The 57671-nt window shown below is 66.2% G+C and carries 44 protein-coding genes and 1 tRNA gene (1 of these 45 only partly in view); 23 read left to right on the top strand and 22 right to left on the bottom strand.

The genetic code is table 11. The features are described 5' to 3' along the window. The 4 genes from phhA to CF70_RS14580 all read left to right on the top strand — a co-directional run. On the top strand, window positions 1-617 hold the 3' portion of the coding sequence (phhA, locus tag CF70_RS14595; protein WP_035865727.1) for a phenylalanine 4-monooxygenase. The gene continues 316 nt to the left of window position 1, outside the view; the window shows 617 of its 933 coding nt (coding positions 317-933); its start codon lies beyond the left edge, outside the window; it ends in the stop codon at window positions 615-617. Between the two features lie 177 nt (window positions 618-794). After that, on the top strand, window positions 795-1112 hold the full coding sequence (locus CF70_RS14590; RefSeq protein ID WP_035865656.1) for a 4a-hydroxytetrahydrobiopterin dehydratase: 318 nt from the start codon (window positions 795-797) through the stop codon (window positions 1110-1112). 143 nt (window positions 1113-1255) lie between these two features. Next, on the top strand, window positions 1256-1960 hold the full coding sequence (locus tag CF70_RS14585; RefSeq protein ID WP_035865653.1) for a response regulator transcription factor: 705 nt from the start codon (window positions 1256-1258) through the stop codon (window positions 1958-1960). Window positions 1961-1984: 24 nt separating this feature from the next. After that, window positions 1985-3616 (top strand): sensor histidine kinase, encoded by a 1632-nt coding sequence (locus CF70_RS14580; protein WP_035865650.1) that lies wholly within the window; start codon window positions 1985-1987, stop codon window positions 3614-3616. A gap of 51 nt (window positions 3617-3667) precedes the next feature. On the opposite strand, the gene CF70_RS14575 is transcribed toward CF70_RS14580, so the two are convergent. Beyond that, window positions 3668-4234, bottom strand: a complete 567-nt coding sequence (locus CF70_RS14575) for an SET domain-containing protein (RefSeq protein WP_235185041.1) — start codon at window positions 4232-4234, stop codon at window positions 3668-3670. Between the two features lie 1476 nt (window positions 4235-5710). Between CF70_RS14575 and CF70_RS14570 the strand changes: the two genes are divergently transcribed. From CF70_RS14570 to CF70_RS14555, 4 genes are all read left to right on the top strand, one after another. Next, window positions 5711-5989, top strand: a complete 279-nt coding sequence (locus tag CF70_RS14570; protein ID WP_006162250.1) for an HU family DNA-binding protein — start codon at window positions 5711-5713, stop codon at window positions 5987-5989. 238 nt (window positions 5990-6227) lie between these two features. Continuing rightward, on the top strand, window positions 6228-7205 hold the full coding sequence (locus tag CF70_RS14565; protein WP_035865646.1) for a DUF2272 domain-containing protein: 978 nt from the start codon (window positions 6228-6230) through the stop codon (window positions 7203-7205). Between the two features lie 170 nt (window positions 7206-7375). Continuing rightward, entirely contained in the window at window positions 7376-8140 is a 765-nt protein-coding gene (locus CF70_RS14560) for a class II aldolase/adducin family protein (protein WP_035865644.1), read from the top strand. A 53-nt stretch (window positions 8141-8193) separates the two neighbouring features. After that, window positions 8194-9177, top strand: a complete 984-nt coding sequence (locus CF70_RS14555; protein ID WP_035865641.1) for a 2-dehydropantoate 2-reductase — start codon at window positions 8194-8196, stop codon at window positions 9175-9177. Window positions 9178-9449: 272 nt separating this feature from the next. On the opposite strand, the gene rarD is transcribed toward CF70_RS14555, so the two are convergent. Beyond that, on the bottom strand, window positions 9450-10340 hold the full coding sequence (gene rarD / locus CF70_RS14550) for an EamA family transporter RarD (RefSeq protein WP_035865638.1): 891 nt from the start codon (window positions 10338-10340) through the stop codon (window positions 9450-9452). A gap of 108 nt (window positions 10341-10448) precedes the next feature. Then, window positions 10449-11582, bottom strand: a complete 1134-nt coding sequence (locus CF70_RS14545; RefSeq protein ID WP_035865634.1) for a TRAP transporter substrate-binding protein — start codon at window positions 11580-11582, stop codon at window positions 10449-10451. A 415-nt stretch (window positions 11583-11997) separates the two neighbouring features. Here CF70_RS14545 and CF70_RS14540 point away from each other — a divergent pair, with 415 nt between their 5' ends. Beyond that, window positions 11998-13767, top strand: coding sequence for a carbohydrate porin (locus CF70_RS14540; RefSeq protein WP_035865632.1), 1770 nt, complete (start codon window positions 11998-12000; stop codon window positions 13765-13767). Here CF70_RS14540 and CF70_RS14535 read toward each other — a convergent pair. The 10 genes from CF70_RS14535 to def all read right to left on the bottom strand — a co-directional run bounded on the left by CF70_RS14535 (window position 13751) and on the right by def (window position 24330). Then, window positions 13751-14539 carry an aquaporin gene (locus tag CF70_RS14535; protein ID WP_051648455.1) on the bottom strand — a complete coding sequence of 263 codons (789 nt, stop codon included), beginning with the start codon at window positions 14537-14539 and terminating at the stop codon, window positions 13751-13753. The two genes, CF70_RS14540 and CF70_RS14535, sit on opposite strands and share 17 nt — an antisense overlap. A gap of 601 nt (window positions 14540-15140) precedes the next feature. Next, window positions 15141-15216: transfer RNA gene (locus CF70_RS14530), tRNA-Phe, on the bottom strand. Window positions 15217-15276: 60 nt separating this feature from the next. Beyond that, complete coding sequence (locus tag CF70_RS14525) at window positions 15277-15981, bottom strand: response regulator (RefSeq protein WP_035865629.1); 705 nt, start codon at window positions 15979-15981, stop codon at window positions 15277-15279. A gap of 52 nt (window positions 15982-16033) precedes the next feature. After that, window positions 16034-18502: a sensor histidine kinase gene (locus CF70_RS14520; protein WP_035865626.1), complete on the bottom strand. Its 2469-nt coding sequence runs from the start codon at window positions 18500-18502 to the stop codon at window positions 16034-16036. Continuing rightward, window positions 18499-19371, bottom strand: a complete 873-nt coding sequence (locus tag CF70_RS14515) for a DUF4390 domain-containing protein (RefSeq protein WP_035865623.1) — start codon at window positions 19369-19371, stop codon at window positions 18499-18501. The genes CF70_RS14520 and CF70_RS14515 overlap by 4 nt, the downstream gene beginning before the upstream one ends. Before the next feature lie 19 nt (window positions 19372-19390). Beyond that, on the bottom strand, window positions 19391-20743 hold the full coding sequence (gene rsmB, locus CF70_RS14510) for a 16S rRNA (cytosine(967)-C(5))-methyltransferase RsmB (protein ID WP_035865621.1): 1353 nt from the start codon (window positions 20741-20743) through the stop codon (window positions 19391-19393). 210 nt (window positions 20744-20953) lie between these two features. Continuing rightward, entirely contained in the window at window positions 20954-21814 is an 861-nt protein-coding gene (gene htpX, locus CF70_RS14505) for a zinc metalloprotease HtpX (protein WP_035865619.1), read from the bottom strand. Between the two features lie 188 nt (window positions 21815-22002). Continuing rightward, a complete protein-coding gene (locus CF70_RS14500) occupies window positions 22003-22644 on the bottom strand; it encodes a LysE family translocator (RefSeq protein ID WP_035865616.1) in 642 nt (213 codons plus the stop codon). A 43-nt stretch (window positions 22645-22687) separates the two neighbouring features. Beyond that, window positions 22688-23701, bottom strand: coding sequence for a methionyl-tRNA formyltransferase (fmt, locus tag CF70_RS14495; protein ID WP_035865612.1), 1014 nt, complete (start codon window positions 23699-23701; stop codon window positions 22688-22690). A 113-nt stretch (window positions 23702-23814) separates the two neighbouring features. Beyond that, window positions 23815-24330, bottom strand: a complete 516-nt coding sequence (gene def / locus CF70_RS14490; RefSeq protein ID WP_035865609.1) for a peptide deformylase — start codon at window positions 24328-24330, stop codon at window positions 23815-23817. Between the two features lie 162 nt (window positions 24331-24492). On the opposite strand from def, the gene CF70_RS14485 reads away from it, so the two are divergent. The 4 genes from CF70_RS14485 (at window position 24493) to CF70_RS14470 (ending at window position 30214) form a co-directional block, all read left to right on the top strand. Beyond that, complete coding sequence (locus tag CF70_RS14485; RefSeq protein WP_035865606.1) at window positions 24493-25665, top strand: LysM peptidoglycan-binding domain-containing protein; 1173 nt, start codon at window positions 24493-24495, stop codon at window positions 25663-25665. Continuing rightward, a complete protein-coding gene (dprA, locus tag CF70_RS14480) occupies window positions 25662-26804 on the top strand; it encodes a DNA-processing protein DprA (protein WP_035865603.1) in 1143 nt (380 codons plus the stop codon). The genes CF70_RS14485 and dprA overlap by 4 nt, the downstream gene beginning before the upstream one ends. Before the next feature lie 94 nt (window positions 26805-26898). After that, the gene (locus CF70_RS14475; protein WP_035865599.1) at window positions 26899-27315 is read left to right on the top strand and encodes a thioredoxin domain-containing protein; all 417 of its coding nucleotides are present in this window, start codon (window positions 26899-26901) and stop codon (window positions 27313-27315) included. Window positions 27316-27529: 214 nt separating this feature from the next. Next, the gene (locus CF70_RS14470; RefSeq protein ID WP_035865596.1) at window positions 27530-30214 is read left to right on the top strand and encodes a DNA topoisomerase III; all 2685 of its coding nucleotides are present in this window, start codon (window positions 27530-27532) and stop codon (window positions 30212-30214) included. 63 nt (window positions 30215-30277) lie between these two features. Here the strand turns inward: CF70_RS14470 and CF70_RS14465 are convergent, their stop codons facing one another. Continuing rightward, window positions 30278-31180, bottom strand: coding sequence for a LysR family transcriptional regulator (locus CF70_RS14465; protein WP_035865593.1), 903 nt, complete (start codon window positions 31178-31180; stop codon window positions 30278-30280). Window positions 31181-31372: 192 nt separating this feature from the next. On the opposite strand from CF70_RS14465, the gene CF70_RS14460 reads away from it, so the two are divergent. Then, on the top strand, window positions 31373-31678 hold the full coding sequence (locus tag CF70_RS14460) for a hypothetical protein (RefSeq protein WP_035865590.1): 306 nt from the start codon (window positions 31373-31375) through the stop codon (window positions 31676-31678). 395 nt (window positions 31679-32073) lie between these two features. Here CF70_RS14460 and CF70_RS14455 read toward each other — a convergent pair whose 3' ends face one another. The 3 genes from CF70_RS14455 to CF70_RS14445 form a co-directional block, all read right to left on the bottom strand. Continuing rightward, window positions 32074-32550, bottom strand: a complete 477-nt coding sequence (locus CF70_RS14455) for a hypothetical protein (protein WP_035865588.1) — start codon at window positions 32548-32550, stop codon at window positions 32074-32076. 157 nt (window positions 32551-32707) lie between these two features. Beyond that, complete coding sequence (locus CF70_RS14450; RefSeq protein WP_013958452.1) at window positions 32708-32902, bottom strand: YbdD/YjiX family protein; 195 nt, start codon at window positions 32900-32902, stop codon at window positions 32708-32710. A 58-nt stretch (window positions 32903-32960) separates the two neighbouring features. Then, entirely contained in the window at window positions 32961-35033 is a 2073-nt protein-coding gene (locus CF70_RS14445; RefSeq protein ID WP_035865584.1) for a carbon starvation CstA family protein, read from the bottom strand. A gap of 393 nt (window positions 35034-35426) precedes the next feature. Here CF70_RS14445 and CF70_RS14440 point away from each other — a divergent pair, with 393 nt between their 5' ends. Both CF70_RS14440 and CF70_RS14435 read left to right on the top strand, forming a co-directional pair. Beyond that, a complete protein-coding gene (locus CF70_RS14440) occupies window positions 35427-36833 on the top strand; it encodes a cache domain-containing protein (RefSeq protein WP_035865581.1) in 1407 nt (468 codons plus the stop codon). Then, entirely contained in the window at window positions 36830-37492 is a 663-nt protein-coding gene (locus tag CF70_RS14435) for a response regulator (protein WP_035865578.1), read from the top strand. Before CF70_RS14440 ends, CF70_RS14435 begins: the two co-directional genes overlap by 4 nt. 107 nt (window positions 37493-37599) lie before the next feature. Here the strand turns inward: CF70_RS14435 and CF70_RS14430 are convergent, their stop codons facing one another. Further along, window positions 37600-39456, bottom strand: coding sequence for a phosphoenolpyruvate carboxykinase (GTP) (locus CF70_RS14430; protein ID WP_035865575.1), 1857 nt, complete (start codon window positions 39454-39456; stop codon window positions 37600-37602). 556 nt (window positions 39457-40012) lie between these two features. Here CF70_RS14430 and CF70_RS14425 point away from each other — a divergent pair. Continuing rightward, window positions 40013-41026, top strand: a complete 1014-nt coding sequence (locus tag CF70_RS14425) for a D-2-hydroxyacid dehydrogenase family protein (protein WP_035865572.1) — start codon at window positions 40013-40015, stop codon at window positions 41024-41026. A gap of 10 nt (window positions 41027-41036) precedes the next feature. On the opposite strand, the gene CF70_RS14420 is transcribed toward CF70_RS14425, so the two are convergent. From CF70_RS14420 to CF70_RS14410, 3 genes are read right to left on the bottom strand one after another with little or no spacing between them, the layout of a single operon-like run. Beyond that, window positions 41037-42950, bottom strand: a complete 1914-nt coding sequence (locus CF70_RS14420; protein ID WP_051648449.1) for a DUF2029 domain-containing protein — start codon at window positions 42948-42950, stop codon at window positions 41037-41039. 40 nt (window positions 42951-42990) lie between these two features. Continuing rightward, window positions 42991-43383, bottom strand: a complete 393-nt coding sequence (locus CF70_RS14415; RefSeq protein ID WP_349675114.1) for a GtrA family protein — start codon at window positions 43381-43383, stop codon at window positions 42991-42993. After that, entirely contained in the window at window positions 43380-44375 is a 996-nt protein-coding gene (locus CF70_RS14410; protein ID WP_051648447.1) for a glycosyltransferase, read from the bottom strand. Before CF70_RS14410 ends, CF70_RS14415 begins: the two co-directional genes overlap by 4 nt. A gap of 252 nt (window positions 44376-44627) precedes the next feature. Between CF70_RS14410 and CF70_RS14405 the strand changes: the two genes are divergently transcribed. From CF70_RS14405 to CF70_RS14390, 4 genes are all read left to right on the top strand, one after another. Further along, a complete protein-coding gene (locus tag CF70_RS14405) occupies window positions 44628-45803 on the top strand; it encodes an MFS transporter (RefSeq protein WP_035865570.1) in 1176 nt (391 codons plus the stop codon). A gap of 120 nt (window positions 45804-45923) precedes the next feature. Next, entirely contained in the window at window positions 45924-46553 is a 630-nt protein-coding gene (locus CF70_RS14400; protein ID WP_035865567.1) for an MOSC domain-containing protein, read from the top strand. Window positions 46554-46749: 196 nt separating this feature from the next. Beyond that, window positions 46750-47985, top strand: coding sequence for an efflux RND transporter periplasmic adaptor subunit (locus CF70_RS14395; protein WP_035865564.1), 1236 nt, complete (start codon window positions 46750-46752; stop codon window positions 47983-47985). Between the two features lie 18 nt (window positions 47986-48003). Beyond that, window positions 48004-51201 carry an efflux RND transporter permease subunit gene (locus CF70_RS14390; RefSeq protein WP_035865561.1) on the top strand — a complete coding sequence of 1066 codons (3198 nt, stop codon included), beginning with the start codon at window positions 48004-48006 and terminating at the stop codon, window positions 51199-51201. Between the two features lie 154 nt (window positions 51202-51355). Here CF70_RS14390 and CF70_RS38575 read toward each other — a convergent pair whose 3' ends face one another. Beyond that, window positions 51356-51487, bottom strand: a complete 132-nt coding sequence (locus tag CF70_RS38575; protein ID WP_255350661.1) for a hypothetical protein — start codon at window positions 51485-51487, stop codon at window positions 51356-51358. On the opposite strand from CF70_RS38575, the gene CF70_RS14385 reads away from it, so the two are divergent. Both CF70_RS14385 and cobN read left to right on the top strand, forming a co-directional pair. Next, complete coding sequence (locus CF70_RS14385; RefSeq protein ID WP_035865557.1) at window positions 51486-53762, top strand: TonB-dependent hemoglobin/transferrin/lactoferrin family receptor; 2277 nt, start codon at window positions 51486-51488, stop codon at window positions 53760-53762. The two genes, CF70_RS38575 and CF70_RS14385, sit on opposite strands and share 2 nt — an antisense overlap. 21 nt (window positions 53763-53783) lie before the next feature. Continuing rightward, a partial coding sequence (cobN, locus tag CF70_RS14380) for a cobaltochelatase subunit CobN (RefSeq protein WP_081862174.1) occupies window positions 53784-57671 on the top strand: 3888 nt, incomplete at its 3' end.

The raw sequence follows: 57671 nt of genomic DNA, 5'->3' as shown, positions 1-57671 counted from the left end.
GGCAGGTGGTGGCGGTGCCCGGACTGGTGCCGGATGCCGTGTTCTTCGAGCACCTGGCCAACCGGCGCTTTCCCGCCAGCTGGTGGATGCGCAAGCCCGAGCAGCTCGACTACCTGCAGGAGCCCGACTGCTTCCACGACGTGTTCGGCCATGTGCCGCTGCTGATCAACCCGGTCTTCGCCAACTACATGGAAGCCTACGGCAAGGGCGGGCTCAAGGCCGCCTCGCTGGGCGCGCTCGACATGCTGGCGCGGCTGTACTGGTACACCGTGGAGTTCGGCCTGATCCGCACGCCGGAAGGCCTGCGCATCTACGGCGCGGGGATCCTGTCGAGCCAGGGCGAGTCGATCTACAGCCTGGATTCGGCCAGCCCCAACCGCATCGGCTTCGATGTGCGCCGCATCATGCGCACGCGCTACCGCATCGACACCTTCCAGAAGACGTACTTCGTGATCGACAGCTTCGACCAGCTGTTCGACGCTACCCGCCCGGATTTCGCGCCGCTCTACGAGGAACTGCGCGCACTGCCCACGCTGGGCGCCGGCGACGTGGCTGCCACCGACCTCGTGCTCAACCGCGGCACGCGTGAAGGCTGGGCCGACAGCGACGACGTCTGATCCCGGCTCCGGCTGCCTTTGCACAATGGCTGCAGGCTGCCCACGCACGCGCTTTGTGAAACAATGACGGCATGCCCGCCCGGCCCCCAGCCCCGACCCAGGTCGCACAGGCTGGAAGGCTGCGCGGGCGGGCCGGTTTCATCCTTTGCTTATCCCTTTCCGACCATCGAGCCCATCATGTCCCCTGCGCCCCTCGTGCCCCTTTCGCTGGAAGAACGTGCACCGCTGCTGACTGCCCTGCCAGGCTGGAGCCTCGTCGAAGACCGCGACGCGATCCACAAGCGCTTTACCTTTGCCGACTTCAACGCCGCCTTCGCCTTCATGACGCGCGTGGCGCTGGCGGCGGAAAAGGCCGACCACCATCCCGAATGGTTCAACGTCTACAACCGGGTCGATATCACCCTGTCCACCCACGACGCCAATGGCCTGACCCGGCGCGATACCGACCTGGCGGGCTTTATCGAACGCGCTGCCGCGTCGCTGGCCAAAGGCTGAGCGCACCGCATGCGGCAACGCAGGGGACTGTAGGCAAACCGAAAGGTCGGAGGCGGCCCCGCCCTGTACAATCGATGGCTAACCGGTTAATCAACGCACCGGTTTATTGCTTTCCCGTTCCTTTCCAGCTTCCTCCTGCCCCCATGCGTATCCTTCTGATCGAGGACGACCGCCAGATTGCCAGTGGCGTCGAAGCCGGCCTGTCCCAGGCCGGCCATCAGGTGCGCGTGGTGCACGACGGCGTCTACGCCACCGAGCACCTGCTGCGCGAACAGCATGACCTGGTCATCCTCGACCTGGGCCTGCCCGGCATCGACGGCATGACCCTGCTGGCGCGCTACCGCGCCCGCAACCGCACCACGCCCGTCATCATCCTGACTGCGCGCGACGAGCTCGAAGACAAGCTATCCGGCCTGAACGCCGGCGCCGACGACTACCTCGTCAAACCCTTTGCCCTGCCAGAGCTGGAAGCGCGCGTGCGCGTGCTGCTGCGGCGCAGCCAGCATGGCGAGGCCGCGCCCGAGCGCGACGTGCGGCTGGGCCGGCTGCGCCTGTCGGGCAACGACCGCCGCATGTTTATCGACGGCAAGCCGCTGGAACTCTCCCCGCGTGAGTTCGCTGTGCTGGAACTGCTGTTGCAGCGTCAGGGCCGCGTGGTCAGCAAGGCGCAGCTGCAGGACCACCTCGCCACCTTCGCCCATCCCGCGGGTGAAGGCGGCGACACGGTCGGCGACACCGCCATCGAAGTCTATGTGCACCGCGTGCGCAAGAAGCTGGAAGAAAGCGACGTGGAGATCGTCACGGTGCGCGGCTTCGGCTACCTGCTGCAGATTCGCGCCGGCACCTGACGCCGCGCACAGAGCAAGCCCGCCATGTGGCTGCGCCCACGTCCTCCCCAGCCGCCCGAGGGCCTGACCGGCACCGCTGGCGGCGTATCCGGAAAGCCTGCCGCAGCGGCGGATCAACCGTCGGCGGCGGCACCCGCGCGCACCGCCTCCACGCAAAGCCTGCGCGTACACCTGCTGCGCGCGCTGGCCACGCCGCTGTTTGCGCTGGTACTGACAAGCGGCTCGCTCTCCTACTGGCTGGCCGCGCACTACACCACGCAGGTATTCGACCGCGCCCTGTACGGCGTGGCCAACAATATCGCCCAGCAGATCCGCATTGCCGGCCCGCGCCTGGAGCAGGACATCCCGATGATCGCGCAGACGCTGGTCGAGGCCGAAGGCACCGACCGCATCTACTGGCGCATCCACGGCCCGGACGGGCTGATCGGCGGCATGGATACCTGGCTGGGCTACGGCACCGGACAGACTTCGCTGCACGATGCGCGGCTGTTCTACGCCTGGTTCAGCGGGCGCCAGGTGCGCGCCGTGCGGCTGCCGGTCAACCTGCCCAGCCCGGCTTCTGACGAACTGGCCACCAGCGAGGCTGGCCGTGCCCCGCGCGGGCCCATCGTGGTGGAAGTGGCGGAGTTGCTGGACCGGCGCGAAACCGCCGCCAACGAAATCCTGCTGTCGGTGTCGGTGCCGCTGATCCTGCTGCTGGTGGTGGGCAGCCTGATCCTCTCGCACGTGCTCAAGGAAGAGCTGGTGCCTTTGCAGATCCTGACCGACAAGCTCAATCGCCAGACCGCGCGCTCGCTGGCGCCGCTCGACGAAACCCAGGTGCCGGCCGAAGTGGAGCCGCTGATCCGTGCGCTCAATGCGCTGCTGGCCAGGCTGCGCGACGCGCTTGATGCGCAGCGCAAGTTCATCGCCGACGCCGCGCACCAGTTGCGCACCCCGCTGACCGCGGTCAAGCTGCATGCCGACCGCGCGGTGCAGTCGGACGATCCCGCGGTGACGGACCACGCCCTGCGCGAGCTGCAGGCGGCGGCCGACCGCGCGGTGCGCCTGTCCAACCAGTTGCTGTCGCTGGCGCGTGCCGAGCCGGGCCTATCGCTGGAGCGGCTAGGCCCGATCGAGCATTTCGACCTGGCCACGCTGGCTTTCGAGACCGGTGCCGAGTGGGTGCCGCAGGCACTGGCGCGCCAGATCGACCTGGGCTTCGAGACCTTGCCCGGCCCCACCTTTACCGGCGCGGCACCGTCCACCGTGCGCGGCAACCGGCTGCTGATGCGCGAAGCGCTCAGCAACCTGATAGACAATGCCGTGAAATATGTGCCGCCCGGCGGACGCATCACCGTGCGCGCCGGCGGCGAGGCACTTGGCCATCGCGGCATGGCGGTCGTGATGGTGGAAGACAACGGTCCTGGCATCGCCCTGGCGCGCCGCGAGGAAGTCTTCAAGCGCTTCTTCCGGGGCGACCATACGCCGGGCCCCAATGCGCCGGCGCAGCCGCCCGGCGGCGCTGGCCTGGGGCTGGCAATCGTGCATGAAATCATCGGGCTGCATCACGGCACCATCCGTATCGAGGATGTGCCCACCACCGGCGAGCAGGGTGAGGCGCGCGGCATGCGTTTTGTGATCCGCATTCCATGCGAGGCGGCGGCCGCCGCCTGAACCGCATCAAGCCGCGGTGCAGATCAGGCATCTGCGCCGCGGCTTGCATTGTTACCGGCCTTTCTTTGCCTTCGGCGCCAGCATGGTCCCGCGGCACTTCGGGCTGCCGCAACGGCACTCGAATTCCTTCTTGAGCTTCTTGGTGTAGCGCGCGTCGATCACCAGCCCGTAGTCGTAGAACAATTCCTCGCCACCGGCGATATCGCGCAGCGCGTGGATGAATACGCGCCCCTTCTTCTCGCGCGCCTCGCAATTGGGTTCGCAAGCATGGTTGATCCAGCGCGCGCGGTTGCCGCCGAACTTGGCGTCGATCACATCGCCGTCTTCCAGGCTGAAATAGAAGGTGTGGTTAGGATCCGCCGGATCGTGCGGATGGCGCTTGAGCGCTTCCTTCCACGAAATATGCTCGCCCTTGTATTCGATGATGCGTTCGCCTTCACCGATCGGCGCGATCGCGTAGACGCCCTTGCCGTGCACGCCCGAACGACGCACTTCGACGCGGTCGGCAGCGGTCTTGCGCTTGCCTTCCTTGGGACTCTTGACGCCCTTGCCGCTCCCGGCGTCTTTCACGCCAGTCCCGTCCTGCTTCAATTCCTCTTGCTTCGCCTGTTCCGCCATGTGCCATCCCGTATTGATCCGCCTGCCACTGCGCGTGGCTGTGCGCCGCCCGGCGCGATGGCGATGATACCTGCCCATATTGGCCGCGGCATCCCCCTTGCCGGCAAATAGACGTATACGGGTGAACCGGCCGGCACGTATACGTCAAGGCAGGTATACGTACCGCCCGCAAGTCGTGCGTCCCGTCGATTTGCCGCCCGGCAAACAGCCTTAAGAAGCCCTTGTCCACCCACGTATACGGCACGTATACCGCCATCGGCCAGCCCAGGCGATGTGGATAACCCGGCAAAAATCTGTGGATAAAGACATGCGATTCATGTGGGCTGCCTGGGGTTGGCATGGGGACGCGTCAGGCATAAGTCGGAGGGTTGCACTTGGACCCCTCATCCAAAAGACCAAGTCATCCACGGCAGCCAACATCCGGTCCGACCACTTCTGCTTCCCACAACCCATTGATTTAAAAAGTGTTTACCGGGTTATCCACAGAAAAGGCAGCCGTTTACCTACTACTACTATTTGTATACATTAAAGAAAGAAGTAAACCGAAAGGACAGCGCCCCGCTATCGGCAAAGAAAGAAGGCAGCCGAAAAATAAACTGCCGGAAACCCGCTTCAGGCGGGGCTTCTTTTTTGAGCAAGGCGAAATGACCTGTCGAACTGAGGTTTACTGCGACGTCCCGAAAGGTTTTTCGCGGGAACTTGGCGTATACGCATGGTGGTGATGGCGAGGCGAGGTGGTATACGCGCGTCATCGAAGGCTGCGTATACGTTCGACCCCGGTTTACCGACGAGCGCCCTGCGTGGAACGGGGGATTTCTGTGCTGACGGGGATCTGCGGACCAAGACGTAAACACGCATGCCGTTAGCGCCGCACGCAAGGCATGCACGATGCGAATACCCGCGAAAATCCATTCCCCGTCGGGGGTTGTCGGGTATGCACAATAGTTCATGGTGTTGCCCGGGAGCGCCTGGGCCCCGTAGCTACGCTGCACTGGGTACGCGCTGCCGGGGGCAGGCCTCCGGCTGAAGCGTTGCTCACAGCGCCGCTAAGGCCCTCTGGCGGGCAGAGAGCGCCTACGAGGGCGGCCACCTGCCGTTGGTGCTGCCTGCGATCCAGGTATACGCCGGGAATTCGCCCGGATCCCCTGGGCCACACCTCCATCGTGCCAATGCCCCTGAGAGGGGCCAGGAGGCCGCTGTAGCCGTTTTCCAGGCCGGGATGCCCTGTGGGACACCTATGTACGTTCTTTCGCCTGAGGGCCATCCTGACGCCCTCAAAGGCTCGGCCTGCCCCGCCAAATCCCCCCAAAGCCCCAGCCAGCGCGGGCTGGCGGCGCCTGCGCTGTAACAATCTGTTCCCGGTCCGCCTTGCCCGACACGGTATGATGTGGCCCGCGGCGCCTTTGCCGACGCCGGTGCCCAGTGGGCCGGCCCAGCCAGGCGTCCTTGTTTTATCAACTCGACACGGAGTGAAGCATGACGAAAACCGAACTGATCGACGCCATCGCGGCCGGCGTGGACGGCCTGACCAAGGCCAAGGCAGAACAAGCGCTGAACGTGACGCTTGGCGCCATCATGGAAGCCGTGGCCAAGGGCGACACCCTGAGCCTGATCGGCTTTGGCACCTTCAGCCAGGGCGAGCGCGGCGAGCGCATGGCGCGTAACCCGCGCACCGGCGAAGAAATCAAGGTGGAAGCCGCCAAGACCGTCAAGTTCAAGGCTGGCCAGAAGTTCAAGGACGCAGTGAACCAGTGAGTCCCGCGGGCGGTCTCGTGCCAGCCCCGTTGGATCTACCCCGCCGTGCCGCCACCCGTAGCCTGATGGCGCTGGTGAGCGCCAGGCGGGGGGCGTTATCCACAATATTTGCCCACTGGTTATCCTGCGCCTTCGCGGTATACGGCGCACCCCGCGCAAGACCGGTAAGATCGTGCCCTATCGGCGCCTTCCCTCAGTAAATACAAGGGTCTCGGGCGTCCTGCTCAGTAGGCCTCTCATGTCCCGTCGATCGCCGCCAGGCAGATTTCCACAGTTTTATTCACAGCGTTTCCCACAAAATTTTCCACAGGCGCGCCGGCTCGGCCTGAGCTTGCTGACGGCTCTCGCGCTACTGTCGGGTTGCACCATGCCATCCCAGCCGGCGCGGCCCCAGGCTATCCCGTTGCCCGACACCGAACGCCCCGCGACGACACCTGGCGCCACGCAGCGCCAGCGCATTGTCGAGATCGCCTGGCAGGAGTGGCAGCGCTGGGGGGGGCAGACCGTGCGCCTGGGCCGCGACGACACCGCTTGCGTGGCCGATAGCCCACTGCCGGCGCCGGTGCTGCCTGGCCTGCCGGCGGCGACGGATACCGAGGGCAATCCGGACGCCAGCGATGCGACGGGGCGGACGGCTGACCGCGAGGATGAGGAAAGCAGCGAGTCAAGCTGCCTGCACTTTCCCGATGGCACCGGCATGGAAGCCACCGCCCAGGGGTGCCGGCTGGCGCAGCGCTATTGGGCCATCGTCGGCAAGGCGGTCACGTGCCACCAGATCACTCAGGGCAGCTGGGCCTGGTCCGCGGTCTTTATTTCCTGGGTGATGCGCAAGGCGGGTCTGGACGACCGCCAGTTCCTCACCGGCGATTCGCACTCGATGTACGTAGTGGACGCGCGCGACGGCGTCCTGCCTGCGCCTGCCTTCCGCATTGAACCGCTGCCGGCCATGCCGCGGCCAGGCGATGTGATTTGCGCCGGGCGCGGCAGCGACAAATACCTGGCCAGCGTGGCCGCAATCGGTTTTGGCACTACGCCCATGCATTGCGACATCGTCGTCGAGGTGGACCCGGCGGCACGGATGGTCAAGGCGATTGGCGGCAATGTCCAGCAATCGGTCTCGATGGAACTGATCGAGCTGGGAGACTCCGGCATGATCGATGGCGTGACCAATTCGCACATGCCGTGGCTGCTGATCATGCGCAACACCCTGCCTTGAGTGTCGATATGGACCTGCGGGTACCTCCGGCTTGACCGGCTCCATATAATCATTAACATGGTAATTAATCGAGGCATCGATATCGCCATGCGCGTGCCGTAGCCCCGACCCCACCTGAACAGCACCCCATGGCGCGCGCACCGACGCGCAAAAACGCAGAGGAGACCTGCATGGCTGTCGCTAACTGTCACCCGGCGGAATGGGAGGCGCGCGTCAAGCTCGCCGCCTGCTACCGCATCTTCGACCGGCTGGGCTGGACCGAGCTGATCTACAACCACATCACGCTGCGCCTGCCGCCCGAGGCCGGCGGCGATACCGGCAAGCCACTGTTCCTGATCAACCCGTTCGGCTTGCGCTATGCGGAGGTGACCGCCTCCAACCTGGTGAAGATCGACCTGGCCGGCCAGGTTGTCGGTGAGAGTCCCTGGCCGGTCAATCCTGCCGGCTTCGTGGTGCATGCGGCGATTCACGCCGGTATTCCGGGCGCGCATTGCGTGATGCATACGCACACCACGGCCGGCATGGCGGTGGCCTGCTCGGCGCAGGGCCTGTCGATGAGCAATTTCTATGCGGCGCAATTGTTCGACAAGGTCGCCTGCCATCCTTTTGAAGGCATTACCGTGCACGACGAGGAAGGGCCCAGGCTGGTGCGCAATATCGGGGACAAGCCGGCCGTGATCCTGCGCAACCATGGCTTGCTGGCCTGGGGCGACAGCATCGCGCGCACCTTCTCCACCCTCTGGCTGCTGAACCGCGCCTGCGAGATCCAGCTTGCCACGCTGGCCATGGGTGCCGCGCTGCCCGTGCCGGAGGAGATCCAGCGCAAGTGCACGCGCGACTCGCTGCAATTCAATCCGAAGTTTGGCGCGGGTGAGGACGTGTTCGCGGCGCTGATTCGAGAGATTGATGCTATCGATGATTCGTATCGTAATTAGATGTATATGATTCTTTCCGTGAATAAACAAAGAAACCCACGAGAGTGACGGCCATGACATCTCTTTGCATAGTCGGCGTAGGCGCCGTTGGCGGCTTTATTGGCGCGCGGCTTGCCCGTTCCGGCCAGGGGCTGAATGTGCTGGCGCGCGGCCAGACCTTGTCCACGCTGCGCGCGCAGGGTCTGACCCTGGTCGAAGGCGAACGTAGCGAGACCTTCCAGGTTCACGCGGAAGGCGATCCCGCAGCGCTAGGTACGCAGGACGTGGTGATCCTGGCGGTGAAGGCCCCGGCGTTGCCGCAGCTGGCGCAGGCCATAGGGCCGTTGATCGGCCCCGATACGGTGGTGGTCACGGCGATGAATGGCGTGCCGTGGTGGTTTTTCGAGCGCCCCGGCCCGCACGCGGGGCTGTCGCTGCACACCGTGGATCCGGAAGGCGCCATCGCGCGTGCCATTCCGGCCACGCAGGTGATCGGCTGCGTGGTGCACCTGACGGCCTCCACGCCAGCGCCGGCCACTGTGCGCCATGGCTTTGGCGAGCGCCTGATCCTTGGTGCCGCCGGTGGCGATTCGGGCATGGCGGCCGGCAAGGTCGAAACGGTGGCCAGCCTGCTCGCCCGAGGTGGCCTGGAGATCGAGCGCAGCGCGGCTATCCAGCAGGACATCTGGTTCAAGCTGTGGGGCAATATGACGATGAACCCGGTCTCAGTGCTGACCGGCGCGACTTGCGACCGCATCCTCGACGACCCGCTGGTCAACCGCTTCTGCCTGGCGGTGATGGAGGAAGCTGGAGGGATCGGCGCGGCTATTGGCTGCCCGATCGCGCAGAGCGGCGAGGAGCGTAGCCAGGTGACGCGCAAGCTGGGAGCCTTCAAGACCTCAATGTTGCAGGATGCCGAGGCGGGGCGGCCACTGGAGATCGACGCGCTGGTGGCCTCAGTGAGGGAAATTGGCGAGCACGTCGGGATTGCCACGCCCAATATCGATGCGCTGCTAGGCCTGGTGCGTCTGCATGCGCAGGTGCGCGGGCTTTACTGAGGAGGATCGGACCGCAGGCGGGGCTTTGAACGATTCGATAGATGGTAATGAATATTCTCTGTATCAATGAATATGAGCGCGATGTGCGCTAATTCTATAGATATGACGAATATTTATGTCGAAATCTGATCACTTCGCCTACCCGTTCGCTCGGTGAAAGCGTCGGAAACTTCCGATATTTATCAGTGGAATGAATGGTAAGTCGACTTTTTTATTGAGTTCATTTCTTGCGGGAATAAAAAGGGGGCTCCAGCGGAAGGAACCCCCTTCCCTCAGCCTTGCGCCACGGCGCCGCTGCGCCGGCGCCCCGCCCAGATGCCTTCGATGGCATAGACAGCCAGCGATATCCAGATCATTGCGTACCCGGCCTGCTTGCTTGCCGGGAACGGCTCGTTCCACAGCCACACGCCGAGCAGCAGCTGTAGCGTCGGCCCCGTGTATTGCAGCAGCCCTAGCAAGGACAGCGGGATGCGGCGCGCGCCCGCCGCAAACAACAGCAGGGGGACAGCGGTGACGGGACCGGCCAGCAATGCCAGCAACTGCACGCCGCCGCTGGCCTGGCTGAAGTCGGCCTGCCCGGTGGCGAACAGGTAGGCCAGGGAGCTTGCCGCCAGCGGGAACAACAGCAGGGTCTCCAGCGACAGGCCTTCCAGCGCGCCAAGCGTGGCGGTCTTGCGCAGCAATCCGTACCCGCCAAACGTGGCGGCCAGCGCCAGCGCGATCCACGGCAGCTGGCCGGCTGCCACGGTCAGCCAGGCCACGCCCGCGGCTGCCAACGCGATCGAGGCCCACTGGCCGGGGCGCAGCCGCTCGTGCAGGAACAGTACGCCCAGCAGCACGTTGAACAGCGGATTGATGAAATACCCCAGGCTGGCGTCGACCACCCGCCCGTTCGATACCGACCAGATGTAGAGAAACCAGTTGCCGCTAAGCAGCAGCGCGCTGGCGGCGAAGCCGGCCAGCAGGCGCGGATTGGACCATACCCCGCGCAGCCAGCCCCAGTGGCGCCGCCAAGTGAGCACCAGGCCCAGGAACACCAGCGACCACACCATCCGGTGCAGCAGGATCTCCATCGGCGCGATGCCGTGCAGGGATTTGATATAGAGCGGCAGCAGGCCCCAGATGGTGTAGGCGAGCAGCGCGTAGATGATGCCGGTTTGCATGAGAAGTCCCAAAGAATCGGGCGATTCTACCGGCGTAAAAAAGCCCGTGCTTGGCACGGGCTTATCGCTTGCGGCGCAGCGGGCAGCGGCCCGCATGTGTCAAGGCATTTACAGCTTGTGCGTGAAGCTGAATTGCGAGAACGCCTGCTCGGCCACATTGAACCAGGCGGCTTCGTTGTTGCGGAATACGCGCCAGTCGTCGTAGATCTTCTTGAACGAAGGATTCTTGGCGTTTTCCTCGGCGTAGGCTTCCTGGGTGGCCTTGAAGCAAGCCTCCATGATTTCCTTGGAGAACGGACGCAGCTTCACGCCGTTTTCCAGCAGGCGCGCCAGGGCTTGCGGATTGACCGTATCGTACTTGGCCATCATGTTGGTATGGACCTCGATGGTGGCCGTTTCCAGCGCGCGCTTGTACAGCGCGGGCAGCTTCTCGTACTCCGTGGCCGAGGAATAGAAGGACAGCTGTGCGCTGCCCTCCCACCAGCCCGGGTAGTAGTAGTACGGCGCAACCTTGTAGAAGCCCAGTTTCTCGTCATCGTAGGGGCCAACCCATTCGGCCGCGTCGATGGTGCCTTTTTCCAGTGCCGGATAGATGTCGCCGCCGGCGATCTGTTGCGGCACCACGCCCAGGCGCGCCAGCACCACGCCGGCAAATCCGGCGATGCGGTACTTCAGGCCCTGCAGGTCGGCCACCGTCTTGATTTCCTTGCGGAACCAGCCGCCCATCTGCGCGTTGGTATTGCCGCCCAGGAAGTTGACGACGTTGTATTCCTTGAAGAATTCACGCATCAGCTTCATGCCGTTGCCCTGCATCATCCAGGCGTTTTGCTGGCGTGCGGTCAGGCCGAAGGGGATGGTGGTGTCAAAGCACAGCGCCGGGTTCTTGCCGAAGTAGTAGTAGCCTGCGGTGTGGCCGATCTGTACGGTGTTGTTCTGCACCGCGTCCAGCACCTGCAAGCCCGGCACGATTTCGCCGGCGGCGAACACCTTGATGTTGAACTTGCCGTCGGTCAGTTCCTTGACCCGGGTCGACAGCAGCTCGGCGCCACTGAAGATGGTGTCGAGCGACTTGGGAAAGCTCGAAGCCAGGCGCCATTCCACGGCCGGGTTGCTGCCGATCACGGCCGGTGCGCTGGCACCGGCGGCGGCCGGCGCCGCGGCCTTTTCTTCCTTGCCGCAGGCGGCCAGCGCCCCGGTGGCGGCGACGGCCGATGCCTTCAACAGAAAGGAACGACGTTCCATAACTTCTCCTCTTTATAAATTTTTTGGTGCGGCAGCAGCGTCAGGCACGCTCACGTCATGCGTGGGCATCCGGCTCTGTACCGTGGCGCGCATGAAGCCGGGGTACGGCGGCTGCGCAATTAATGAGCCTGTTACAAAGACATGCCAGGATCATCAGCAGATCATGGCACGCCTTTGTAACAGGCTCGGGGGCGCCGGTCCGTACCCGTCGGACAAGCCAGAGGATTATAGCGGTGGCCCTTTCGCCACGGGGGACCGGGAAAGTCCGGGTTTTCGCTAGGAAAGCGCCGCTTTCCGGGTGGTTCCGCCGCCCTGTTCCGTATGGTGAAAAGGCCGCCTTTGCCGCGGATTTTGTAACCCCGCTTGCTGTCCAATCGGGCGACTGATAAAAAATCACGCCTTACTGGTGTTGCCTATGTTGCCTGTTGTCCCGGCCGAATCGGGCCGCCCGCCGCCTCGTCACTCTCACCGCCTCGCTGTTGCCGTGCTGGCCGCTTGGGGGATGAACGCGTGTGCGCAGGCCGGCACGGGTCTGGCGGCATCGGACGCGCCGGTGGCGCCTCCGGCCGTGGCGGTACAGGCCCGGCCCTCGCCACAGGTAGATCCGGAGACAGACCCCCTGGCAGCCTTGGTTGCGCGCGAGTCAGCTGGTGGTGCCGAGACTAGCCCAGCCGTAGTACGCCTGGCTGACGCCGCGCCTGCGGTCATGGAAGCGCCTTCCGTGCCCGTTGCCGCCGGTGCGGCCCCTGTTCCCGCCGATCCTTCCGAGTCCGGTGCACCGGACGCCACCCTGCCAGCCCCGCCGCTTCCGGCCACCTGGGCCAACGCAGGCCTGGCCGACGACGGCATGGAACTCGCCGGACCGCCCGAGCCGGCCTTGCCCCCAGAGCCCGTGATGGCGCCGCCGCCTCCTGTCGTGTTCTTTCCCAAGCGCCTGGGCCAGTTCGTCGCGGAGGCGTCGCCGAAGCTGGCCGAGCCGGTCGACGGCGATGCCCCCGAGGCGCCAGCCAGCGAGGGCTTCGCCCTGGTCTCGCAGTTACCGGTCGACGATCCGGCCGGCGACCAGGTCTGGCGGCTAGGCTACAGCGGACGAGCAGCCTATGACGACCGCAACACGGCCACGCGTGCCTGCGCCGGTGGCGGCACGCTGTCCACCGGCGTAGGCGGAGGGCTGGCCTGCCGCGGCACGGGCGAGGTCAAGCTCAAGGAATCGCTGTTCGCCCTGGATGGCGGCGGCCAGGTGCAACTGGTGGCGCAGGCCAAGGGGACGGATGCCACCTCGGTCAATGGCCGCCCGGCAGCGGTCGATCCGTATGCCCTGCTGCCCCAGATCTATACCTCGGTCAGTGGCCTGTCGGTACTCGACGGCGCCACCATGTGGGCTGGGCGGCGCGAGACCTCGGCCTTCCTGATGTCCTCGGGACTGCTGCCGCCCACCTCCCCGGCAATGCGCTTTGGCGTGGACAATGCGCGCTTTGGCGATATCGCGCTCAATTACCAGTACACCGCGCGCAACGATCTCAATGGCGCCAACCTGCCTAGTTACCATTCGCTGCGCACCGCCCCCATCACGACCAACGTGAAAGGCTCGGTGCAACTCGGCTATACGCGGGTGGAAGCGCAGCCGCTGATCCAGCAGACCGGCAGCGCATGGTGGGTGTCGGCCATGCACGAGCAACAGGGCGTGCTCGCCGGCACCAATCGTTTCGGCATGCAGTTTGGCGAAGGCAGCCGTAATGCGCTGACTGGCTACACCGGCATGGGTCCTGCGTTGTCCCGGGTACGCCTGGCCGAATCGATGGAATGGAAGCAACGCTCCGGCCTGGGCCTGGCAGGCTCGGTCGAGTCCAGCATGCAGTTCGACCGCTCGCCGGTGGGAACGCTGCAATGGATCGCCACGCGCGTGCGCCCCGCCTACATCGCCAGCGAGCAGTTCAAGCTCACCTTCGAGGTGGCGCGTGACCAGATTTCCTCGGGCTTTGGCGCGAGCGGGCAACGCACTGCCCTGACCGTGGCGCCGACGTTCACGCTTGGCAAGGCGGCCGGCAATGCCAACCTGCGCGCTTTCTACACCTACAGCAAGGCCAGCGACGTGGATGGCATAGCGTTCGCCTCGCCGGCGGATACGTGGGCCTCGCAAACGTCCGGCTCCATCTTCGGCGTCCAGCTCAATCGGCGCTGGTAGCGGCCGGAGTGGCCGCCGGGGCGGGCGTCGGCCATGCCGCCGTTTGCTTCGCATGCGAACGGCCCGGCTGCGCTGCCGGCGCGCGCAGCAACCAGTGGAAGATTAGCGTGGCGCTCAACCCTCCCGCCAGTTGCGCCAGCATGAAGCCGGGCACATCGACGGCACGGATGCCGGTGAAGGTCGCTGTCAATGCGCAGGCAATGGTCAGTGCCGGGTTGGCAAAAGAGGTCGACGCGGTGAACCAGTAGCCAGCCGTGATATAGGCCGCCACGGCGAACGGAACCAGGCCGGGCCGGCTGCGTCCGGTACCGGTGGCAACGCTGATCAGGCCGAAGGTGGCCACGAACTCGCTCCACCACATCGAAGTCCCGGTGCGGCTTTGTGCCGACCAGGCCAGCATCGGCTCGCCAAACATCGCATGCGCGCAGATGACGCCCGCAATGGCGCCAGCAGCCTGTACCAGCGCATAGCGCCACGCATCGCGTGCCGGCAGCGTGCCCTGTACCAATGCACAAAGGCTCACCACGGGGTTGAAATGACCGCCCGATACCGGTCCCAGCGCCAGCAGCAACGCGATGAGCCCACCCCCCGTGGCCAGCGAATTCGCCAGCAATGCCAGTGCGACATTGCCACCGGCCAGCTGCTGCGCGCGAATGCCGGAACCCACCACCACTGCAACCAGCAACGCTGTGCCCAAGGCTTCGGCCACCAGGCGCCTGGCCAGCGTGCTCGCAGGCACGGGTACGGCGCGTCCATGCGGTTCAGCGGTCATTACATCGTCGGGGTGCTTGCGCATTGGGTTTGCTTGGCATGGCCTGGAAACCGCCTCGGACCTGGAATCAGTCCTCGCCGCGGGAGCGCGCAGTGTTCGTTTTTCGTCTTCCGGCGTCAATGCACGCGCGGCTAGTTTTGAATGAACTGGTGGTATCGAATGCGCGGCGTGTTTTGCCAGACTGCTATCCGCACGGCACGGATACGAAGCGTGCAATGGTGAAATTCGGAGGTCAGGCCGAAATGCGGAAGCCGGAATTCAGGGATATTTGGCGCAATGCCGATAATCGCGGATGCGATGGCATTGGTCGAGGAAATTGTGCCTAAACAATAGGCGGTGGCAGTGGACAAAGCAAGGGCGTAGCTGGCGTCTGACGATAGCCATACGAGGACTGGAAAGGACGTCCATGCCCGCGTTCGCGCGTGGGCATACAGGACAGCCCGAGCAAGGAGACAACGCGCCCACGGCCCTCTTCGCCACCGTGCGGCGGCACATGGGAATGCCAGTACGGCGAAGCGCATCTTATGCGTCGGCAAAAAATGAACGCCGGCAAATGAAAAAAGCCCAAGACCTTTTCAGATCTTGGGCTTTTTCGTAATACTGGTGGCCTGGGACGGAATCGAACCGCCGACACAAGGATTTTCAATCCTCTGCTCTACCGACTGAGCTACCGGGCCAAAGAAGCAAAATCATAGCAGCGCATTTTGAATCAGTCAAGCGCTGCGCGCATCACCGCATCATTGTTCTGCTGGTTCCGGCTTGTTGCGGCCGAGTTCCACGCCGAGTTGCTTGAGCTTGCGGTACAGGTGGGTACGTTCGAGGCCGGTTTTCTCGGCGACGCGGGTCATGCTGCCGTGTTCGCGCAGCAAGTGGTATTCGAAGTAAGCGCGCTCGAACAAGTCGCGCGCCTCGCGCAGCGGCATATCGAAGGAAAAGTGCATCTCCGCTTCGGGCAGCCGTTGCGGGGCACCATTGGCGCTCTCCGCGGCGCTTTCCGCCGCTACCGCCGCGATGCCTTCGCCACTGCCATTCGCGGGCAATGCCGCGCCTGCGGCCACGCCTGCGCGCGGACGTTCGACGCCGCGTGCCAGGCCCTGCTCGACCGCCGACAGCAGCTTTTGCAAGGCAATAGGCTTCTCGAGGAAATTGAGCGCGCCAATCTTGGTCGCCTCCACCGCGGTATCGATGGTGGCGTGCCCCGACATCATGATGACGGGCATGGAGAGCAGGCCCTGGGCCGACCACTCCTTGAGCAGCGTGACGCCGTCGGTATCGGGCATCCAGATGTCAAGCAGCACCAGATCCGGCGTATTGCCGGCACGGTACTCGCGCGCCTTCTGCGCGTTTTCTGCCACTTCGACCACATGGCCTTCGTCGCTGAGGATTTCCGAGAGCAACTCCCGGATACCCATTTCGTCGTCGACTACGAGGATGGTTGCCATACTTCCCCTCTTGACCCCACCGCGGCTTGCCGGGTTCGGGGCCGCACATTGACTATGCCAGTTTAACGAACAGGATGGAGATCTGCGCCCCGATGATCTCGGTGCCCTCCATGCGATTGCGCAACTCGATGCGTGCGCCGTGTTCGTCAATGATCTTCTTCACCATTGCGAGCCCGAGGCCGGTTCCCTTGGCCTTGGTGGTCACATACGGTTCGAACGCGCGACTAAGGATGCGCGGGGCGAAACCAGGACCGTTATCCGCAATGGTGAGCTTGACGGCCTGCCGGTCTTCGCCGGCAGAATCTTTGTATTCTACAGTCTCGGTGTGCAGAGCGATATGGGGCGCCATTCTGGCCGCCGAAACGTTGTCCGACACGGCATCCTGCGCGTTTTGCAGCAGGTTGTGAATCACCTGGCGCAACTGGGTCGGATCGCCCTTGATTTCAGGCAGGCTGGCAGCCAGCGACGGATGGATCACGGCATGCTCGTGGGGGCCGGTGTCGTCGATGCCGTAGAGGTGCAGCACTTCCGCCACCAGGCCGTTGAGCTGCAGTGACTGCAGCAGCGCTGGCGGCGTGCGCGCGTAGTCGCGGAAGTCGTCGACCATGCGCTTCATGGCCTGCACCTGGTTGACGATTGTGGTGGCGCCCCGCTTGAGCACGTCCACGTCGTGGCCTTCCAGCTTTGGCGAAAGCTTCATCTGCAGGCGCTCCGCCGAGAGCTGGATCGGGGTCAGCGGGTTCTTGATCTCGTGCGCGAGGCGCCGCGCCACTTCGCCCCAGGCCACGGAGCGTTGAGCGGAAATCACATCCGAGATATCGTCGAACACCACCACGTAGCCGGGCTCGCCTTGCTCGTCGCCCCGTCCGCCGGGCAGGCGCGCGCCGCGCACCAGCAGCGTGAGCGGTTGTTCCTCATCGCCCTGTGGCAGCTCGATCTGCTTTTGCCAGTGCTGCGCGCCACCCAGCATTTCACTGGTGGTCTGCTCAGAAAAGGCCTGCCGCACGATGTCGCCGAATGCGCCGAGCACCGGGATGCTGTCGATGGGCTGTCCCAGCGCGCCGGCGAAGGGCTGGCGGAAAATGCGCTCGGCGCCGGGATTGGCGGTGATCAGGACGAAGCGGCGGTCGAACACAAACACGCCGGCGGTGAGGTTCTGCAGCACGCTTTCAAGATACGCCGTCGATTTTTCGAGCGCGCTGCGGTTCTGTTCCACCGCGATGCGCGCTTCCGAGAGCTGGCGCGTCATCATGTTGAACTGCTGCGTCAGCATGCCGAGCTCGTCACGGCTCTTGAGTTCGCGCTTGGGCGAGAGATCGCCCTCTGCCACTTCCTTGGTCCCTTGCAACAGCATCAGCAGCGGTCGCGCCAGCTGGCCGCCGAGCAGCAGCGCCAGCATCACGGCAATGAACACCGCCAGGAACAGCGTGAGCGTGAGCGTACCGATATACATCTTGCGCAGGCCGGTGCGGCCAAGCGCCTTCTCCTGGTACTCCTGGTAGGCCCGCTGGACTTCGTCGGCATTGCGCGCCAACGCCGCCGGCACCGGATGCACGATTTGCAGATAGCGCTCCTCGCGCACCGTGTCGCCCACCAGCCCGAAGCCGGAAGACGCGGCATCTTCCGGGCGGCGTTCCACGGCCAGCCCCGAGCCCGCCCAGCGGCTGGCTGCATTCAGGGGCTGCTTTGCCGCCGGGCCGCTGGCGCTTTCCGCGAGGGTTTGCGCATTGGTCTGCGCGGTGGGCGCGGGGCCAAGCGGCACAATGACGCGCAGCCGGTACAAGTGGCCGCCATCGGTTCGTTCGGGCTTGTGGCGCCCGTCCACCACCGGATCGGAGCCGCCCTCCACTGCGGCGTAGCCGCCGGCCAGCCGCGCCTGCTCGGCCAGCACGCCGGAAGGCAGGTCGGGCACCAGCGAGGCATAGCTGCTCGAGGCGGTGGCGATCACACGGCCACTGCCCGTAAAGATGGCGGCTTCCTGCACGCCGTATTGCTCGCGCAACCGGTTGAGCTGCAGCGAGGTGGCGACATTCGACGAGCCGGTGATCTGGTCGGCCATCAGCCGCGCCTTGCCTTGCAGGTCGGACAGCGAACTGTCGATGGTCGAGCGTCCAAGATTCAGGCCGGCCTCGAGCGCGGTTTCCACGCGCACATCGAACCAGGACTCGATGCTGCGCGAGACGAACTGCAGCGACACCAGGTAGATCAGCACGCCGGGCAGCACGCCCACCACGCCGAAGAACACCGCGAGCTTGGTCATCAGCCGCGTGCCAAACTTGCCGCGGCGGTAGCGCAGCCACAAGGTCAGCGCCAGCGCCCCGATGATCAGCACCAGCAGGATGCCGATCACCAGGTTGATCTTGAACAGCAGCGTGAAATACCGGTCGAAGAATTCGGTATTGGCCGAAGCGCCTGCCAGCAGCGCTACCAGCACCAGTGCCAGGAACACGATGATGCCGGCCACGACGCGGTAAAGCACGCGCCGGAAACGGCTGTCCCAAAGGCTGGGGGCGGTGCTCATGGCTGGCCCGCGGCCGGCTGCACCAGGGTATTGGGGGAGAGCACGGTCGATACGGTCTGCGCGAACGGTACCGCGCGCGTTTCGCCGGCCACTGCCGCGGACGCGGCGGATGCCGGTCCTGGCACGGGGGGCGGCACCGGTACTGGCAACACCGGCGGTGGCGGCGTGGGCGCGGGGGGCTGCGGGAACTCGGTGGGTACAGTGAAATTAAAGCGGCGCCATTCCGATGCCAGGTTCCATTCGCGCGTATTGACGGCGTTGATCTGGAACGGCTTGGGCAGTTGCGTCAGATCCAGGCGCATGCGCGTTTCGGCCTGGTAGGTCTCGCCCGGCTTGACCATATTGCGCTCGAACACGCGCCAGCCACGCACGCGCTGGATGAATTGCAGCGCGCCCTTTAGCCGCATGAACGGCAGTTGCAGGCCGCCGGTGGAAACGCGGTACTGCCGCGTGAGCGGATGGTAGGACAGCCGCACGCTGCGGCTGGCATTGACTGGTTTTTCATCGAACCAGTACCAGCGTGGACGGGTAAGCTGGAAATCGACCACGAAATACAGAGAGATGCCTTTGTTCAGCGCGTCTTCGAGCGGTGGCGGCAATTCGAAATCGAAGCTCGCGGCAAGATCGAAGCCGCCGTCCTGGTACTCGATGCGCGCTTCGTTGACTTCGATGCCATCGGCGCGCGCCGCTCCCGGCAACACCATCAGTGCCATCAGCACGCACAGCATGATCGCCGACGCAAGCCGCAAGGCTGCCAGCCAGTTACGCGCCTTGCGCGCGGCGCCGGCTATTGCACTACCTGCCGCCACGGGCACGTACGCACTGTCGTCAGGGACGCGAAGGACGAACAAGCGAAGCGGGCTCGGCATTGGGATCGATACGGATCGGTCAGGGTCGTTTCTGGAAGCGGGCGTAGAAGAAGCCATCGTGGTCGGTGGGCAGGCCTTCCTGGCTGGCATTGCCGCCGCCGGCCACCTGGTCCTTGTTGCCAGGCAGCATCTGGCCGGGTGCCTGCAATCGTATCGCATCTGGTAGCTGTGCACCAAACCAGCGCGCCTGCTCTTCGCCCTCCGTTGGGAAAATAGAACAGGTGACATAGACCAGGATGCCGCCCGGCTTGAGCAGGCTCCAGAGTTGCGACACGATGCGCCGCTGTTCGGTCACCAGGCGGGGAATGTCCACCTCGCGGCGCAGCCAGCGGATATCCGGATGGCGGCGCACGATGCCCGAAGCGGAACAAGGCACGTCGGCGAGGATGCGATCGTATTGGCGGTTATCCCACCAGTCCTGCGGGCGGCTCGCGTCGCCCACTACCACAGTGGCTTGCTGACCCAGACGCGCGAGGTTCTCGTCGATGCGCGTGGCACGCTGGCCATCGCTCTCGAGCGCCGTCACCTCGACCTTGGCCAATTCCAGGATGTGGCCGGTCTTGCCGCCGGGCGCTGCGCAGGCATCGAGCACGCGCTGACCGTCGGCCAGGTCCAGCAGCGGCGCGGCCAGTTGCGCGCCTGCGTCCTGCACCGAAACGTCTCCCTCGGCAAACCCGGGGATCTGCGACACGGGAAACGCGCGCACCAGCCTGACCGCCTGCGGACCGATGGCCACGCCAGCCATGCCGGCGTTGGCCACGCGCTTGAGATACTCGGCGACCGTGACCCGCGCGGTATTGACGCGCAGGGTCATGGGCGGACGCACGTTGGCGCTTTCGGCCAGCGCGGTCCACTGGTCCGGGTAAGCCTTGCGCAGCGCGTCCAGCCACCATGCGGGCAGGTTCCAGCGCGCCTCGTCGTCCTGGCGCACTTCGGCCAGCAGCGCCTTGCGCTCGCGCAGGAAACGGCGCAGCACGGCGTTCACCAGCCCGCGCGCATGAGCCGTCTTGGGCTCGGATGCGGCGGCGCTGACGGCCTGGTCCACCACGGTGAACTCCGTATAGCCGCCCTCACCCTGCTCATCCTCGACCAGCAGCGCCAGCGCCACCGCCAGCAGCGAATCCACCAGCGCGCCGGGCGGCCGGGTCACCAGTTTGGTGACCAGCGCGCGCGCCGTGCCGAACTGGCGCATGGTACGGTAAGCCAGGTCCTGCAAGGCGCCGCGCGTGGCCGCGTCGCGCACGCGGTCCAGGCGGTATTGCGCGGCGGCGTTGTCGATGGCCAGCGGCAGCGCGCTGCCTTCGTTGACGCCGCGTACGGCGGCCGCGGCGGCGAGCATCTGGAAGGCGAGTGATTCGTGTGGCAGGCGCATGACAGTGAGGCAGTGAGACGGTAACGCGGGGTGGCAAAGGCAAGCCGCAAGCGGCGTGGACTGGCGGCAAGGCCGGGCGGGGCCGGAAAAAACACTGCCCGCCGCTTCGAAGGGAAGCACGGCGGGCAGTTTACCCTGTATGTGCCCAGGGCCGGCTTTTTTGCGCCCGGCTGGCCGGCGCCTGGAGTAACGGGACGGCTTGAACCGGCCCTAAACCGGGTAGACGCCGGTCTGGGCCATCTGCATCAGCCGTGCCACGCGCTCCTCGGTGGCCGGGTGGGTCGAGAACAGGTTGGCGATGCCGCTGCCCGAGAGCGGGTTCATGATCATCATCTGCGCGGTCGCGGGGTGCGCTTCCGCGGTCTGGAAGGGAATGCCCTGGGCATAGCGGTGGATCTTGTCGAGCGCCATCGCCAGTGCCTGAGGATCGCCGCTGATCGTGGCGCCGCCACGGTCGGCCTCGAACTCGCGGGCGCGCGAAATCGCCATCTGGATCAGCGAGGCCGCCAGCGGCGCCAGGATTGCCACGGCGATGCTGGCGATGGGATTGGAGCGGTTGCCGTTCTCGTCGCGCCCGCCGAAGAACATGGCGAAGTTGGCCAGTGCGGCAATCGCGCCGGCCATGGTGGCGGCAATGGTCGAGATCAGGATGTCGCGGTGCTGCACATGGGCCAGCTCGTGCGCCATCACGCCGCGCAGCTCGCGCTCCGACAGCACGCGCAGGATGCCGGTGGTGGCGGCGACGGCCGCGTGCTCGGGATTACGGCCGGTGGCAAAGGCATTGGGCGCGTCCTCGTTGATCAGGTACACGCGCGGCATCGGCAGCTGCGCGCGCTGCGCCAGCTCCTGCACCATGCCATAGAACTGCGGCGCCGTGCTCGCGTCGACTTCCTGCGCGTTGTACATGCGCAGGACCATCTTGTCCGAGAACCAGTAAGAGAAGAAGTTCATGCCCAGCGCCATGATCAGCGCGAACATCATGCCGCTGCGGCCGCCGATCATGCCGCCAATGACGATGAACAGCGCCGTGATGGCTGCCATCAGCATGAAGGTCTTGACCCAGTTGAACATTGTCGTGATCTCCGAAAAAATCATCCTTGTGCGCGCACCCGGTGGCCGGGCTGGCCAGACCCGCGAAGCGCGACGCGGTGATGATTAGATGGTACCCCTGGGCGGAAATTCAACCGTGGGTTGCCTAAAAACAGAGCAGTGCCACGGTTAGCGACGCCTTCGGCCGTTTGTCCGTCAGGGGGAGGGGCTTAGCGCTGAGCCAGCGCCAGGCGGACACCCAGCCCGATGAACGCGGCGCCAACAATGCGATCCAGCCAGCACTTTAGCCGGGGCGCCTCGCTAGCGCGGCGGGTCAGGGTGCCCGCCATCCATGCGACCAGGCCGTTCCACAGCGTCGACATCAGCACCATGACGCTGCCCAGTGCCAGGAATGCCAGGGCCTGGTGTCCGGCATGACGGTCGACGAACTGCGGAAAGAAGGAAATGAAGAACAGGATCACCTTCGGATTCAGCACATTGGTCAGGAAGCCCTGCATGAACAAGGCGCGCAGGCCGCGCGTACCCGGCTGCGCGGCGGGGGCAGCGCTTGCCTCCCGGGGTGCCGATTGCTGCCAGATGAGGCGCAGCCCCAGCCACACCAGATAGGCCGCGCCGGCAAACTTGATCACGGTAAAGGCAGTGGCCGACGCCGCCAGCAGGGCGGTCAGGCCGAAGGCGATGGCCAGCGAGTGCACGCAGCAGCCGGCGCTGACGCCGAGCGCCGAGACCACGCCCGCCGCCCTGCCCTGCGCCACGCTGCGCCCGACGATGTAGGCGGTGTCCGGTCCGGGTGTCACATTGAGCAGGAACACGGCGCCGACGAACAAGGGAAAGTCAGTAATACCGAGCATGGGATTCCTGGCTGCTGGATTGGCAGTGGCGGGCAGGTGCCGGTTATGCCGTGCCTTCCGGCACGGCGCAGCGGGTGCCAGCCGGCAGCGGCATGCCCTGCAGGAACTGCTGGGCCGGCAGCCTGCGGCCGCCCGGCTTCTGCAGCTCGGCCACGCGCAGCGCGCCCTCGCCGCAGGCGATCACCACGCCATCGGCATCAGCGGCCAGCACTGTGCCCGGCGCCTGCCGCAGACCGGGCACGGCCTCCGTCGCCTGGGCCTGCCAGCACTTGATGACGGTCTGGCCGACCTGCACGGTGGCGCCTGGGAAGGGGTTGAAGGCGCGCACCTGGCTGGCCAGTGCCGTGGCCGGGCGGCGCAGGTCCAGCGGCGCTTCTTCCTTGGCGATCTTTTCGGCATAGGTGACGCCCTCGGCAGGCTGCGGCGTGCCGGGCAGCGGCTGGCCAGCGGCGAGCCGGCGCAGCGCGTCCGCCACCATGCGGCCGCCCAGCGCGGCCAGCGTGTCGTGCAGCGTGCCGGTGGTGTCGTCGGGCCCGATCGGCACCGTTTCGCCCTGGATCATCGCGCCGGTATCCAGGCCTTCGTCCATCTGCATCAGCGTGATGCCGGTTTGCGCGTCGCCGGCCTCGATGGCGCGGTGGATGGGCGCCGCGCCGCGCCAGCGCGGCAGCAGCGAGGCATGGATATTGAGGCAGCCGTGGCGCGGCAACGCCAGCACCTCGGCTGGCAGGATCAGGCCGTAGGCGGCCACTACCATGACGTCCGGCGCCAGCTGCGCCAGCGTATCCACCGCGGCGCCGGCTTCCTCCGGGTACTTGCCGTTGCGGCGCAGGGAGCGCGGCTGCAGCACCGGGCCCAGACCATGCTCCAGCGCGTACTGCTTGACGGGGCTGGCCTGTAGCTGCATGCCGCGGCCCGCCGGGCGGTCGGGCTGGCTGAGCACGGCCACGACGGGGAAGCCGGCCTCATGGATGGCCTGGAGCGCCACGCGGGCGAATTCGGGCGTGCCGGCAAAGGCTACGCGCAGCGCTTGGGTTGGGCTTGCGGCTTGGGACATGGCGCGCTCCGGCATAAAGCGGCACCGGCCGCATCAGCGGCCGGCAACTTGATTCATCGGGAAGGCAATACGATAGCAGACCGGTGCCGGCGCGTCCGGCCGCGGCGGCTACCTTACATGCGGGTGCGTTCGCGCTTGTGCAGCTTGACCAGCTTGGACTTGATACGCTGAAGCTTGAGCGGTGACAGGTACTCGACGAAGACCTTGCCCTTGAGGTGATCCAACTCGTGCTGGATACACACGGCCAGCAGATCGTCGGCTTCGATCTCGAAGCTCTCGCCCTTTTCGTTGAGGGCGCGCACGCGCACATGGTCCGGGCGCTCCACGCGGTCGTAGACCTCGGGCACCGACAGGCAGCCCTCTTCCGATACCTTGCGGGTCTCGCTGGACCAGACAATTTCCGGGTTGATGAAGACTTGCAGCGCGTCGCGGGTTTCGGAGATGTCGATCACCACCACCTGCTCGTGCACGTCCACCTGGGTTGCGGCCAGGCCGATGCCCGGTGCTTCATACATGGTCTCGGCCATGTCCTGCACCAGCTTGCGGATGCGGTCGTCCACCACGGCAACCGGTTTTGCCACGGTATGCAGGCGGGGATCGGGGTAGGTCAGGATATCGAGTTTAGCCATGATGCTGGGGCGCAACGCCTGCCGCTCACACATGTGACCCGCGCGTTGCGGCTACGGGTGTTTACATGCAGAATCGGGGCGCAAGTACAAAAATTCAAGGCGCGCCGCAACAGGCACGCTCTCCAGGGTCAATCCGGCTGTTCTGCCAGCCGGTTCGAGAAAATGCGCGATCTTACCAAAGAACACCAGGCGGCGCCGGGCCGCAGGCTGCACGCGTTTGCCCGATTGATGTTGTGTGCGGCTGGCATCACTGCCGCCGCCGGGGCGCCAGTCCATGCCGCTGAGCTTACCGTCACCCCTGCCCAGCTGGCCCAGGCCAATGTCACCGGGCAGCAAGGCATACCCGCCACCGACCTGGCACCGGACGCGCCACAGCAGTACGTGGTGCGCGGTGGCGACACGCTCTGGGGCATATCGGGCCGCTTCCTGCGCCAGCCCTGGCGCTGGCCCGAGCTGTGGGGCATGAACCGGCAGCAGATCCACAATCCTCACCTGATCTATCCCGGCCAGGTCCTGTACCTGATTCAGCGCGACGGACGCGCCTGGCTCTCGACCAGCCCGGACGCCGGCGGCACGGTGCGCCTCACGCCGGGCGTGCGCGGCGACGGCGGCCCGGAAGGCGCCATCGCCAGCATTCCCGCCAAGGACATCGAGTCCTTCCTGATCCGCCCGCTGGTGGTGGACCAGGGCACGCTGGAGACCTCGGCGCGCATCTTCGCCCTGCCCGAGTCGCGGGTCTACCTGGCCATGGGCGACATCGCCTATGCGCGCGGCATCGCCCCGCCCGAGGCGGTGATCGGCAGCGACTGGCAGGCCTTCAAGCCGGTCAAGCCGATCAAGGACCCCGTCACCGGTGTTGTGCTGGGCTACGAGGCTGAATACCAGGGCAATGTCCGCGTGTCGCGCCAGCCGGAAGGCTTCGACGCGGTGACCACCATCAAGGTGACACAGGCGCAGCAGGAAATGGGCACCGGCACCTTGCTGATGCCCCAGCCCGCGCGCGAGCCGGTGCGCTATGTGCCACGCGCCCCGGAAGTCGCGCTCGATGGCCGCATCGCGGCGGTCTATGGCGGCGTGCAGTTTGGCGGCGCCAAGCAGGTGGTGGTGCTCAACCTCGGCACCACCGCGGGCCTTGAGCCAGGCCACGTGGTTGCGCTTTCCCGCGCCGGCCAGTTGGTGCCCGATCGTACCGACGGCAATCGCCCCATCCTGCTGCCCGACGAGCGCTACGGCCTGGCCTTCGTGTTCCGGGTGTTCCCCGGTGTGGCCTATGCCCTGGTCACCGATGCCACGAACGCGATCGAGGTTGGCGACCGCGTGACTTCGCCACGTTGACCGGGCCAGCAGCAGCCTGCGCCGGTCCGGTGCAGGCGCCGGCCACCACGCGCGACGCCGCGGACATCGAGGCGTGGCTGCGGCTGACGCGCGCGCGTGGCCTGGGTACGGGCGCCCTGCGCCAGTTGCTGGCCGTCTTCGGGCTGCCGCGGCAACTGCTGGCGCAGAGCGTCAGCGCGCTGGCGGCGGTCATCCCCGAGAAGCACGCGAGCGCCTTGCTAGCGCCGCCCGACGCTACCACCGTGGCGCTGGTCGAGCGTACCGTGGCCTGGGCCGCCGAGCCCGGCAACCATGTGGTGACGCTGGCCGACGCAGCCTATCCCCGCACCTTGCTGGACCTTTCCGACCCCCCGCTGGTGCTGTACATCAAAGGCCGGCTGGACGCGCTTGGCGCTCCGGCCGTCGCCATGGTCGGTGCGCGCAGCGCCACGGTGCAGGGCGTGGAAGATGCGCGGCGCTTCGCCCGCGTGCTGTCCGATGCCGGGCTGGCCGTGGTGTCGGGGCTGGCGCTGGGGATCGATGGCGCTGCCCATGACGGCGCGCTGGCGGGCATCGGCGGCACCGTGGCGGTGATCGGCACGGGTGCCGACCTGGTCTATCCCGCCCGCCATCGCGAGCTGGCCCACCGCATTGCCACCCATGGCGCCATCGTCAGCGAGTTTCCGCTCGGCGCGCCGGGGCGCAGTCATCATTTCCCGCAGCGCAACCGCATCATCGCGGCGCTGGCGCGCGGGGTGCTGGTGGTGGAGGCGGCGGCGCGCTCGGGGTCGCTGATCACGGCGCGGCTGGCTGCCGAAATAGGGCGCGAGGTCTACGCCATTCCCGGCTCGATCCATGCGCCGCTGTCCAAGGGCTGCCACCGGCTGATACGCCAGGGCGCCAAGCTGGTGGAAACCGCGCACGATGTGCTGGAGGAACTCGGTTGGGGCGGCGCCGGTGTCCGGACCGTGTTGCCTGCACCGATGCCGGCACTGGACGATGTCCTCGGCCTCACGCTGACCCACGATCCCGTCACGCTCGATGCGCTGTGCGCCCGCACCGCCCTGCCACCCGAGCAGGTGGCAGCCATCCTGCTGAACCTGGAACTGGCGGGCGCCGTGGAGCGGCTGCCGGGCAATTTCTATCGCCGGGTAAGCTAGTGGGTGCCGCAAGGCCGGTCGAGGCACGGTTTTCCCCGCGACCGCTACAATCAAACGATTTCCCGTGCCTGAAAAGGCTCATGTTTATCCCGCCATGACCGTTTACTTTCCGGAGCAGGACCCGGGCGCGATCGCCCAGGCGCTGGCAGCGCGTCCGCAAGGCCGCCTGGTCGCGTGCCTGTGCGCGGCCTGGTGCGGCACCTGCGGAACCTACCAGGAGGCGTTCACATCCCTGGCGGCGCGCTTTTCCGGCGATTGCTTCGTGTGGATCGATATCGAAACCCATGCCGACCGGCTGGGCGACCTCGATATCGACAACTTTCCCACGGTGCTGGTGCAGCCGGTCGCAGGGGGCCGGCCGCAGTTCTACGGTACGCTGTTGCCGCATATCGAGGTGCTTGAGCGTATGCTGGCGCGCGGCGCCGCCATGCCGGTGGCGGCCGGGGCCGAGGTGCCGGAAGTGCTGGACTGGCTGGCGCATGGTGCCGGCGACGGCCTGGATTCGCATTGAAAAAAGAACCGACAGCAACCGCACCGGGCCTGGCCCGCGTGCTGGCAACGGCTGTTTGACGAAGGCGCCGGCGGCGTGCTTGCTTGCACCGCCGTCGGAACCGCGCTTATTATTGGCGCCTCAAAGCCCCGAGCTCGCTGTTTACATATAGTGCAGAGCCCTTAGTGGCAATAATTCGCAGGCCGCCAGAGTGCGGCCAGCAAGGACCCGATCCATGTCAAAAGCCCTCATCATCGCGGAAAAGCCATCGGTTGCTGCCGATATAGCCCGTGCCCTCGGGGGCTTTACCAAGCATGACGAATACTTCGAAAGTGATGATTACGTACTTTCGTCGGCCGTCGGCCACCTGGTTGAGATTGCCGCCCCGGACGAATACGAGGTAAAGCGAGGCAAGTGGAGCTTCGCCAACCTGCCGGTGATTCCCCCGCACTTCGATCTGCGCCCGATCGCCAAGACCGAATCGCGCCTGAAGGTGCTCAATCGCCTGATCAAGCGCAAGGACGTCACCGCCCTGGTCAACGCCTGCGACGCGGGGCGCGAAGGGGAACTGATCTTCCGCCTGATCCAGCAGCATGCCAAGGCCAAGCAGCCGGTGCAGCGCCTGTGGCTGCAGTCGATGACGCCGCAGGCAATCCGCGACGGCTTCGCGCGCCTGCGCGACGACGCCGACATGATGCCGCTGGCCGACGCCGCGCGCTGCCGCTCCGAGGCCGACTGGCTGGTGGGTATCAACGGCACGCGCGCCATGACCGCCTTCAACAGCAAGGGCGGCGGCTTCTTCCTGACCACAGTTGGCCGGGTGCAGACCCCTACCCTGTCGATCGTGGTGGAGCGCGAGGAGAAGATCAAGAAGTTCGTCCCGCGCGATTACTGGGAAGTGCGCGCCGAGTTCATCGCCGCCGCCGGCCTGTACGAAGGGCGCTGGTTCGATCCCAAGTTCAAGAAGAACGAGTTCGATCCCGAGGCGCGCGAGTCGCGCCTGTGGAGCGAGGCCGAAGCCAAGAGCATCGTGGCGGCCTGCCGTGACAAGACTGGCACCGTCACCGAAGAGTCCAAGCCTTCCACGCAGCAGTCGCCGGCGCTGTTCGACCTGACCACGCTGCAGCGCGAGGCCAACTCGCGTTTCGGCTTCTCGGCCAAGAATACGCTTGGCCTGGCGCAGGCGCTGTACGAAAAGCACAAGGTGCTGACCTACCCGCGTACCGACGCGCGCGCGCTGCCAGAGGACTACATGGACACGGTCAAGCAGACCATGGACATGCTTGCCGAGAGCTCGCCCAACTACCTGCCGCATGCCAAGAAAGTGCTGGCGAGCGGCTGGGTCAAGCCGAACAAGAAGATCTTCGACAACAGCAAGATCAGCGATCACTTCGCTATCATCCCGACGCTGCAGGCCCCGAAGAACCTCTCGGAGCCGGAACAGAAGCTGTATGACCTGGTGGTGCGCCGCTTCCTGGCGGTGTTCTTCCCGGCGGCCGAGTTCCAGGTCACCACGCGGATTACCGAAGTGGCCGGCCATCACTTCAAGACCGAGGGCAAGGTCCTGGTCAATCCGGGCTGGCTGGTGGTCTATGGCCGCGAAGCCCAGGGCGACGACGCCAACCTGGTGGCGGTGGCCAAGGACGAGCGCGTCAAGGTCGACAAGGTCGACAGCTTTGGCCTGACCACCAAGCCGCCGGCGCGATACAACGAAGCCACGCTGCTCTCCGCCATGGAAGGCGCAGGCAAGCTGGTGGACGACGACGCGCTGCGCGAGGCCATGGCCGGCAAGGGCCTGGGCACGCCAGCCACGCGCGCGGCCATCATCGAAGGCCTGCTCGCCGAGAAATACCTGGTGCGCGAAGGCCGCGAACTGATCCCCACTGCCAAGGCCTTCCAGCTGATGACGCTGCTGCGAGGCCTGGGCGTGCTCGAACTGACCCAGGCTGAACTGACCGGCGAATGGGAGCACAAGCTGTCGCAGATCGAGCGCGGCGGCCTCAAGCGCGACGAGTTCATGCGCGAGATCGCGCAGATGACGCAGCAGATCGTCAAGCGCGCCAAGGAATACGACAGCGACACCATCCCGGGCGACTACGCCACGCTGGCCACGCCGTGCCCGCAGTGCGGCAGCCAGGTCAAGGAGAACTACCGCCGCTTTGCCTGCACCGCTTGCGAGTTCTCGATCAGCAAGATCCCGGGTGGCCGGCAGTTCGAGATCGACGAGGTCGAAGAGCTGCTGCTGAAGAAGGAAATCGGTCCGCTGCAAGGCTTCCGCAGCAAGATGGGCCGGCCCTTCGCCGCCATCCTGAAGCTGGGCAAGGACGACGAAGGCCATTACAAGATGGAATTCGACTTCGGCCAGAACGACGACGACAACGATGGCGAGCCGGTCGATTTCAGCGGCCAGGAACCGGTTGGCACCTGTCCCAAGTGCAGTGGCTCGGTGTTCGAGCATGGCATGAAGTACGTGTGCGAGAACTCGGTTGCCAGTCCCAAGGCTTGCGATTTCACGACCGGCAAGATCATCCTGCAGCAGGAGATCTCGCGCGAGCAGATCGGCAAGCTGCTGGGCGCGGGGCGCACGGATTTGCTGACGGGATTCAAGTCATCGCGCACCGGGCGCAATTTCAAGGCCTTCCTGGTGAAGCAGCCTGATGGCAAGATCGGCTTCGAGTTCGAGGCCCGCGAGCCCAAGGCGGGTGCGAAGACGGCTGCCAAGACTGCTTCCGCCAAGGCGGGCGGCGAGGACGATCAGGACGCTCAAACGGCGAGCAAGGCCAAGGCACCAGCCAAGAAGGCGGCTGCCGTGAAGAAGGCGCCCGCAGCCAAGAAGGCCGCAGCCAAGGCGCCGGCGGCCAAGCGTGCTACCGGCAAGTCGCGCGCCGGCGGCGAGGCCACCGCCGACGCCGAGGAGTGAGCCGCCGCGGAACCGGCTTCGCGCCGGTTCCGCGAATCCTGTCCTTGCGCCAGTCCCGATCCCTTACTGATCGTTGCCGCGGATCTTGCCTTCTTCCAACAGGAAGTCGATAAAGGCGCGGACCTTGGTCGGCAGGAACTTGCGGCTGGGATAGACCACGCTGACATCGCGCCGCGGCAGTCGGTATTGCTGGAGAATGTGCGTCAACCGCCCCGCTTCGATATTCGGCCGCGCCAGATAGGCGGACAGCATCGCCACCCCCATATCGGCCAGCGCCGCCTGGTGCGCCAGCTCGGCGTTGCTGCACAGCAGGCCCGGCCGGATCGGCACCGTCACCTCGCCCTCCGGCCCCGACAGCGTCCATTCATGCTCCGCGGTGGGAATCCGCATCGCGATACAGCGGTGGTTGGTCAGTTCGTGCGCGTGGCGCAGCGGCGGGTGCTGGCGCAGGTAGCCTGGCGAGGCGCACAGGATGATCTCTGCCGAGATCAGCGGGCGCGCCACCAGGTGCGAGCCCAGCCCCAGGTCGGACAACACCACGCCTACGTCGCGGCCCTCTTCCACGATATCGACGATACGGTCCGATAACAGCACATCGAACACCACTTCGGGGTACAGGGCCTGAAAACGCGCCAGCGTGGCCGGCAGCAGGTGCAGGCCGAACATCACCGGCGCCACCAGCCGCAGTGTGCCCGAGAGCGACTGGCTGCGCGCCGTCACTACCGATTCGGCCTCCTCCACGTCTTCCAGGATCTGCTGGCAACGCTGCAGGTAGGTTTCGCCGGCGTCGGTCAGCGACAGGCTGCGGGTAGTGCGATTGAGCAGCCGGGTGCCCAGGTGGCTCTCCAGGTCAGCCACATAACGCGTCACCACCGCGTTGGACATTTCCAGTTGTTGCGCTGCACGAGCAAAGCTGCCCAGCTCGACCACTTTGGAAAAAACGCGCATCGATTGCAGCCGGTCCATGACATAGTCTCCAGTCTTGCCCGCGAACTTTTACGAGAAGTGGGTTATTTATTGTTAAAACTACAACTAATCATTGTCGGGGGCAATCTTTATTCATATCAGGGAAATACCTAATATGGAGCCATCGGATGCCGCATTGCAGCGAAGGCTGCTGAGAAGACAAGGCATCCTGCCTGTGGAAAGGATTCAATCATGAAAAACCAACGTTACGCCCTGATCGCCGCTGCCGCCACGCTCGCCGCTGCCCTGACTGCCGCGCCCGCTTTCGCCAAGACCGGCAAGTACGACCCCTATACCGATGGCGCCCGCGCCACCCAGGCCTCGGTTTACAGCAACGGCGGCAGGGCCGGCAAGTTTGACAGCTTCACCGACGGCGCCCGCGCCGGTAAGTTCGACGCGTTCACCGATGGCGCACGCGCCGGCAAGTTCGACCCGTACACCGACGGCGCCAAGGCCGGCAAGTTCGACGTGTTCAGCGACGGCGCAGCAACCCTGTAAGGCCGCTGGCCAGCCGGCAGGCATCGTCTCTGCCGGCGGTTTCACCCCTTTCGGCTGATCTCCACAGGCCGACGGGGAGGGGGCGGAAGCTCTCTCTCCGTACTAACCGGAGGACATGCCCGTACCACGCCGGTACGGGCATGTTTGTTTTGGGGCGCCTCATTGTCCGGCATTGCCCCTGCCCTGCTATCCCGTCCGCGTGGTGTCCTGCTACGGACGTAGCCTGCAAGTGATGCATCATACGCCCGGACGCGCATCCCTTGCCTTGTCCTCTTTCCTGAAATCTCTGCTGACGGGCTTCGCGGGCATAAAAAAACGGGCCGCGAATGGCCCGTTTTCCTGCCGGCATTGCACACCGGCCGCCTGCGCGCGGGGCAACGGCCCCGCCACGCCGATCAGTCGTCGTGATCGTGACGGTTGTGGCCACGGCCATGCTTGTGCTTGTAGCCGCTGCGGTAATAGCGGTCGTCGCGATAACTGCGGGCGCGCTCGTCCGCATAGGAGTTGCTGCGCGAGACGTTGCCGCCCAGTGCGGCGCCAGCGCCGCCACCTACCGCGGCACCCAGCAGGCCGCCGGTGCGCCCGCCCATGGCGTTGCCCGCCGCCGTACCCGCGCCGCCGCCCAGCGCGCCACCGATGATGGCACCGGTGCGCTCGCGACGGTTGGAGGTGACCGCGCCGCCAGCGCCGCCGCCTACCGCGCCGCCGATCACGGCACCGGTCGAGCCGCCAAGCGCGCCGCCCACCGCCGCCCCGGCGACACCGCCGAGCGCGCCGCCGACGGCGTTGTTCATATCGCCCGCGAACACCGGCAGCGCGGATGCCGCCAGGGCGATGGCCAGGGTGAAACTGCGAACGGTGTGGCGAGACATGTTCTTTTTCCTTGGGTTAGCAACGATGGCACAAGTGTAGAGAAGTCGCTCCGGACTTGCTGTAACCACGTGTAAGGCCCTGTAACCCCTGGGGAAACGTAAAACGGGCCGCCTTTTGGGGCGGCCCGTCCACGATGTTACGTGGATATCATGTGGTTCAGCAGCACTTGCCCTGCCCACCGCCGTAACGCGCTTCCTGACGTTCGCGGAAGAATGCCTCGTAGCTCATGGGCTCGCGGTCGGGGTGGGTTGACTCCATATGGGCCACATAGGTCTGGTAGTCCGGCAAACCCACCATCAGGCGCAGGGACTGGCCCAGGTAGCGTCCCATGGTTCCAAGTTGCTCAAGCATGCTGGATCTCCTGTTTCCAGATATCGGGTTTGCGCTTGCCAGTGGCTGCCGCGCGAACTCAGGACTGCGCCGAGGCCGAAGCCGGCATCGGTTCGAACGGCGTCTCGCGGTCGGTCGGGCGGTTCACCGCGCGGGCCTTCATGGCGGTCTTGAAACCGTAGAACACGATCGACAGCACCACGAACATGAAAAGCGCGCACAGGCTGGCGTCCAGGTAATCGTTGAAGACGATGCGGTGCATCTGCTCCATCGACTTGGCCGGCGCCAGTACCTTGCCCTGGGCGATGGCGTCGCTGAACTTGGCCGCGTGGGTCAGGAAGCTGACCTTGGGATCGGCGTCGAACAGCTTCTGCCAGCCGGCGGTCAGCGTGCAGATCAGTAGCCAGACGGTGGGCACCAGGGTAACCCAGGCGTACTGCCCGCGCTTCATCTTCACCAGCACGCAGGTACCAAGCACCAGCGCCACCGCGGCCAGCATCTGGTTGGAGATGCCGAACAGCGGCCACAACGTGTTGATCCCGCCCAGCGGGTCAACCACGCCCTGGTACAGGAAGTAGCCCCAGAACGACACCGTCAGCGCCGTGGCGATCAGGTTGGCCGGCAGCGAGTCGGTGCGGCGGAACGAGGGCACGAAGCTGCCCAGCAGGTCCTGCAGCATGAAACGGCCGGCACGGGTGCCCGCATCCACCGCGGTCAGGATGAACAGCGCCTCGAACAGGATGGCGAAGTGGTACCAGAACGCCATCATGGCCTGGCCGCCCACCACCTGGTGCAGGATGTGGGCGATGCCCACCGCCAGCGTCGGCGCGCCGCCGGCACGCGAGATGATGGTGTTTTCGCCGACGTCCTTGGCGGTCTGGATCAGCACGTCCGGGGTGATGACGAAGCCCCAGCCGGATACCACCTGGGCCACGGATTCCGGCGAGGTGCCGATCACGGCCGCCGGGCTGTTCATGGCGAAGTACACGCCCGGTTCGATCACCGATGCGGCCACCAGCGCCATGATGGCGACGAAGGACTCGGCCAGCATCGCGCCGTAGCCGATAAAGCGCATATGCGCTTCGCTTTCCAGCAGCTTGGGCGTGGTGCCCGACGAGATCAGCGCGTGGAAGCCCGATACCGCGCCGCAGGCGATGGTGATGAAGAGGAACGGGAACAGGTTGCCCGACCACACCGGCCCGCCGCCCTTGGCGAACTGCGTGAACGCCGGCATCTTCAACTCCGGCGCCACGATCAGGATGCCGATGGCCAGCGCGATGATGGTGCCGATTTTCAGGAAGGTGGACAGGTAGTCGCGCGGGGCGAGCAGCAGCCACACCGGCAGCACGGCGGCGATAAAACCGTAGATGATCAGCATCCACGTGAGCGCCTTGCCGTCGTAGGTGAACAGCGGCGCCAGCACGGCGCTTTCATGCACATACTGGCCGCCGATGATGGCGAGCATGAGCAGCACGAAACCGATTACCGACACTTCGCCGATGCGGCCCGGGCGGATGTAGCGCGTGTAGATCCCCATGAAAAGGGCGATGGGAATCGTCACCGCCACCGTGAAGGTGCCCCAGGGCGAGTCCGCCAGCGCCTTCACCACGATCAGCGCCAGCACCGCCAGGATGATGATCATGATCATGAAGCAGCCGAACAGCGCGATCATGCCGGGTATCGTGCCCATTTCGGACTTGATCAGGTCGCCCAGCGAGCGGCCGTCGCGGCGCGTGGAGATGAACAGCACCATGAAGTCCTGCACCGCGCCGGCAAACACCACGCCGGCCAGGATCCACAGCATGCCCGGCATGTAGCCCATCTGCGCCGCAAGCACCGGGCCCACCAGCGGGCCGGCGCCGGCGATGGCGGCAAAGTGGTGGCCGAACAGCACGGCCTTGTTGGTCGGCACGTAGTCCAGCCCGTCGTTGTGGCGCCAGGCTGGCGTCATGCGTTTGGGATCCAGCTGCATCACCTTTTCGGCGATGAACTTGCTGTAGTAGCGGTAGGCGATCAGATAGATACAGACCGCGGCGACCACGATCCACAAGGCACTGACGGCTTCGCCGCGAGACAGTGCAACGGTGGCAAAGGCGAAGGCGCCAAGGATGGCGACGGCCAGCCACACCAGGTGTTGCCCGATGCGATTCATGATGAGGGTCTCCTCAGACCATTTATTGGGAGCCAGCGGCGGCAGGGCAGGCAAGCAAGCGGGACACGCGGTTGGTGTCCCTGGCGGCGGCGGGCGAAGGGCGGCGGGCGGCACAAGCTTTTCCCTGCCAGATCTTTCGTCGGCGCCCGGTATGTCTCGCAAGTTCCGGTTCCGTCGTCGCAGGCGGGCGATGCAAACAGCTTTGTCGCTGGGCGCACCCACTGCGCAGGACGCATGCAAACCACTGCCGGGCAGAGATCGCGCATCCGGCGTGTAGTATTGACACCCGTCCCTGGCGGCACAAGCGCGGAACTACGCAGCGGCGCTGCGTATTACTACGCAGATCGACGATCACATGCCGCTTGCGCGTTATCCGTGTTTACCCCGGTATCGATGAAACTCCGTCAAAAAATCCTGTTGCTGGCCGTCGCGCCGCTCGCCGTCGCCATGCTCGGCATCGCCCTGGCCGTGCGCTATCAGGCCAGCGAACTGGCCCGCCATGAGCGCGTGCTGGTCGAGGCAGCCTACCTGCAAAGCAAGGAAGCCGAGCTGCGCCACTACGTGGAACTGGCGCAAAGCGCGATTGCGCCGATGGTGCATTCCGGCCGCACCGATGCCGCCACGCGCGATGCCGCCATGCAGGCGCTGGCGCGCCTCGACTATGGCCCCGACGGCTATTTTTTCCTCTACGACATGCAGGGCCGCAACCTGATGCATCCACGCCAGCCCGAGCTGGTGGGGCAGGATTTGTGGAGCATGCGTGACCCGCAGGGCGCTCTCACCATCCAGAAGCTGATCGCGGCGGCCCGGGCGGGCGGCGGGTCGGTGCGTTACCAGTGGAAGAAGCCCTCCTCGCAGCAACTGGCCCCCAAGCTTGGCTACGTGGTCGCCGTGCCGGGATGGAACTGGATGTTGGGCACGGGCATTTACCTCGACGACGTCGAGCGCACGCTGCGCCAGCTGGATGCGCGGGCGGAGACCGACATCCGGGAAACCATGGCGTGGATCGGCGTGATCGCCGCCATCAGCATCCTGCTGGTCGCCGCCAGCGGGCTCGCCCTCAACGTCAGCGAGCACCGCGAGGCCGACGCCAAGCTGCGGCAACTGGCGCAGCGCGTGGTGCAGTCGCAGGAGGAGGAACGCGCGCGCCTGTCTCGCGAACTGCATGACGGCATCAGCCAACTGCTGGTGTCGGTCAAGTTGCTGCTGGAGACCGCCGCCAACCGCCTGCGCATGGCGCCGGCAGAGGGCACCTCGGTTGCGCCCGTGCTTGGCACGGCGCTGGTCCGGCTGGACACCGTGTTCAATGAAGTGCGCAGGGTGGCGCGCAACCTGCGCCCCGCCCTGCTGGACGACCTCGGCCTGTTCGCCGCGCTCGAGCATCTCGCTCGCGAGATGCAGGAGGGCAGCGGGCTGCAGATCACGGTATCGCGTACCGGCAAGCCGCGCGAACTGGCCGACGAGCAGGCCACCGCGCTGTTCCGCATCGCGCAGGAGGCGCTCACCAATGTGGAGCGGCATGCGCATGCGCGCCACGTCACCCTGGTGCTGGCGTTCGACGCCAACGCTACCCGGCTGACGGTGCAGGATGACGGCGCCGGCTTCGACGTGGCGCGCATGCAGCATGATCCCAAGCGCGGCATTGGCCTGCGCAACCTGCGCGAACGCATTGCCGCGCTGGGCGGCGAGTTCGATATCGTCTCCGCGCCGGGCACGACCCGGCTGCACGCCGCGGTGCCGGTCGTGCCCGCCCCATCGCGGCAGGCCCGCCAAGACTTACCTGGAACTACACACTCATGAGCCATGCACCCGCCCGTGTCCTGCTGATCGACGACCATGCGCTGGTGCGCGACGGCATGCGCATGCGCCTGGGCCTGCAGCCCGAACTCGCGGTAGTGGGCGAAGCCGACGACGGCGAAGCCGCGCTGGCCTGGCTGGCGCACGCCGGCGCCGAGCGCATGCCGGACCTGGTCATCACCGATATCGGCATGCGGGGCATGGGCGGCATCGCGCTGGCTGCCGCTCTGCACGAGGATTATCCCGAACTGGCCGTGCTGATCGTGTCGATGCATGACAACCTCGAATACGTGCGCCAGGCGATCCGTGCCGGCGCGCGCGGCTATGTGCTCAAGGATGCGCCGGCCGACGAGCTGATGGCCGCCATTGCCGCGGTGCTGGCCGGACGCGTGTTCTACAGCGCGCGCATCGCCCGCAGCATGGCCGAGCAGACGCCTGCCGCCGGACCGCTCGACGCGCTCACTCCGCGCGAGCGGGATATCTTCAACTGCATCGGCCAGGGGCAGGCCAACAAGGACATCGCCGCGGCGCTCGGCGTGTCGGTGCGCACCATCGAGACGCACCGGCTCAACCTGCGGCGCAAGCTCGGCATCGAAGGCCGCGCCGAACTGGTGAAATATGCCGTGGAGCATGGCGATGCGCAGGGCGGCAGTCCGGGCTGACGCTGCCGGCGGCGCCACAATGGAAAAAGCCCCCCCCGTTGCCGGGGTGGGCTTCCTTTTGCCGGTGCCCCGGACGGACCGGGGTTGCCAGCCAGGTTGCCTGCTATTTAGGCAGACAGGCGCTTGGCCAGCGCGGCCTTGGCATCCACCAGGGCTTGCGGCAGGTTGTGCTTGAGTTGCGTGAACAGTTCCTCGTGCAGCACCAGTTCCTGTTGCCAGGCGGCGTGATCGATGGAGGTGACCTGGTCGAACTGCTGCTTGGTGAAATCCAGGCCTTGCCAGTTCAGGTCTTCGTAGCGCGGCGAGGTACCGAACACGTGGTCGCTGCCCTGGCCACGGCCTTCGACGCGGTCGATCATCCACGACAGCACGCGCATGTTCTCGCCGAAGCCTGGCCACACGAAGTTGCCGTCCGCGTCCTTGCGGAACCAGTTGACGCAGTAGATGCCCGGCAGCTTGGCGCCGCTGGCTTCCAGCTTCTTGCCCAGCGCCAGCCAGTGGCCGAAGTAGTCGCTCATGTTGTAGCCGCAGAACGGCAGCATGGCGAACGGGTCGCGGCGCACCACGCCTTGCTGGCCGGCTGCGGCGGCGGTGGTTTCCGAGCCCATGGTGGCGGCCATGTAGACGCCTTCGGTCCAGTTGCGGGCTTCGGTCACCAGCGGCACCGTGGTGGAGCGGCGGCCGCCGAAGATGAACGCGTCGATGGCGACGCCAGCCGGGTTGTCCCAGTTCTCGTCGATCGACGGGCACTGCACGGCCGGCGCGGTGAAACGGGCGTTCGGGTGCGCGGCCTTGGCGCCGGTTTCCTTGGCGATGGCCGGCGTCCAGTCCTTGCCCTGCCAGTCGATCAGGTGGGCCGGGGCTTCCTTGCTCATGCCTTCCCACCACACGTCGCCGTCGTCGGTCAGCGCGACATTGGTGAAGATGACGTTTTCCTTCAGGGTGGCCATCGCGTTGAAGTTGGTCTTCTCGCTGGTGCCCGGCGCCACGCCGAAATAGCCGGCTTCCGGGTTGATGGCGTACAGGCGGCCGTCCTGGCCCGGCTTGATCCAGGCGATATCGTCGCCGATGGTGGTGACCTTCCAGCCCTCGAAGCCCTTGGGCGGGATCAGCATGGCGAAGTTGGTCTTGCCGCAGGCCGACGGGAACGCCGCGGCCACATGGTATTTCTTGCCCTCGGGCGAGGTCACGCCGAGGATCAGCATATGCTCGGCCAGCCAGCCTTCGTCGCGGCCCATGGTCGAAGCGATACGCAGTGCGAAGCATTTCTTGCCCAGCAGCGCGTTGCCGCCATAACCCGAGCCGTAGGACCAGATCTCGCGCGTTTCCGGGAAATGCACGATGTATTTGGTGGCGTTGCACGGCCACGCCACGTCCTTCTCGCCGGCAGCCAGCGGCTTGCCCACGGTATGCACGCACGGCACGAACTCGCCATCGGTGCCCAGCACGTCGAACACGGCGCGGCCCATGCGCGTCATGATGCGCATATTGACGGCAACATACGGCGAATCCGACAGTTCCACGCCGATGTGGGCGATCGGCGAGCCCAGCGGGCCCATCGAGAACGGCACCACATACAGGGTCCGGCCGCGCATGCAGCCATCGAACAGGCCGGCCAGCGTCTGGCGCATTTCCGCCGGGGCGGTCCAGTTGTTGGTGGCGCCGGCATCTTCCTTCTTCTGCGAGCAGATGAAGGTGCGGTCTTCCACACGCGCCACATCGGACGGATCGGACAGCGCCAGGAACGAGTTCTTGCGCTTGGCCGGGTTGAGGCGCTTCATGGTGCCGGCGGCGACCATCTGCTCGCACAGGCGGTCGTACTCTTCCTGCGAGCCGTCGCACCAGTGGATATTGTCGGGTTTGGCGAGGGCCGCGAACTCGGCAACCCAGGCGATCAGCTTCTGGTGCTTGACCCAGGCTGGAACGTTGAGTGCGGGCGTGCCCTGCATTGTGGGGTGGTTCATACTGCAACTCCAAAGCGTAGAAAGAATTCTTGCAAAGCCTGGCCGGCACTGCCACCGCCGGAAACGGCTGGCGGCGAGCCTCCTTGCCAGAGCAGACTGCGGCGGCTCGCCGCTGGTTCCGCGCCGGGCCGGTGGATCGTCACATCCCGTTACAACTCCACAGCGACCGGAACTGCGCAAAAGGTCGCGGCTGGCCCTGCGGCTGCGCTACAGTGGCGCTTCGCCCATGACAGGGGCCGGCAAGCATTGTCCGACGCGGTCCGGGTGGCGGGAGCGAGGCTCGACCGACAATCCGTTCCCGAATCGGAACCGGCAAGGATACCACCGCCGCACGCCGCTGTTTTTTGCTCCGCAGCAATGTTTGTGCGCGATTCCGGCCTTGTTGTTTTGTCCCGTTTCCCTGTCTGGCGGCGCGCTTCCGGTGTTGTGCCGAATTGTTCTCGCTGCGCCCCGCATCCGTCGCGGTGTCGCGCGGCAGGTGGTAAAAACTATAACGTTGATGGGTGCCCTGTTCTGTGGGTGGGCGCACCTTGCGATTGCCAAACCAGAGTGTCCGATGAAGATTGCCGTACTCGACGATTATCAGGATTCCGTGCGCAAGCTGTCTTGCTTCAGCCTGCTTGACGGCCATGACGTCAAGGTGTTCAACAACACCGTCAAGGGCGTCGGCCAGCTGGCCGCGCGCCTTTCGGACGTGGAGGCCGTGGTGCTGATTCGCGAACGTTCGCGCATCACCCGCCAACTGCTGGAAAAACTACCCAAACTCAAGATCATCAGCCAGACCGGCCGCATTGGCAGCCATGTGGATGTCGAAGCCTGTACCGAGCGCGGCGTGGCCGTGCTCGAAGGCGCGGGCTCGCCGGTGGCCCCGGCCGAACTCACCTGGGCCCTGATCATGGCAGCCCAGCGCCGCATTCCGCAGTACGTGGCCAGCCTCAAGCATGGCGCCTGGCAGCAGTCCGGGCTCAAGTCCACCACCATGCCGCCCAACTTCGGCCTGGGACAGGTGCTGCGCGGGCAGACGCTCGGGATCTGGGGCTACGGCAAGATTGGCAAGTTGCTGGCGGGCTATGGCCGCGCCTTCGGCATGAACGTACTGGTCTGGGGACGCGAGAACTCGCAGAAAAGCGCCCGCGAGGATGGCCTGGCCGTGGCGGAGTCGCAAGAGCAATTGTTTACCGAAAGCGATGTGTTGTCGCTGCATCTGCGCCTTAATGACGAGACGCGCGGACTGGTCAAGCTGGCGGACTTCTCCCGCATGAAGCCGACCGCGCTGTTCGTCAACACCAGCCGGGCCGAACTGGTGGAGGAAAACGCCCTGCTGACCGGCCTCAACCGCGGCCGCCCCGGCATGGCGGCGGTCGACGTGTTCGAGTCCGAACCCATCCTGCAGGGCCATGCCCTGCTGCGCATGGAAAACTGCATCTGCACGCCGCACCTGGGCTATGTCGAGCGCGAGAGCTACGAGATGTACTTCCGCATCGCGTTCCAGAACATCCTCGATGTGCTGTCCGGCAAGCACGACAGCATCGCCAACCCCAAGGCGCTGACGCCGGCGTTGTCGCGCTAGGCGCTAGGCGCTAGGCGCCAAGTGCGGCTGAACTGCCTGCCAGATGGCCCAGCTTTACCGGGCACAACTGGTAAGGCCGCGCGTCCGCGCCGATGAAGGCATCATAGGTGCGGCAGCCTTCGGCCTGGAGCACCAGACCATAGCGCAGCAGGCCGGGGCTCTGCAGCGCCACTTCCGCGCGATCTTCGGCGGCAAGGTCGCTCAGGTCTTGCGGCAGCGGGGCCAGGGTGCAGGTGGCGCCCTCGCCGCCCGGCTGTGGCGCGGCCAGTTGTGCATGGACGCGCAGCCGGCCAAGTGCCGAACCCAGCATCTTGCAGAGGCTGCCATTGGCCGACACCCCGATTCCCGCCAGCGAATCGTTCATCCGCGCCACGCTCTGCGCACGCCAGTTCACATTTGCGGGCAGAAGCGCGTAGGCCTGGCCCGGCCGCTCGGCCAGCATGGCTTGCACGCGCCCGACGTAGGCTGGGCCTTCCGGAAAGTTGGAGTTGAGCGCCGCAAATGTCACTGCAGCCGGAAATTGCGTTGCCAGCCATCCTTGGGCCACAGCCCCGCCAGTCAGGAAGACGGTGGTATTTGTGTCAAGCGGCACATCCGGGAGCGTGATTCTGAAGGCCTGCCGTGCCCAGGATTCGTGGCCCCAGGTTTTCATGCCAGTCAGTGCGGCAAGCGCCACCATGGCGAGCGCAATGGCACCCGTGCGCCCGGCCGCACGGGCTGGCAGCAGGCGTTGCACCACCAGCCAGACGGCGAGGGGCGCAAGCAGCTCCATGGCGACGCAATAGCGGTAGATGCTGAACAAAGCCAGCCAGGTCAGGAATGCCGCTGCCACGAACGCCAGCACCAGGCGCGCTTGCGGCGCGAGCGGCGGCAAGTCAGCGCTGGCGGCGCCTGACGGCTTGCCGCGCCACGCCCGCCAGCCGGCGCGCACAGTCCAGCAGCAGACCAGCGCATACAACAGCGGCCACACGAACGGCCGCGTCGGCACCTCGCCCACGCGCTTGGCATCGGCGACGATGACGAAGGGAAACATCACGGCTTCCATCGCGCTGCGCGGCAGCCACCGCGTGTCCGCCACCGAGATCGGCGCCGCCAGCGTGTTGTGGAAAAACGCGTTGAACTGCGGAAAGAGCGGATTGGCGAAATTCGACCACATCAGGGCGAACCAGTATCCCGCGGTCAGGGCGATCCCCGCCAGCACGCCCAGCCCGAACACCCAGGCCAGCCCGAGCCGGCGCGGCCAGCGCAGCGGCAGGCTCAGCATGGCAGCGCAAAGCGCTACCGCGTAGATGGCGTTGGTCAGCTTCAGCCCGGTGGCGGCGCCCACCAGCACACCGGCTGCCGCGGCCAGAGCCCAGGCGGCATGGGCGCTCCCCAGGCGCTCCCAGCCGTGCAGCAGCACGGACAGGCCAGCCAATATGAGCAGTGCCGTGGCATTGTCGCCCATGGTGTTGCCCAATTCCGACAGGTAGCCCGGTCCCAGGCAGCCCGCCAGCGCAAGCAACAAGGCCACTGCGCTGCCGCGCCGCGTCTGTTCCTGGCCTGCCCCGGCCGGCACCAGTACCCGCCGGGCAATGCCAAACACCAGCACGAAGGCCAGCCCGTGCAGCACCCCCATCGCAAACCCCGCCAGGGGCGCGGGCCAGTACTGCGTCATCAGCCAGTACGGGATATCCAGCAGCGGGTTGAAGTAGCTCTGCATTTGCGCTGGCGCCAGGTCGGTGCCGATGCGGCCCTTCAGCAATGCGTACGGGTTGTACAGGTGATAGTTGAGCAAGTCCCAGTTGCGGTCCTGGCCCAGCGCAAGAGAAAACAGGCCGAAGGCGAGCGGTACCAGGATGCACGCCAGCAACGGGGCGCGCGGCTGCTGCAACCGCATGAAGGTCCGGGACACGAGCGCGGCGAGGCGGGGGAAGACGGGCATGGTTGACGGGGTGGGCTGCCGCGCAACGGGCGGCAGGGATTCAGGACTTCTTGCGGAATACCCAGTATTTGGCGGACAAGAAGTTGAAGACCAGGCCGCAACCCGTGCCGAAGGCAACCGCCAGCAACGGCGCCCAGGCGGCCGCGGGCAGGCGTGCGATCACGACACTGTAGGCGGCCAGGTTGATGACGCCGCCGGCGGACATCGCCACCAGATAGCGCCACCACTCGTGCCAGGCCGCTTCTCCTGGCCGCGTCGGGAACGTAAGGCGGCGATTGATGCGCCAGGTGACGAAGACCGCGGCCAGGAAGGACAGCAGGCGCCCCAGGTAGTGGCCGGCGCCCAGCGCCAGGGCGCCATATAGCACGCCGCTATCGACGACGAACCCGGTTGCCCCCGCCAGGGCGAACGTGAGCAGTTGCTTGCGGATCACGGTGCGGCAACTGGCTCGGCGGGCGGCGTGACCGGTGCCTGCGCGGTGACCGCCGGGGGGGCAAGCGGCGCGGGTAGGCTCAAGTAGGCAAGCCGTTTCATCTCCAGGCGGCCACGCGTGACCGTGTCGAGCACGATGCCGCAAGTGAGCAGGATGATGCCCAGCAGGACCAGGGCCACGCACACCAGCGCCGTTGGCAGGCGTGGCACCAGGCCCGTGCGCAGGTAGGTTTCGAACAGCGGCACCGCCAGGATCACCGACAGCAGCGAGCAGCCCATGAAGCCGGTGGAGAAGAACGCCAGCGGCTTCTCCGACTTGAACAGACGCAGGATGGTCATCAGGATGCGCCAGCCGTCCCGGTATGTATTGAGCTTGCTCTCCGAACCGGTCGGGCGCGAATAGTAGATGGTTTCCTGTTCCGCCACGGGCATGCGCTGCTCCAGCGCGTGCACCGCCAGTTCGGTCTCGATCTCGAAGCCGGACGAATGCGCCGGAAACGACTTCGCATAGCGGCGCGAGAAGATGCGGTAGCCCGACAGCATGTCCGTGAAGGTGCGGCCAAACAGGGTAGCGGCAAAACTGGTCAGCAGCACGTTGCCAAAGCGGTGGCCGAAGCGATAGGCCGCCTGCTCTTCGCTGACGCGCGCGCCTACCACCATGTCCAGCCCCTCGGCGCACAGGCGGTGGACCAGTTCCGGGGCGGCGCTGGCGTCGTAGGTGCCATCGCCGTCCACCATGACATAGACGTCGGCATCGACATCGGCAAACATGCGGCGTACGACGTTGCCCTTGCCCTGCAGGGGTACCGAGCGTACCACTGCGCCCGCGGCGCGCGCCTGGGCGATCGTGTCGTCGCTGGAATTGTTGTCAAAGACGTACAACCCGGCATCCGGCAGGTATTGGCGGAACGATTGCACAACGCCGGCAATGGTCGCCGCTTCGTTGTAGCAGGGGATGATGACCGCCACGCGGGGCGGATTGAGTTCGGGCATACAGGGTGGGGAATTACAGCAGAAAGTGCCGGAGCGGCCGACGGCCAGGCGCTCGGGAAAGCCGATACGCTACCGACTGGCGCGGGATTAATCAAGTCGGATACCCGGCACCCGGTAGTTCGCCCTGCCGCGCCTGAGTGCGCCACGCTCAACGCGAATGAAACAAAACCGCTACACTCGGGAGATTCCGCCCCGCCGCCCCCCCCGCCGGGCTTTTCGTCCTCCCATCATCTCCTACCTGCCCCGGTCGCCATGGATCCCAGGCTCTTGATGCTGTGCCTTGGCAATTTTGTCATCGGTACGGGCGCGATGATCGTCACCGGCATGCTGAATCACATCGCCGGCGACTTCCAGCTTGGCGCCGGCACCGCCGGGCAACTGATCTCCGTGTTCGCGCTGGCTACCTGCGTGGGCGCGCCGCTGTTCGCCACGCTCGGCTCGCGCATCGACCGCCGCTTGCTGCTGGCGGGCTCGCTGCTGGTGTATGCCGTGATGCATGTGGCGGCGGCCTTTGCGCCAAGCTTCGCCAGCCTGATGGCGATCCGTTTCCTGACCGCGATCGGGGCTGCCATCTACACGCCGCAAACCGCCGCCACCCTGCCGCTATTGGTCAACGCGCAGACGCGCGGGCGTGCCATCAGCTTTGTATTCCTGGGGTGGAGCGTGGCCAGCGTGGTCGGCGTGCCACTGGGTACCTGGATCGCCAGCACGCTGGGATGGCGCTTCAGCATGGGGCTGGTGGGCCTGCTGGCGCTGGGCGCGGCGGTGGGCGTATGGCGTGCGCTGCCGCCCCGGCTCTACGTCGAACCGGTGGGGCGGGCAGCCTGGGGCGCGGTGCTGCGCCACACGCCGATGGTGCTGGTGGTGGCCACCACCATGATCCAGTCGGCTGGCATGTTCACCCTGTTTACCTATATCGCGCCGCTGCTGCGCGACGTGCATGGCATCAGCGGCGGCGCGCTCAGCCTGATGTTCCTGGCCTACGGTGCCTGCGGTGTCAGCGGCAATGTGCTGGCGGCTTCGCGCATGGACCGGGTAACGCCCGCCCGCATCGTCCTGTTTGCCATGCTGACTTCGCTGGCGGCCATGCTGCTGTGGCCGCTGGCGACGCTGGGGCCGGTGGCGCTGGTGCTGATCTTCATGCTGTGGGGCGTGGGCGGCTTTGCCACCAACAGCGCGCAACAGGCGCGGCTGGTGGCTTTGGCGCCGGAGCGCGCTTCGGTATCGATCTCGCTCAACTCCTCCTCCATCTATCTCGGCCAGGCCCTGGGCGCCATGGGCGGCGCGGCGATCTACGCCACCGCCGGCGCCAATGCCCTGCACTGGGGCGCGGCGGCGCTGATGTTGCTGGCGGTGGTGGTTTCGCAGCGGGCGAGTGCCTTGGGGTGCCTTTGGCGCAGCCGAAAAGCGGTGCAGCCGCAGGCCTGACGCAACCCGGCGCCTCCAGGCCGCCTGGCCGTGCGGCGCCGCACACGGGGCATCCGCCTGGCGCCGCCCTCCCCAGACCCGCCGCGCTAAGATGGGAGAAAAACGACCAGGGGAGACGTCATGAGCACACCCAACGGCATGCGCCTGCTCGCCATCAATGTCGGCAGGGCCTTGCCGCTCTTCGTGGCGGCGGCGGGTACCGAGGCGGTCGTGATGTCGGGCATCCGCAAGCACCCGCTCAGCACCCTGCTCCATCCGCTCGCGGTCGCGGTGCGCCCGCTCGGGCTGGCGGGTGACGAACAGGCTGACCTGAGCGTGCATGGCGGGCTGGATAAAGCGGTCTATGCCTACCCCGCCGAGCACTTCGCCTGGTGGAACGAGCGGCGCCGGGAAGCTCACCTCCCCGACGCCGCCAGGCCGCTCGCCTACGGTGCCATGGGCGAGAACCTGACCCTGGAAGGCGTGCTGGAGACCGATTTGTGGGTGGGGGACCACCTGCGGATCGGCGATGTGCTGCTCGAAGTGGAGTCCCCACGCCGGCCCTGCTACAAATTGAATGCGGTGATGGGCTACCGGCACGCGGTCCAGCACATGGTGCAAAGCGGCTATTCGGGCATCTATCTCAGTGTGGTGACGCCGGGCCAGTTCCGGGCGGGTGAAGCGGTACGCATCGAGCCGGGACCGCGCGAAGTTTCTATAGATAGCATCAATGCCCGGCAACGCAATGGCCGCCAGAACCCGCTTTTCTGATAATGTTTGGCTCTCGATACAAGCAGGCATCCGTCCGCTGTAATAGTTTGTAATGGCATGGATGGCAGGGGCACTAGCGGTCGAAGCCCCTGATCCTGTACTACTAGCAGTTTTGTCGCGGCGCGGCACCGGACCCCAGAAGCCGGGCCGCCGGGGAGCGGGCGCATTCGTGCGCGCACTGTAAGAGAGTCCACACATGAAAACGAACGGGATCGACCAGGCCAAGGGCTTTGTCGACGGCAAGTGGAGTCCGGCCATGGGTACCGGGAAAGGACGTGTTTCACCATGGATGACCGGCGCGGTCCTGATCGCGCTGGCCGTAGGTGGATGGTTCGGCTGGCGCGCCTGGATGGCGCCCAAGCCGGCGGCCAAGGCGCCCCCCGTGGTGGTGGTCAGCACCGCCCTGGTGCAGCAGGGCGACGTGCCGCTGCGGGTCACGGCCAACGGCACGGTGAGCGCGCTCGCCACGGTGGAAATCCGCCCGCAGGTGTCGAGCACGGTGCGCACTGTCCATATCAAGGAAGGCCAGACCGTCAAGCCTGGCGACCTGCTCTTCACGCTGGATACCCGCATGGACGAGGCCAACCTTGCCAAGGCGCAGGCCCAGCTGATGCGTGACCAGGCCGACCTGTCCGATGCGCGCCGCACGCTGGCGCGCAGCAAGGAACTGCTGGAACGCAACTTCATCTCCAAGAGCGCGGTGGATACCGCACAGGCCAAGGTCGACGGCTTCGAGGCCACCATCCACGCCGACCAGGCCGCCATCGAGGCCAGTCGCGTGGCGGTGAGCTACGGCGCCATCCGCGCCACCATCGGCGGGCGGACCGGCGTGATCAACATGTTCCCCGGCTCGCTGGTGATGCCCAACAGCGCTCTGCCGATGGTCACCATCGCCCAGGTACAGCCTATCGCCGTCACCTTTACCTTGCCCGAGCGCCAGCTCGCCGCGCTGCGCGAGGCGCTGCACGCCGGCCCCGTCGCCGTCACCGCCCTGCCCAACGACGGCAGCAAGGCTCCGGTGACCGGCAAGATCAGCTTCGTCGACAACACGGTGGACCCGCAGTACGGCAGCATCCGCATCAAGGCGCAGTTCGACAATGAATTGCAGCGCTTGTGGCCGGGCACCTACGCCAACGTGGAGGCGGTGGTGCAGACGCTGAAGGATGCGCTCTCTGTGCCGCCGCAGGCGGTGGTGACCGGACCCGAGGGGCGCTTCGTCTACGCCGTGCAGCCAGACAGCCGCGTCAAGCCGATGCCGGTCAAGGTGCAGGTCTCGACCGCCAGCGCCGCCGTGATCGAGGGCGTGCCGCCGGGCACGCGCGTGGTGGTCGAAGGCGCGCAGAACCTGCGTGCCGGCAGCCTGGTGCGGGAAGCCACGCCAGCCGCCAAGGCAGGTGCCGCCAGCGCGGCGGCCGCCGACGCCAAGCATTGAGCCCAGGGCGCTGACACCATGACCCTGTCCGAGCTTTGTATCCGCCGTCCGGTGATGACGATCCTGCTATGCCTGGCAGTGATCGTCACCGGTATCGCGCTCTATCCCACCATCCCGATCGCGGCGCTGCCGTCATTCAATTCGCCGGTGATCCAGGTCACCGCCACGCTGCCAGGGGCCAGCCCCGAGACCATGGCGGCCTCGGTGGCGACCCAGCTGGAAAAGCAGTTCGCCACCATCCCCGGCGTGTCGGTGATCAGTTCGTCCAACACGCTCGGCAACTCCAGCATCACCATCGAGTTCAACAACGACCGCGACATCGATGCCGCGGCCGTGGACGTGCAGGCGGCGCTGTTCCGCGCCCAGCGCGCGCTGCCGATCGAGATGACGGTGCCGCCGTCGTACCGCAAGGTCAACCCGGCTGACGCGCCGGTGCTGCTGCTGGCGATCAACTCACCGGCCATGAGCCTGGCCGAGCTGAATGCCTTCGGCGACAACCTGATCTCGCCCAGCCTGGCTACCCTGCCGGGTGTGGCGCAGGTGCAGGTGTTTGGCCAGAAGCGCTTCGCCGTGCGTGTGCGCGCCCACCCGGACGCCCTCGCCGCGCGCGGCCTCACGCTGGACGAACTGGCCACCGCGCTGAACCGCGCCAACGCCAATACGCCGGTCGGCACGCTGGACGGCGCGCGCCAGACGCTGACCATCCAGGCCAACCGCCAGCTCGCCAGCGCCGATGCCTTCCGCAACATCATCGTGGCCAGCCAGCCCAGCGGCGCGCTGGTGCGGCTGTCCGACGTGGCCGACGTGGAAGACAGCGTCGAAACCATCAAGACCGGCAGCTGGCTCAACAACGAACGCTCGATCGTGCTGGCCGTGCTGCGCCAGCCCGACGCCAACACGGTGGCGGTGGTGGACGCCATCAAGAACGCGCTGCCGCGCCTGATCCAGCAGATGCCGGACTCGGTCAACGTGAGCGTGGTCAACGACCGCTCGCAATCGATCCGCGAGTCCATCCACGATGTGCAGTTCACGCTGGCCCTCACCGTGGGGCTGGTGGTGATGGTGATCTTCCTGTTCCTGCGGCGCGCCGCCGCCACGCTGATCCCCACCGTGTCGCTGCCGATCTCGCTGATCGGCACGGTGGCGTTGATGAAGGCCTTCGGCTACAGCCTGGACAACGTCTCGCTGCTGGCCATCACGCTCGCCGTGGGCCTGGTGGTGGACGATGCCATCGTGATGCTGGAAAACATCGTGCGGCACATCGAGGAAGGCGTGCCGCCGCTCAAGGCCGCGCTGGTAGGCTCGCGCGAGATGGGCTTCACCATCCTGTCGATCTCGATCTCGCTGGTGGCGGTGTTCATCCCCATCTTCTTCATGCCGGGCGTGATCGGCTTGTTGTTCCATGAGTTCGCCGCCGTGGTGTCGCTGTCGATCCTGGTCTCGGCGCTGGTGTCGCTGACGCTGATCCCGATGCTGTGCGCGCGCTTCCTGTCGGCCGAGAACGTGCCGATCGACGAGTCGCAGCATGCCTATGGCGATCACGCCGGCGCGGCCCATGCGCCGGCCATCAAGCAGAAGCAGACCATCGGGCTGCGCTCCACCCAGTGGTTCGAAAACCTGTTCGAATTCACGCTGCACCGCTACGCGCGCGGGCTCGACTGGTGCCTGGCGCACCGCAAGTCGGTGCTGGCAGTGGCTGGCCTGACCTTCGTGCTGACGGCCGTGCTGTTCGCGACCATTCCGAAGGGGTTTTTCCCGGAAGAAGACATCGGTCAGATCCAGGTCAACGCCGAAGGCCCGCAGGACATCTCCTTCGACGCCATGGCCGACCGCCTGCGCGATGCCGCGGAGCGCATGCGCAAGAACCCGGCAGTGCGCAGCATCGTGGTGTCGATCGGCGGCGGGCCCTCCCCCGCCATCAACACTGGCCGCATGTTCGTCGAGCTCAAGCCGCTCGGCGAGCGACCCAGGATGGCCAAGGTGGTGGAGTCGCTGCGCAAGGATGTCTCCGGGATCGCCGGGCTGGCGGTCTACTTCTCGCCGGTGCAGAACCTGCGCCTGGGCGGGCGCCAGAGCAAGAGCCGCTACCAGTACACGCTGCAGAGCGTGAAGGCCGGCCAGCTGCAGGAGTACTCCGACAAGCTGATGGGCAAGATGCGCGCCGACCCGCTGTTCCGCGACGTCACCAGCGATTCGCAGCAGTCGGGCCTGGAAGCGCAGCTCTCCATCGACCGCGACAAGGCCAACGCGCTGGGCGTGCAGATCCAGGACGTGCGCCAGGCGCTGTATTCCGCCTTTGGCGAGCGCCAGGTCTCCACCATCTACACGCCGATCGACAACTACTACGTGATCCTGCAGGCGGCCGATATCGACCGTGCCGACGAGACCGCCTTCTCCAAGATCTACGTGCGCAGCAAGACCGGGCAGATGGTGCCGATCTCGGCCTTCGCCACCACCGAGCGCCGGGTCGGGCCGATCGCCGTGAACCACCAGGGCCAGCTGCCCTCCGTGACGGTGTCGTTCAACCTTGCGCCGGGCGCGGCGCTGGGCAATGCCTCGTCCAGGATCGATGCCTACAAGCAGGAGATCGCCATGCCCACCGCGATCTTCACAAGCTGGGGCGGCGACGCGGCGGTGTTCCAGTCCTCGCAGGCGACCCAGGTGCTGCTGCTGGTGGCGGCCATCGCGGTGATCTACACGCTGCTGGGGGTGCTGTATGAAAGCTACATCCATCCGCTGACCATCCTGGCCGGCCTGCCGTCGGCGGCGGTGGGCGCGCTGCTGACGCTGTTCATCTTCAACGTGGAGTTGTCGCTGATCGCCACCATCGGCGTGCTGATGCTGATCGGCATCGTCAAGAAGAACGCCATCATGATGATCGACTTCGCGCTAGCGGCGCAGCGCGACCAGGGTATGGCCCCGGCACGCGCGATCCGGCAGGCCTGCCTGCTGCGCTTCCGCCCGATCATGATGACCACCCTGGCGGCCATCATGGGCGCCTTGCCGCTGGCTCTGGGCCTGGGCGCCGGCGCCGAACTGCGCCAGCCGCTGGGTTTGGCGGTGGTGGGCGGCCTGCTGTTCTCGCAGGTGATCACGCTGTTCATCACGCCGGTGATCTACCTTGCGCTGGATCGCTTCTCGGGCACGGGCCCGCTGCAGATCGATGCCGAGGGCAATCGGTTGCCGGCCCTGGTGGGCGGGGAGACGACGCACTGAGCGGTTGATTTGGCAGTCAGCGACGCCTCAGGGGCGGTGCCGGAGCGGTCGGCGCCACCCCTTTCACATTTCTGCGTGGCGCCTTTGCCACGAACCGGCCCGCCCGGTGCGCTTCCGTACCAGTCGATGCGCCTTATGCTTTACAAGTCTGGCTTTATTGATAATAATTCGCATTCTCAATAAAGCGTGGCCGGGCCTGCCGAGCTGCGCCCGACCACGCCAGCCAGCCGCCCGAATCTTCAGTTTCCGCCAGCCAGCGTTTCGTTTTCTTTTGGGGAAAATCCATGAAACGCCGCTGTCTGGCGCGCCTTCGCGCCTCCGTACGAGTCACGCCCATCGCCATCTGCGCCACCCTCGGTGGTCCGGCGCTGGCTGCTGAACCGGCCGTCGATCCGGTCCGCCCGCTGGGCGAGGTGGTGGTCACCGCCACTCGCACAGAGGAACGCGCCGATGCCGTCGCTTCCACCATCACCGTCATCGAGGGCAGCCGCATCGAGCGCGCCCAGCCGGTCGACGAGACCGGCCTGTTTGCCGACGAACCCGATATCGACGTGCCGCGCGACCGGCGCCGCTTTGGTGCCGGCAGCATCAATATCCGCGGCATCGAGGCTAACCGCGTGCTGCTGATGGTCGATGGCGTGCGCCTGCCGGACTACTACAACGGCGGCGGCCCCTCCAACCTGTCCAGCGCCACCCGCGACGCGCCCGAGTTCTCCTTCCTCAAGCGGGTCGAGGTGCTGCGCGGGCCGGCCTCCAGCCTGTACGGGTCGGACGCCATCGGCGGCGTGGTCTCATACGTCACCAAGGACCCCGAGGACCTGATGCACGGCCGCGCGGTGGGCGGCGAGGCGGGCCTGTCGTGGAACGGCATCGACCGCGGTTTCGGCCAGACCGCCGGCGTGGCGGGCGGCAACGACACCATCAAGGGCTTGTTCATGTACGCGCACCGCAAGGGGCACGAGGTGGAAAACATGGGCGGCAATGATTCCATCTCGAACGGCCGCACCAAGCCCAACCCCCAGAACAGCGAGACCAACGCCTGGCTCGGCAAGATCGTGCTCGATCCCGCCGCCGGGCACCGCTTCAGGCTGACCTACGAGCATCGCGACAGCGACACCTTTACCGATATCCTGCGCCTGTCCACCGCGCTGCCGCGCGTGACTGCCGCCAGCGGCACCGAGGACCTGTCGCGCAACCGCGTCAGCCTGGACTATGAGTGGAAGCCGGCCAGCCACCTGATCGACCGCCTCGGCGCCACCGTGTTCTATCAGGAGAGCGAGTCCAACACCGTGACCAACCAGGTGCGCAGCAGGACCAGCTCCGGATGCTCGGGCTCCACGGCGGGCAGCAGCCTGTGCGACGTGAACCTGCTGTTCGGCTTCCGACAGCAGCAGACTGGCTTCAACCTGCAGGCCGACAAGTCGTTCAACACGGGCTTCGTAGGCCACCGGCTGATCACCGGCGTGGATTTCCTGCGCACGCAGACCAGCGAGATGCGCGATGGCACCGCCTACAACCGCACCACCGGCGTGGTGTCGAAATCGCTGGCCGGCGACAACTTCCCGATCCACGATTTCCCCAAGGGCGAGACCCGCCAGACCGGCCTCTTCGTGCAGGATGAACTGCAGTTCGCCAGCGGCCGCTTCACGCTCACGCCCGGCCTGCGCTTCGACCACTACGCGCTCGGGCCGGACGAAGACAAGCTCTACAACAGCGTCGCCGCCAAGCCCGCCATCAGCAAGAGCGATTGGGCGGTCTCGCCCAAGCTGTCCGCGCTGTGGCAAGCCACCGACCGCATCAACGTGTGGGCCCAGTACGTTTTCGGCTACCGCGCGCCGAACTACCAGGAAATCAACGGCAGCTTCCGCAACACCATCCAGGGCTACGGCGCCGCGCCCAATGGCGATCTGAATCCGGAGAAGAGCCGCTCCTTCGAGATCGGTGCGCGCTACACCGACGAGCGCGTGCAGTCCAGCGTCGCGGTATTCGACAACCGCTACAAGGACTTTATCGAACAGGTGGCGCTGAACTGCCCGTCCGACCCCGCCTGTCTCGCCGGCCTGCGAGCCACGTACCAGTACCGCAACCAGAGCAGCGTGCGCATCTACGGCGCCGAGTGGCGCGGCAGCTACCGCTTCCTGCCGCAGTGGCGCGTCGACAGCGCCGTGGCCTATGCGCACGGCAACAACGAACAGACCGGCCAGCCGCTCAACAGCGTCTCGCCGCTGCGCGCCAGCGCCGCACTGACCTGGGAGCGCGGCAGTGACAGCCAGGGCCAGGGCGCCAGCCTGCGCTGGCGTGGAGCGCGCCCGGTGACGCGCACCGACGACACGTCCTTCACCTACTTCAAGCCGGGCGGCTACGGTGTGGTCGATCTCCAGGGCTGGTGGCGCTTCAACCGCTACGCCAGCCTGGTGCTCTCGGTGAACAACGTGTTCGACAAGAAATACTGGCTGTGGGGCGATGTGCGCCAGGGCAGCGTGGCCGCCAGCGAGCCGGGCCTGGATTTCTATACGCAGCCCGGGCGTACCTTCGCCGCCAGTGTGAAGCTGTCGTTCTGACCTGAGGCGATTCGACCCGACATGTCCCCACAACACAAATCCAGGATGCGGCTGATCCGCGCGCTGTGCCTGCTGTGGCTTGTCCTTCTGGCGCTCGGCGTGCAGCAGGCGCGGGCCACGCCGAAGATCGCCGTGCTGACCACCTCGCCGGTGCCGGCGGGCAAGTTCGAGCCCCTGCAGGCGATGGCGCGCGCGCACGGAATGACGCTCGATGCGCGCTATCTCGAACGGATGAGCGCGCAAGATGTGGCGCCATTCATCGACGGCGCGGGATTGCTGATCCTCGATGCGCCGCGCGATCACATCGTCACCGAGATGCTGGCGAAGCTGGGGCCGCAATGGACCAGTGCGCGCGTGCCGCGCCTGCTGATCGCCACCGACCGCTTCGAGGCGCACGGCCTCGACAATGCGCTGGGTGCGAAGCTGCATGCGTACTATGTCAACGGTGGCCGCGCCAACTTCGACGCCATGATGCGCACGCTGGCCGCGCAGCAGTTCAAGCTGCGCGCGGACGGCGCGATTCCCGCGCCGGTGGCGTTTCCAAAAGCCGCTTACTACCATCCGCGCCTGGCCAGCGTGGTGACCGAATCGCCGGACGAGGCGCTCAGCGCATCCGGCCACGCTGGCACGCCGGTGATCGGCGTCGCCATCCACCAGGCCTATGTCTCCGGCCTGGACAGCGCCTTTATCGACGACCTGATCGCGCGCATCGAAGCGCGCGGCGCGCGCGCGCTCGTCTTCTACAGCCCGGTGATGGATGCGGACGGCGTGCAGCGCATGGCCGCGCCCGGCGGCAAGCGCATTGTCGATGTGCTGGTCAACGGCCAGATCATGCTCAATGCGGCGGGCCGCAAGGCGGAGTTCGAAACGCTGGGCATCCCGGTGCTGCAGGTCATGCCTTACCGCAAGGGCGATGCGCAGGACTGGGAGCGCGATCCGCACGGCATCAGCCTCACCGACACGCCCTTCTACCTGGTGCAGCCCGAACTGGCCGGCGTCAGCGATCCCATGCTGGCCGCCGCCACTTCGCACAAGGACGGCAGCATCGTCAGCCTGCCGGCGCAGCTCGATGCCGTGGCCGACAAGGCACTGGCGCTCACACGTCTGCAGCGCACGCCCAATGCCGGGAAGCGCGTGGCGATCCTGTTCTACAACTATCCCGCCGGCGAAAAGAACCTGTCGGCATCCTTCCTCAACCTGCCGCGCAGCCTGTCTTCCACCCTGGCCGCGCTGCATGCCGCGGGCTACCGCACCGAGGCCGCCGACGAACTCGCGCTGCAGCGCGATCTTGGCGCGTTGCTCGCGCCCTTCTACCGCGACGGCCAGCTCGGCGCGCTGCTCAATGCGGACCGCGCCGCGTGGATGCCGATGGCGCAATACCGCCGCTGGTACGACGCGCAGCCCGCCGCGTTCCGCGCCGAGGTCAGCGCGCGCTGGGGCGAGCCCGAAGCCTCGTCGATGGCGATCAGGCGCAACGGCGTGGCCGGCTTCGCCATCCCGCGCCTGCAGCTCGGCAACGTGGCGCTGATGCCGGTGCCGCCACGCGGCGAGCGCGGCGAAGCCGCCGAGAAAGCCCTCTATCACTCCACCAAGACGCCGCTCAACCATTTCTACATGGCCGCCTACCTGTGGGCGCGCGAAGGGCGCGAGGCGCTGGTGCACTACGGCACCCACGGGACGCAGGAATGGACGCCAGGCAAGGAGCGTGGCCTGTCCGTGACCGACCAGCCCTACATGGTGCTCGGCAGCGTGCCGGTGATCTATCCCTATATCGTCGACGACGTCGGCGAAGCATTGCAGGCCAAGCGCCGGGGCCGTGCCACCATCGTCAGCCACCAGACGCCGCCGTTCAAGCCGGCCGGCCTGCACACCGATCTGTCGGCGCTGCATGATCAGTTGCACAACTACCTGCAGCAGGACGACGGCGCGGTGAAGGACACACTGCGCGAGGATATCCTCAAGCGCAGCGCGCGCATGCATCTGTTCGACGACATGGGCTGGCCGCAGGCGCGTGCGAGCGCGCAGTTCACCGAGTACCTGGATGCGTTGCACACGCACCTGCACGAACTCGCGGGCGCGTTGCAGCCTTATGGGCTGCACACGTTCGGCCAGTCGCAGGATCCCGAACTGCGGCTGTACACGGTGATGGCCATGCTTGGCCAGTCCTGGCTCAAGCGCGTGTTTCCCGATGAGCCCGAGGAACTGTTCGCGCTCGACTACAAGCAGCTGGCGCGGTCGGAACCCTACGCCATGCTGCGCCGCTACGTCATCGACGGCGCGCCGTTGACGGGACTTTCCGACGCCAGGCAGCGTGCAGACATGCAGCGCGCACGCGCGCTCTACGCCAGCCTCGATGCCGCGCCGGAGAGCGAAGCCATTCTCACCGCGCTGGCGGGCCGCTACGTGCTGGCCGGCACCGGCGGCGATCCCGTGCGCAATCCCGATGCGCTGCCGACCGGACGCAACCTGTATGGCTTCGATCCTTCCAAGGTGCCCAGCCGGGAAGCATGGCAGGCCGGACAAGCAGCGGCGGATGCCATGATTGCCGACTGGCGCAAGCGTCACGGCAAGTGGCCCGCCAAGCTGGCCTTCTCGCTGTGGAGCGTGGAGACCATGCGCCATCAGGGCATGCTCGAAGCGCAGGCGCTGGCGGCCATGGGCATCCGCCCGAAGTGGGACGGCGGTGGCCGCGTGGTCGGGGTGGAAGCGATTCCCGCCGCGGAGCTCAAGCGTCCGCGCGTGGACGTGGTGCTGTCCGCCACCGGCCTGTACCGCGATCACTTTCCCAACCTGATCAAGTGGCTGGCCGAAGCGGTCAAGCTGGCCGCCGCGCAACCCGAGCCCGACAACGCGGTGGCCGCGAGCACGCGCGCGGTGCGCGAGCGCCTGGCGCAACTCAAGGCGCCGGAGATGAATCCCGAGCGCATCGAGTCGCTGGCGCTGACGCGCATCTTTGCCAGCGAGTCGGGCAACTACGGCACCGGTCTCAACGACGCTACGCTCGCCAGCGACAGCTTCGGCAGCGGCAAGCAAGCGGACGCCAAGCTCGCCAATCTCTATCTCTCGCGCATGCAGTACGGCTACGGGCCCGACGAAACAACCTGGGGCGAGAAGCTGCCGCAGCTCAACCTCTACGCCGAGAACCTCAAGGGCGTGGAAGGCGCGCTGCTGGCGCGCAGCTCCAACCTGTATGGCATGCTGACCACCGACGATCCCTTCCAGTATCTCGGCGGCATCGGCCTGGCCGTGCGCCACCTGACCGGCAAGGCACCGGAGCTGCTGATCTCCAATTTGCGCGATGCGAACAGTGCGCGCACGGAAACGGCGGCGTCCTTCCTTGCCACCGAACTGCGCACGCGTTATTTCCATCCGGGCTGGATCGAAGGCATGAAAGCCGAAGGCTATAGCGGCGCGCTCAATATGCTCGACACCGTCAACAACTTCTGGGGCTGGACCGCGGTCGCGCCGGAGATCGTGCGCGACGACCAGTGGACCGAGTTCGCCGAAGTCTACGTCAAGGACAAGCACAAGCTCGGCCTTGATGAATGGTTCGAGAAGCATGCGCCGCAGGCCCAGGCCCAGGTGATCGAGCGCATGCTGGAAGCCGCGCGCAAGGGCTACTGGAAAGCCGATCCCGAGATGCTCAAGACGCTGGCCGACCGCTGGCAGACGCTCTCGCAGCGGCACGATATCCGCAGCGGCAACCGCAGCTTCAACCGCTACGTGCAACAGCAGGCAACGGCCCCCGGTGCGGCGGGCTTTGGCACGCAAGCACCCGCGGCGCCGCCGGCGGGCGCATCGAAAGCCGCGGCTGCGCAGGCCGCCCCGCAACCGTCGCGGGCAGAAGCGAAAACGCAGCCGCAGCCCGAGCCAAAGCCCGCGCCGCCATCGCAATCCATACCCGTGCAA

This window comes from Cupriavidus sp. SK-3, assembly GCF_000611145.1.
Taxonomy (GTDB): domain Bacteria; phylum Pseudomonadota; class Gammaproteobacteria; order Burkholderiales; family Burkholderiaceae; genus Cupriavidus.
The sequence above is the reverse complement of the archived record's forward strand: the minus strand, read 5'-3'. Positions and strand labels throughout refer to the sequence as shown.

What these genes read in the sequence shown, in the direction of transcription:
- CF70_RS14470 (WP_035865596.1), top strand. Translation starts at nt 27,530, where the DNA reads ATGTCAAAAGCCCTCATCATCGCGGAAAAGCCATCGGTTGCTGCCGAT.
- CF70_RS14585 (WP_035865653.1), top strand. Translation starts at nt 1,256, where the DNA reads ATGCGTATCCTTCTGATCGAGGACGACCGCCAGATTGCCAGTGGCGTC.
- CF70_RS14460 (WP_035865590.1), top strand. Translation starts at nt 31,373, where the DNA reads ATGAAAAACCAACGTTACGCCCTGATCGCCGCTGCCGCCACGCTCGCC.
- CF70_RS14420 (WP_051648449.1), bottom strand. Translation starts at nt 42,950, where the DNA reads ATGCCCGTCTTCCCCCGCCTCGCCGCGCTCGTGTCCCGGACCTTCATG.
- CF70_RS14545 (WP_035865634.1), bottom strand. Translation starts at nt 11,582, where the DNA reads ATGGAACGTCGTTCCTTTCTGTTGAAGGCATCGGCCGTCGCCGCCACC.
- CF70_RS14395 (WP_035865564.1), top strand. Translation starts at nt 46,750, where the DNA reads ATGAAAACGAACGGGATCGACCAGGCCAAGGGCTTTGTCGACGGCAAG.
- CF70_RS14520 (WP_035865626.1), bottom strand. Translation starts at nt 18,502, where the DNA reads ATGAGCACCGCCCCCAGCCTTTGGGACAGCCGTTTCCGGCGCGTGCTT.
- CF70_RS14405 (WP_035865570.1), top strand. Translation starts at nt 44,628, where the DNA reads ATGGATCCCAGGCTCTTGATGCTGTGCCTTGGCAATTTTGTCATCGGT.
- rsmB (WP_035865621.1), bottom strand. Translation starts at nt 20,743, where the DNA reads ATGCGCCTGCCACACGAATCACTCGCCTTCCAGATGCTCGCCGCCGCG.
- CF70_RS14540 (WP_035865632.1), top strand. Translation starts at nt 11,998, where the DNA reads ATGTTGCCTGTTGTCCCGGCCGAATCGGGCCGCCCGCCGCCTCGTCAC.
- CF70_RS14525 (WP_035865629.1), bottom strand. Translation starts at nt 15,981, where the DNA reads ATGGCAACCATCCTCGTAGTCGACGACGAAATGGGTATCCGGGAGTTG.
- CF70_RS14475 (WP_035865599.1), top strand. Translation starts at nt 26,899, where the DNA reads ATGACCGTTTACTTTCCGGAGCAGGACCCGGGCGCGATCGCCCAGGCG.
- htpX (WP_035865619.1), bottom strand. Translation starts at nt 21,814, where the DNA reads ATGTTCAACTGGGTCAAGACCTTCATGCTGATGGCAGCCATCACGGCG.
- CF70_RS14565 (WP_035865646.1), top strand. Translation starts at nt 6,228, where the DNA reads ATGTCCCGTCGATCGCCGCCAGGCAGATTTCCACAGTTTTATTCACAG.
- fmt (WP_035865612.1), bottom strand. Translation starts at nt 23,701, where the DNA reads ATGTCCCAAGCCGCAAGCCCAACCCAAGCGCTGCGCGTAGCCTTTGCC.
- rarD (WP_035865638.1), bottom strand. Translation starts at nt 10,340, where the DNA reads ATGCAAACCGGCATCATCTACGCGCTGCTCGCCTACACCATCTGGGGC.
- CF70_RS14515 (WP_035865623.1), bottom strand. Translation starts at nt 19,371, where the DNA reads ATGCCGAGCCCGCTTCGCTTGTTCGTCCTTCGCGTCCCTGACGACAGT.
- def (WP_035865609.1), bottom strand. Translation starts at nt 24,330, where the DNA reads ATGGCTAAACTCGATATCCTGACCTACCCCGATCCCCGCCTGCATACC.
- CF70_RS14570 (WP_006162250.1), top strand. Translation starts at nt 5,711, where the DNA reads ATGACGAAAACCGAACTGATCGACGCCATCGCGGCCGGCGTGGACGGC.
- CF70_RS14580 (WP_035865650.1), top strand. Translation starts at nt 1,985, where the DNA reads ATGTGGCTGCGCCCACGTCCTCCCCAGCCGCCCGAGGGCCTGACCGGC.
- CF70_RS14440 (WP_035865581.1), top strand. Translation starts at nt 35,427, where the DNA reads ATGAAACTCCGTCAAAAAATCCTGTTGCTGGCCGTCGCGCCGCTCGCC.
- CF70_RS14455 (WP_035865588.1), bottom strand. Translation starts at nt 32,550, where the DNA reads ATGTCTCGCCACACCGTTCGCAGTTTCACCCTGGCCATCGCCCTGGCG.
- CF70_RS14400 (WP_035865567.1), top strand. Translation starts at nt 45,924, where the DNA reads ATGAGCACACCCAACGGCATGCGCCTGCTCGCCATCAATGTCGGCAGG.
- CF70_RS14385 (WP_035865557.1), top strand. Translation starts at nt 51,486, where the DNA reads ATGAAACGCCGCTGTCTGGCGCGCCTTCGCGCCTCCGTACGAGTCACG.
- CF70_RS14590 (WP_035865656.1), top strand. Translation starts at nt 795, where the DNA reads ATGTCCCCTGCGCCCCTCGTGCCCCTTTCGCTGGAAGAACGTGCACCG.
- CF70_RS14435 (WP_035865578.1), top strand. Translation starts at nt 36,830, where the DNA reads ATGAGCCATGCACCCGCCCGTGTCCTGCTGATCGACGACCATGCGCTG.
- CF70_RS14485 (WP_035865606.1), top strand. Translation starts at nt 24,493, where the DNA reads ATGCGCGATCTTACCAAAGAACACCAGGCGGCGCCGGGCCGCAGGCTG.
- CF70_RS14445 (WP_035865584.1), bottom strand. Translation starts at nt 35,033, where the DNA reads ATGAATCGCATCGGGCAACACCTGGTGTGGCTGGCCGTCGCCATCCTT.
- CF70_RS14555 (WP_035865641.1), top strand. Translation starts at nt 8,194, where the DNA reads ATGACATCTCTTTGCATAGTCGGCGTAGGCGCCGTTGGCGGCTTTATT.
- CF70_RS14560 (WP_035865644.1), top strand. Translation starts at nt 7,376, where the DNA reads ATGGCTGTCGCTAACTGTCACCCGGCGGAATGGGAGGCGCGCGTCAAG.
- CF70_RS14535 (WP_051648455.1), bottom strand. Translation starts at nt 14,539, where the DNA reads ATGACCGCTGAACCGCATGGACGCGCCGTACCCGTGCCTGCGAGCACG.
- CF70_RS14410 (WP_051648447.1), bottom strand. Translation starts at nt 44,375, where the DNA reads ATGCCCGAACTCAATCCGCCCCGCGTGGCGGTCATCATCCCCTGCTAC.
- CF70_RS14500 (WP_035865616.1), bottom strand. Translation starts at nt 22,644, where the DNA reads ATGCTCGGTATTACTGACTTTCCCTTGTTCGTCGGCGCCGTGTTCCTG.
- CF70_RS14465 (WP_035865593.1), bottom strand. Translation starts at nt 31,180, where the DNA reads ATGGACCGGCTGCAATCGATGCGCGTTTTTTCCAAAGTGGTCGAGCTG.
- CF70_RS14390 (WP_035865561.1), top strand. Translation starts at nt 48,004, where the DNA reads ATGACCCTGTCCGAGCTTTGTATCCGCCGTCCGGTGATGACGATCCTG.
- CF70_RS38575 (WP_255350661.1), bottom strand. Translation starts at nt 51,487, where the DNA reads ATGGATTTTCCCCAAAAGAAAACGAAACGCTGGCTGGCGGAAACTGAA.
- CF70_RS14430 (WP_035865575.1), bottom strand. Translation starts at nt 39,456, where the DNA reads ATGAACCACCCCACAATGCAGGGCACGCCCGCACTCAACGTTCCAGCC.
- CF70_RS14575 (WP_235185041.1), bottom strand. Translation starts at nt 4,234, where the DNA reads ATGGCGGAACAGGCGAAGCAAGAGGAATTGAAGCAGGACGGGACTGGC.
- CF70_RS14450 (WP_013958452.1), bottom strand. Translation starts at nt 32,902, where the DNA reads ATGCTTGAGCAACTTGGAACCATGGGACGCTACCTGGGCCAGTCCCTG.
- CF70_RS14425 (WP_035865572.1), top strand. Translation starts at nt 40,013, where the DNA reads ATGAAGATTGCCGTACTCGACGATTATCAGGATTCCGTGCGCAAGCTG.